We start from the raw sequence: 56699 nt of genomic DNA, 5'->3' as shown, positions 1-56699 counted from the left end.
ATCGAACTCTGATCGACGTACTTGAGCCAATTCTTGTTGCGGCCCACCCAGGCACCGATCCAGCGTCGAGCGATCTGACCGAGGATGAAGGGCACCAGCAGTTGCAGGGTGATCTTGCCAATGGCGTCCAGGGTCGAACCGCCGCTGCCGTGTACGTCCATCAGCAAGGCCACCAGCAGCGGCGTGAGGAAAATGCCGAACAGGCTGGAGGCCGCCGCACTGCAGATCGCCGCAGGAATGTTGCCGCGCGCCAGGGACGTGAAGGCGATGGCCGACTGCACGGTGGCCGGCAGGGCGCATAGGTAAAGCATGCCCAGGTACAGCTCGGTGCCGATCATCGGCGACAGCAGCGGCTTGAGCGCCAGCCCCAGCAACGGGAACAGGATGAAGGTGCAGCTGAACACCAGCAGGTGCAGGCGCCAGTGGCCGGCACCGGCGACGATGGCCTCACGCGACAACTTGGCACCATGCAGGAAGAACAGCAGGGCGATGGCCAGGTTGGTGATCCAGCCGAACGCCACCGCGACCTCGCCCCTGACCGGCAGGAAGGTGGCGGTGAGGACGACGGCGATCAGGGTCAGGGTGAAGTTATCGGGCAGCAGACGGGAGCGGGCCATGGGCAGAATTCCAAGCGGATGAAGGCAAGCAGTTGCCATACATAGGCCTCCACTCTACCCTGAGCGTTGATTGCCGACTAACGCCATAAAGCCAGATCATGTCGCCAAACGGACAAAACACGATTGCCGAGCGCAGCGTTCCCCAGCTGGAGCGCCTGCCGCGGCCCCTCTATGCGCGCAATGAATCGCTGCGTCGTCAGACCGGAACCCCACGCCACAGCCACGCCTGGGTACAGCTGACCTATGCCATCCAGGGTGTACTGCACGTGCGCACGGCCGTCGGCAGCTTCGTGGCGCCCCCGCAACGGGCCATCTGGATTCCCGCAGGGCTGGAACATGAAGTGCTGAGCTCGCCGAACACCGAAATGCGCAGCCTCTATGTGGACGATGGCCATGTCGATCCGCTGCCCGGCAGTTGTCGCGTGCTTGGCGTGGATGCCCTGACCCGCGAGCTGATCCGCAGCTTCTGTGAATTGCCGGTCGAATACGACGAAGCGGGGCCCGACGGTCGCCTTGCCCAGGTGCTGCTCGACCGCCTGCGCATGGCGCCCGAAGTGCACCTGTCATTGCCGCTGCCGAGCGACCCGCGCCTGCGTACCTTGTGCAGCCGCCTGCAGAAAAAACCCGATGACGACCGCGCACTGGCGGCATGGGGCGAAAGCCTGGGGGTCTCGGAAAAGACCCTGAGCCGCCTGTTCCTGCGCGACACCGGGCTGACCTTCCGCGCCTGGCGCCAACGTCTGCGCCTGCTCGGCGCACTGACACCGCTGGAACAGGGCCAGCGCGTCACCGACGTGGCCCTGCTCTGCGGCTACGACTCCACCTCGGCTTTCATCGCCGCATTCCGCCAGCAATTCGGCGCCACGCCGGGGGAGTTCTTTCGACCATGATCGCGCTTTCATGGGCTACAGTGAGTCGATGGATAAACGCAGCAGCATGATTACCAAGGAAGGACAAATCATGAAGATCGAGCATATTCAGCGTCTCACGGACACCTTCGAAGCTCATGCTCAAAGGAGCGATGCCGGAGTCGAGTTCTGGTTGGCGCGCGATCTGCAACAGTTGCTGGGCTATGCAGAGTGGAGAAACTTCTCGACCGTCATATCCAGAGCCAAGGTGGCATGCGAGATTTCCGGCCACACCACCACGGACCATTTTGTTGCTGTCAACAAAATGGTCGACCTCGGATCAGGCAGCCAGCGGCAAGTCGACGATGTCATGCTGACCCGCTACGCCTGTTATCTGATCGCTCAGAATGGCGACTCACGCAAAGCAGAGATTGCCTTTGCGCAAACCTACTTTGCCATGCAGACCCGCAAGGCTGAACTGATCGAGCAGCACCTGCTAGATAGCGAGCGCGTTTCTGCCAGACACAAACTGACCAGCACGGAAAAAGAACTGTCTCAACTGAATCTATGAGCAGACTGGCGGCAATCAGAACTTTGGCATCATTCGCAGCAAGGGTGATCAGGCCTTGTTCAGCAAGTCGACCCAGGCGATGAAAGAGCTGTGGCAGGTACCGGAAAGCCGACCACTGGCGGACTTTGCGCCAACCATCATTCTGAAAGCGAAGGATTTTGCCGCAGAAATCACCATCTTCAATTCCCGGGAAAATCATCTGGACAGCGAGTCGAAGATATCGCACGAGCACATCACGAATAACGAAGCCGTGCGTAATACCTTACTGGAACGGGGTATTCGACCAGAACGGCTGGCGCCAGCTGAAGATGTGAAAAAGATCGAACGACGCCTGAGATCGGAACGGAAGAAAGGGCTGAAGAATCCTGACGCTCTGGATAATTGAAAACGCGCGACTACCGAGGCCGAAACCTCAGCAGTTCTTGCTCACTTGCAACGACGAGTAACCATGCTCGCCCAGCTCGCCACTGAGCACCAGCTGGCCTGCTACGGCCAGTTCGCGGGCGCGCCAGAACAGGAAGTAATCGGTGGCGAAGAAGCCGTCGGTACGCGCCATCACGTCAGCCATGACGCGGGCCAGTGGCTTGGGCTCGGTGCCGGCGTGACGCAGTAGAGCAGCGTCGATGAGCTGATAGTCCTCTGCGGCGAAAACCCCTGTCTGCCAGCGATGGATGTGACCGCCATCGGCCAGCACGGCGCGCCACTGTGCGGCCAGCGCTACACGACGCGCGGGCTCGACCGGGCGAGGTTTGGCCAGGGCGAACAACGCCTGGGGTGCGTGCATGGCCACCGCCTTGCGGCTCTGCACCCAGCTGTTACCGGTGCCGCAGACCACCTCGAGCAACAACACGTCACTGCCCTCCAGCGCATGTGCCACCCGCGCCAGCAGCAATTGCTCGCTGGCACTGTCGCCATGCCAGACGGTGACGGGGCGCGCCTGCCGGGAGAGGCCGGTGATCCACTGCGCATCGGCGGGCAGCCCAGCCGCGAAGTCTGGAACCGGCGTTACGTCCTCGGGCCACACCGCGCGCCAGAACGCCACACGTGCGGTACAGGGCGGCGCGTCGACATCGCCCAGCGGGCCAACCGCCAGGTCGTCACGCATGACCCGCAGCCCATCATCGGCAGCCTGCTGCCCGATCACATGGCTTACGCCTTCTACGGCGTTATCGCCGCATACCAGATGCCACATAGGTGCTCCTTGTTAGGCGAGATCACGGAGTGAGCTGGACATCCAGCGCTGGCTTTTCACCCTGCTGCCAGGTGCCTTTCAGGCTGCCATCGGCCTGGAACTCGAGTTCGAAACGGGCCGGCGGCTCGCTGCTTTCGTGGAGGGTGACGAAATCCTGCTGATGCTCGCCACCGAGATTGATGTACTTGGCGTGCTTATCGTAGAAGTAGCTCGCGGACAGGCTGTGGTCGGCATACAGCTGCTCGATCACCAGGGTGATCGGATAGGGCCCGACGGTACCGCGGTAAACGCCTTGCGCCGTGCTGTTGACCGGCAGCGCACAATCACCGCGTTTTTCCAGCAACAGGCAGCGCCCGTAAGAACTGAGATCGCCGCTCAGGGCTTGGTAATTGAAACTGTTGGAAAACTCGCCGAGATCGTCGAGGGCACGGCTGGCGTGATTGGCGCAGCCCTCGCCAATCAGAGCCAGGCTATCGGTGCTCAGCTGCACACGGTCATAGTCGAGGCTGATGTCGCGGCGCGTATCCAGGCAGTAGGCATACATGTTGCGCTGCCCTTCGAGCCACTCCTCGTCGTCACTCAAGTTATCGGGATCGGCGGGTTTGCTCGGCGGCAGCGCCTTGAGGAAGTCCTCCAGTCGCTTGACCCTCAAGCTCTGCACTTCGCCTTGCAGACGCAACAGCCCCTCGGGGGTCAGCAGTTGCGGCAAACCGATAGGGCGGCCGCTGGCCAGATCGAAGTTGTAGCTGCGCGAACTCTGACTGGTATAGGCGCCCGTGGACTCACCCTCGATGTTCAGGGACAGATAACCCGGCCCCTCACCAAGAACCTGATAATCGAGGCTGTTCACGCCCCACATCTCACCGTCTTTAGGCTGCACGTTCTCGAACGGCGACTTGGCGAAGCGCCCGGGAAGCGCCTGCAACTCAAGGGTATGCAGGAATGTGTTGATACGCCCGATGGCAGGGCTATCGCCAACCAGCAGCGGGAAGCGATAGGTCTCCCAGTCGCTGCGCTTGGCCGTGAGGTCATCGATACGCACATCGGCCAGCGCAGGTGCGGCGATGGCAAGCAGAGGCAGTAGCAGCAAGCGCACGAGAAACGTCCTTATTCATGTCCCGGAAGGCTGGCCAGTATCCGCCTGGGAAACCCCGAATTCCACATGAAGATTCAGAGCAGCTTGCCCGGGTTCATCAAACCGGCAGGATCCATGCTCTGCTTGATGCTGCGCATCAGCTCCAGCTCCAACGGCTGTTTGTAGTGGCGCGCAGCCTCGCGTTTGGCCTGGCCCAGGCCATGCTCGGCACTGATGCTGCCGGCGAAGTCGCAGGTGACCCGGTAGATGACGTGCATGATCGCCTCCGCCTGCGCCTTGAAGGGGACGTCCTCGCTGCTCGGCGGCTTGCTGATGTTGTAGTGCAGGTTGCCGTCACCCACATGACCGTAGGCAACGATACGAACCCCCGCGAACGCCTCCTGCAGTTGGCGGTCGGCGGCTTCGATAAAGGCGGGGATGCTGCTGACCGGCACGCTGATGTCGTGCTTGAGGCTCGGCCCTTCATGGTTCTGCGCTTCCGAGATGCCTTCGCGCATCTTCCACAGCGCCGCGACCTGAGCTTCGCTGCCAGCCACCACGGCGTCCAGCACTTCGCCCCGTTCGAGCGCCTCGCCCAGACCTGTCTCCAGCATCGCGTTGAGCGGCGCTTCGGGCAGCGTGTCGCTGAGCTCGATCAGCACGTACCAGGGATGAACCTCGCCGAACGGGTCGTTGCAGCCAGCCACATGCCGCAGTACGAACTCCACGCTCTGCCGCGACATCAGCTCGAAACCGGTCAGGCGATCGCCGCACAGGGCGCGCATGCGCCCGATCAGATCGACCGCCGCCTGCGGGCTGGGCAGCGCGACCCAGGCGGTGGTACGGCTGCGCACGGCGGGATACAGCTTGAGCACGGCCGCGGTGATGATCCCCAGCGTGCCTTCGGAGCCGATGAACAGGTGCTTGAGGTCGTAGCCGGTGTTGTCCTTGCGCAGGCCGCGCAAGCCATCCCAGATGCGCCCATCGGGCAGCACCACTTCGAGGCCCAGGGTCAGGTCACGCATGTTGCCGTAGCGCAGCACGGCGGTGCCACCGGCGTTGGTGGCCAGATTGCCGCCGATGGTGCAGCTGCCCTCGGCACCCAGCGACAGCGGGAACAACCGCCCGACGTCGGCAGCGGCTTCCTGCAGACGCTGCAGAATCACACCGGCCTCGACGGTGATGGTCTCGTTGGCCGGGTCGACCTGGCGGATCCGCGTCATGCGCGTCAGCGACAGCACCACCTGGCGCCCCGATTCGTCGGGGATCGACCCGCCGCAGAGGCCGGTGTTGCCGCCTTGCGGCACCAGCGCCACGCCGGCCTGGTGGCAGGCGCGAACCACTGCGGCCACCTCCTCCCTGGAGGCCGGGCGCACCACCAGCGCGGCGCGCCCGCGGTAGGCGTTGCGCCAGTCGCTGAGGTAGGCCTGCATGGCGGCCTCGTCTTCGATCAAGCCGGCCGGGCCGACGATCTCGCCCAAGGCGTGCAGCAGTTCGGGTGGCAGGTGGCTCATGGAGTGGCGCTCCGCAGTGAATCGTCAGAATGGCCACCAGAGTCGATGTGCGCGAACTCGGCAGGCCAGCGTGATGGTCGGCTGCACGCAGGCCTTTGAGAATGGCGACAGCGCAGGCAGAAATACATGGCAAGGCTCACTCTTCTGAATATGAAATGTCTGCGGCAAGTTCAACGAGCACGTTGACGCCACTCGGGCAAATCATAAGTCATCGTATAACGAAATTTAAATCGGCAATAATCCGCTCATTTATATAAGGCAAATCGGCAATAATCCGCCGACACAATAACGACCATCAGAAACAGGATATAAGAAAAATAATGAAACATTTAATAAAAACCATATAAATCATAAAGTTATAAAACTGAAACATTATGAATCGGCTTGTCGAAAGATGCTTTGTTGACAGCCAGAACAGTGCGGACAATCATCCTCTTGCCGTCATACGACAACGTACGACACCAACTAATAATAATCATAGGATCCGCTCTCGCCATGAGTCCCCGCAGCTGCACAGACCGGCACTGACGCCGCCTCGCCGTCCCCAATCGCCTTATGACTTACCTGCTGATTAATTATCGGGCGGGTCTGGCTTCCTATTAAGTGCGCGCTGGAAACAAGCCATCGAGTTGTTCAGGCGTGGCGTTATCGGAGAACTTGCAATGAATAAAATTCTGTCCGCGACCTTACTGTCCACAGCGCTGCTGACCACCTCGGCAACCTCCCTGGCCCAGGAGCCGAACTGGCCAACCCGCGCCGTCCAGGTGGTGGTACCCGCCAACGCCGGGGGCGATACCGACTTCAATGCCCGGATGATGGCCAAGTACTTCACGCAGATCACCGGCAAGCCCATGGTCATCACCAACATGGGCGGTGGCGGTGGCACCGTGGCGGCCTCCCACGTGAAGGAGTCGGCAGCCGATGGCCACACGATTCTGTTCACCCACACCGGTCAGTTGATCGTCAACGAAGTCGCTGGCCTCAGCGAGGACAGCTACGACGCCTTCGAGGTCTCGTGCATCGCCGGCGTCGACAAGGCATCGATCTTCGTCGCCTCGAAGCAGTCGGGCATCGACAGCGTGGAAAAGCTCATCGAGCGCGCCAAGGAGAAGCCACGCAGCATCACCTATGGCACCGAGATGGGTAACTTCTCCCACCTGCAGGGCCTGATGTTCGAGAAGCGCACTGGCACCGAGCTGCGCTACATCGACACCGGCACCGTCGCCGAGCGCATCGTCGCGCTGCTGGGGGGGCGCATCGACATGGGCGCCATCAGCTACGGCGCACTGCAGGACTACATTCAGGGCGGCGCCATGAATGCCCTGGCCCAGCCTAACGAAGAGCGCAACCCGCTGGTTGGCGACATCCCGACTTTCCGCGAGAAGGACGTCGACCTGATCGTCGAGAAGCCCTATGTCGTGGCCTTTCCCAAAGGCACCGACGCCGCCATCGTCGCCAAGATGGCCGGCGTGATGAAAGAGATCACCGAGATCCCGAGCTACGGCGAAGAGCTGGCGAAAACCTACAAGCAGCCGGTGACCTACTACGGCACCGATGACGCTATCGCCATGCTCAAGGAGCACCGCGAAGAGTTCATGCAGTTCAAGGATGCGTTACGCCAATCGAAGTGATCCACGCAGCCGGAAGCCCACGCTTCCGGCTTTTTCATTCCCTGATCCATAGGAGTTCGCTGTGGATGCTTACAAGCGAAAAGAGCTGATCACCGGCGGCTTCATGCTGGCCGCCGGCATCGCCTACCTGCTGGCCACCATGGCCCTGCCACGCAAGTCGTTCATCGACGCTGCATTCGTGCCTTACGTGCTGGCGATCTTCATGTGTGTACTGGGCGTGCTGCAACTGGTGTTCAGCGCCCGCAAGACGCCTGCAGGTGAAGCCGCGGCCACCGTCGACGACAAAAAGAATGAGGTCTCCGAATATGGCACGGTGATCAAGACCCTCGCCCTGATCGCCGTCTACATCGCCACTCTGGAGCCCATCGGCTTTCCCATCGTGACCGCGGTTTATCTGTACCTGCAGTTCATCGTCCTGACGCCCCACGGACAGAAGATCGGCCACCTGATGTACGCGGTGATCTCGATCATCTCGGCCATCGTCATCTACCTCATCTTCCGCCAGGGCTTCGATCTGATGCTGCCCGCCGGCATCCTGAACATCTAGGAGGCGAACCATGCTCGACTTGATGCAACACGGTTTCGCCGCAGTCTTCTCGCTGCAGATCTTCATCCTCATCACCATCGGCGTGGTGGTGGGCATCATCTTCGGCGCGGTCCCCGGCCTGTCGGCCACCATGGCCGTGGCGCTGTGCCTGCCGCTGACCTTCACCATGGGCCCGGCCGCGGGCCTTTCGTTGCTGGTGGCGCTCTACGTGGGGGCGATTTCCGGCAGCCTGATCCCCTCGATTCTGCTCAAGATACCCGGCACGCCCTCATCGATCGCCACGGTGTTCGATGGCGGGCCGATGATGGAAAAAGGCGAAGGCTTCAAGGCCCTCGGCATCGGTATCGTGTTCTCGTTCCTGGGCACCTTCTTCGGTATCGGCGCGCTGATGTTCATCGCACCGATCCTGGCCAAGGTGGCGCTGAGTTTCGGGCCCCATGAATACTTCGCCATCGCCATCTTCTCGCTGACCCTGATCGCCACGCTGTCCACCGGCTCGCTGACCAAGGGCGTGTTTTCCGGCGCCCTGGGCTTCGCCTTCTCCACCGTCGGCATTGCCCCGGTGGATGCGATCCGCCGCTTCACCTTCGAGCAGTCCAACCTCAACGGCGGCTTCGCCATGCTGGCGGTGATGATCGGCATGTTCGCCGTGGCCGAGGTGATCCGCCTGGCCGAAACCGGACGGCATGCCGGCAAGACCAAGGTCGCCCCGCTGGACATGTCCAAGGTCAGAGGCTTCGGCTTCTCGCTGAAGGAATTCGTCGGCCAGCTGCGCAACGCCTTCCGCTCGGCGATGATCGGCCTGGGCATCGGCGTGCTGCCGGGCGTCGGCTCGGGCACCTCGAACATCGTCTCCTACATCGTCGCCAAGAAACGCGACAAGGACCCGGACTCCTACGGCAAGGGCAACCCGGGCGGCGTGGTCGCCAGCGAAACCGCCAACAGTGCCGGCATCGGCGGCGCCATGGTGCCGCTGCTCACCCTCGGCATTCCCGGCGACACGGTCACCGCGATGCTGCTCGGCGGCTTCCTGATCCACGGCATCCAGCCCGGCCCGCTGCTGTTCATCACCCAGGGCCCGCTGGTCTACACCATCTTCGCCGCGCTGATTCTGGCCACGGTGATCATGCTGGTGCTGGAGTTCTACGGCCTGCGCATCTTCATCAAGCTGCTGTCGGTGCCCAAGCACATCCTGCTGCCGATCATCCTGGTGCTCTGCGTGGTGGGGGCGTTCGGCCTCAACAGCCGCCTGTTCGACGCCTGGAGCATCCTGCTGTTCGGGGTCATCGGTTACGGCTTCATCAAGGCCGGCATGCCGGCACCGCCGTTCATCATCGGCTTCATCCTCGGGCCGATGGCGGAGACCAACCTGCGCCGTGGCCTGATGTTGTCCGATGGCAACTTCGGGGCCTTCCTGACCAGCCCGATCTCGGCCACCTTCCTGGGCCTGGCCGCGCTGTCCGTACTCTGGCACGCCTACAGCTTGCTGCGCGCCAAGAAGGACAAGAAGCCCGCCGAGGCGTTATCCACAAGCTAGAAATGCTGAGTACCAAAACAAGACAAGCGCCCTGTGGCGCTTGTCTTGTTTCTGCGAGGTGGCGCCTATTCGGGCTTCTTCAACTTCGGATTGGGGAAGAACTGCACGGCCTTGACCTTGGGGTCGGCCGGTTTCTTCGGTGTCAGGGCGCTCACGTTGACGCGGGTCGGCAGCTCCTTGGCCACCGAGTTGCCACGCTCGTCCAGGGTGTCGGCATATCCGCACTGCACGCACTCGCGATGCGGCACGCCATCGACGTTCCACATCTTGATGCTGTCCATTTCGCTGCACGCCGGGCACACGGCACCGGCGATGAAGCGCTTGGGCGTTATCACCGGGTCGTCGCTCATGCCGCCTCCGCACTCAGGCCCAGGTGGCGCAGCAGCGCGTCGATGCTCGGCTCACGACCGCGGAAATCGACGAACAGCACCATCGGCGCCTGGGAACCACCGCGCGCCAGGATCGCCTCGCGGAAGGCACGACCGGTCTGCGGGTTGAGCACGCCCTCCTCTTCGAACTTCGAGAAGGCATCGGCGGACAGCACTTCAGCCCACTTGTAGCTGTAGTAACCGGCGGCATACCCCCCGGCGAAGATGTGCGCGAAGCTGTTGGGGAAACGGTTGTAGGCTGGCGGGCGCATCACCGAAACCTCGTCACGAATGCCTTCGAGCACCTCCAGCACGCTGCGGCCGTCACCATGAATGGCATGCAGCTCGAAGTCGAACAGCGAGAACTCCAGCTGACGCACCATCATCAGGCCGGACTGGAAGTTCTTGGCAGCGAGCATCTTGTCGAGCAGGTCCTGAGGCAGCGGCTCGCCGGTTTCGTAGTGCCCGGAAATCAGCGCCAGGCCCTCGGGCTCCCAGCACCAGTTTTCCATGAACTGGCTGGGCAGCTCGACGGCATCCCAGGCCACGCCGTTGATGCCGGAAACCCCGACATGCTCGACGCGGGTCAGCAGATGATGCAGGCCGTGGCCGAATTCGTGGAACAGGGTGGTGACTTCATCGTGGGTCAGCAGGGCCGGCTTGCCGGTCGACGCAGGCGTGAAGTTGCACACCAGGTTGGCCACCGGGCTGACCAGTTCGCCGCCAGCGCTGCGACGCTTGTCGCGGGCACCGTCCATCCAGGCACCACCGCGCTTGTTGGCACGGGCGTAGAGGTCGAAGAAGAAACGCCCGACGTGCTGGCCGTTTTCGGAAATCTCGAACAGACGGACGTCCGGGTGCCAGGTATCGAAGCCGGACAGCTCCTTGATCTGGATGCCGTAGAGCTTCTCGACGATGGCGAACAGGCCGCCGAGCACCTTGTCGATGGGGAAGTAGGCGCGCAGGATTTCCTGGGAAATGCTGTAGCGCTGCTCACGCAGCTTTTCGCTGTAGTAGCCCACGTCCCAGCTCTGCAGATCGTTGCAGCCATGCTCGGCGGCGTAGGCCTTGAGCTCGGCCAGATCCTGCTCGGCGAACGGCTTGCTGCGCACCGCAAGGTCGCGCAGGAAGCTCAGCACCTGCTCGGTGGATTCGGCCATCTTGCTGGCCAGGCTCAGCTCGGAGTAGTTGGCGAAGCCGAGCAGGCGCGCCAGTTCCTGGCGCAGATCGAGAATCTCGGCCATCACCGGACCGTTGTCGTGCTGCCCGGCGTTCGGGCCCTGATCCGAAGCACGGGTGCAGTAGGCGGCGTACAGTTCTTCGCGCAGGGCGCGGTTGTCGGCGTAGGTCATCACCGCGTAGTAGCTGGGGAACTCCAGGGTGATCAGCCAGCCTTCCAGCCCCTTGGCCTCGGCGGCCTGTTTCATCTGCGCCTTGGCGGAATCGGTGATGCCGGCCAACAGGCTTTCGTCCTCGACCTGCTTGGTCCAGGCCTGGGTGGCGTCCAGCAACTGATTGGAGAAACGGCTGCCCAGCTCGGAGAGCTTCATCTGGATCTCGCCGTATCGCTTCTGCTGCTCGGCTGGCAGATCGATACCGGACAGGCGGAAATCACGCAGGGCGTGCTCGAGAATAGTCTTCTGCGCGACATCGAAACCGGCCGCTTCAGGGCTGGCAGCGAGCGCCTCGTAGGCCTGGAACAGGGCGCGGTTCTGGCCCATTTCCGTCCAGTACTCGGAGAGTTTCGGCAGGCACGCCTCGTAGGCGGCACGCAGCTCGGGGTTGTTGCGCACGGCATTGAGGTGGCTGACCGGGCTCCAGGCGCGGCCCAGCTTCGAACCCTGCTCGTCGAGCGGATCGATCAGCGATTCCCAGCGCGGCGCGTTGCCCTGGCTGGCCAGCAGCTCGGCCACCGCCGTACGGCTTTCGGCGAGAATGGCATCCACCGCCGGCTCTACATGCTCGGGCAGGATGGTCGAATACGGCGGCAGGTCGAAGGATTGCAGCAGGGGATTGTTCGCACTCACGTCGGGTACCTGTGCTGGAAATTGGGAAGACTGATAACTCATATGGCGACCATCTTAATTACAATCAACCCCTGGCGCAGCTTAAGAGGTTCTATCGTGGCGATTCGTACTTACCAATCCATCACCCCGCAGCTTGGCGAGCGCGCGTTCGTCGACGCCTCGGCGGTGGTCATCGGCGATGTGGAAATCGGTGAAGACAGCTCCGTGTGGCCGCTGACCGTGATCCGCGGCGACATGCACCGCATCCGTATCGGCAAACGCACCAGCGTGCAGGACGGCAGCGTGCTGCATATCACCCATGCCGGCCCGTTCAACCCGGACGGCTTCCCGCTGATCATCGGCGACGAAGTGACCATCGGCCACAAGGTGATGCTGCACGGCTGCACCCTGGGCAGCCGCATCCTGGTCGGCATGGGCAGCACGGTGATGGACGGCGCGGTGGTCGAGGACGACGTGATCATCGGCGCCGGTAGCCTGGTGCCGCCGGGCAAGGTGCTGGAAAGCGGTTACCTGTACGTCGGCAGCCCGGCGAAACGGGCGCGGCCACTGACCGACAAGGAGCGCAATTTCTTCAGCTACACCGCCGGCAACTACGTGAAGCTCAAGGACGCGCATCTGGCCGAAGGCTATGCAGACTGAGTCGAGACAGCGCTCCGTCGGATTGACAGGTGCCTGCCGTGCAAGATGCACCACGAAAGAGTAATCTTCATTTGACGTTATTTTTCATTCAAATGAAGGAGGCAGCATGACCATCACCGCAATGCGTCAGGCCAAACGGGGCAAGGGCGAGGCCCAGCCCCTAAGCGCTGCCTTCTGGGCGTTCTGCGCCGGCCGCGAAGCGCTCAGTGAAGCCGAGCGCCTGCAACAGATCCGGGATGGCTTCGCCGCCGAGCTGGTACAGGCCGTCAAGGCCACCTTCGCCTTGCCCGAACGCAGCCTGGAAATCCTCCTCAACGCCTCGATTTCGACCCTCGAACGACGCCGGCGCGAGCACAAGCTGCTCGACCCGGTCGCCTCGGAGCGCCTGGATCGGATCGCCATGGTCTGCCAGTTGGCCGAAGAGGTGTTCGAGAGCCGCCAGGCGGCCGCGGACTGGATGTCGCGTGCCAATCAGTCGCTTGGCGGACAGGCGCCGATCATGCTCTGCGAAACGGAAATCGGCGCCAAGCAGGTTCGCCGTGTGCTCAACGCCCTCGACTGGGGTGGCGCCGCCTGATGCGTGCCTGGCGTGTCGCCAAGGCCAGGCGGGCGACGGACCTTTCCGGGCGCGGCGCGGCCATCGAAGGCGGGCGTTGGAACGAGCAGGATGTCGCCGCGGTGTACATGGGGTTATCCCCTGCCATCTGCTGCCTGGAAACCTTCGTGCATGCGCAGGGGCCACCGGCGATGCCGATGAAGATCACCTGCTTCGAGCTGCCGGACGACCCCGCGCTTTACTGGGAGCCTGCTGTCAGCGAGCTGCCGAAAGGCTGGAACGCCCTGCCGGTCGACCGCCCGAGTATGGGGTTCGGCACGCTCTGGCTGCGCGCGGTCAGCCACCTGGGCCTTATCGTGCCGTCTGCCGTGCTGCCACTGGAACGCAACCTGCTGATCAATCCGCTGCATCCGGCCGCGAGCCAGATCAGCGTCGTCGAGATTTACGATTTCACTTACGACCCACGCATGTTCAAGGCGTGAGTCGCTGAATATCCCAGGAGAGCGCGTGAATATCCGCCCTATTACCAGCGCCGACTTCGATCAGGTCTGGCCCATCATCCGCGACATCACCCAGGCTCAGGAAACCTACGCCTATGACCCGGCCATGGACCGTGAAACGGCCTGGAAGCTCTGGGTCGAACTGCCGCGCGCCACCTTCGTGGCCGAACAGGACGGGCAGATCCTTGGCAGCTACTACATCAAGGCCAACGCCGCCGGCCCCGGTGACCACGTGTGCAACTGCGGCTACATGACCGCTCCCGCCGCCCGCGGCAAGGGTGTGGCCAGTGCGCTCTGCCAGCATTCCTTGCAGATCGGTCGCGAGCTGGGCTTTCAGGCGATGCAGTTCAATTCCGTGGTCGCCACCAATACCGTCGCCGTGGCGCTCTGGCAGAAGCACGGCTTCAATATCGTCGGCACCCTGCCGAAGGCCTATCGTCACCGCAGCCTGGGGCTGGTGGATTGCCATGTGATGTATCGCTGGCTGAACGACGATGCTCTTTAGCCGAAAGATTGCCTGCGATGGCCACAAAGTGGCGATAGCAGCCTTTCGTAGTCGGGGGACAATTGGTGGGCTAAAGCCCACCCTACGGCTAGATGCGCGGCTGTAGGGTGGGCCGGGCGGCGATCCGCTTTAGCCCACCAAACCGAAGGTCCGCTATCGCCTTGAAGCTGCCTTCCGGCGTAGGGTGGACGACGCTTCACCTGCGCGGCCCGATCCGTCCACCGCTTCACGATCGCAATGGTGGACGAAAAGAGCGTTGTCCACCCTACGCAGGGAGCGGCGCTTCTGCCTTGCTGCCGCCTATTCGTCGGTAGCTCCTGAGACCTTACTTGCGGTAACTACCTGAATCGCGCCAGCGTGAAGGGTGACAGGTCGACGGCGCCTGACTCGTTGCAGTGGTGCATGGCCAGCGCTTCACCAATGCCGGCTGAATGTTTGAAACCATGCCCGGAGCAGGCAGACACCAGCGTCACGTTGGCCAGGTGCGGGTGGGCGTCGATGATGAAGTTGAAGTCCGGGGTGAGGGTGTAGGTACAAACCTTGGACTTGAGCACCCGTTTCGACACACCGAGCAGACGGCCAGCCACATGGGCGTCGTACAGGGCATCGATATCGGCCTGGCGGACACTGCGATCCAGCGCATCGGGGTCGCAACCCTCGAGGTATTGCTCGGTGGCGATCTTGATGGCGTTCTCGCCCGGCAGCGGCGGGAAGCCGTAGCAACTGTCGGTGTCCGCCGCGCCATGCAGGAGGATGTACACCGGCGAGCCAGCAGCGAAACGTTCAGGCTCGTCCAGTTCGAACCACACCAGTTGCTGGCGACAGACCTTGAGCAGGCCCTCGACCGGCGCACCGAGCAGGCGGCCGGTCCACATGCCGGCGCAGACGATGGCCTTGTCCGCGGTCAGCGTGCCGCTGCTGGTCTGCACGCGAACACCCTGGTCGACGGATTCGATGGCAGTGACCGGGGTGTTGGTGTGCAAGGTGGCCCCCAGCCGCTCGGCCAGCCTCAGTTGCACGTCGATAGCCAGTTCGGGGCGCACGAAACCGGCTCCCGGCTCGTAATAGCCGCTGGCCTCTTCGCTGAAGCCAGCGAATTGTGGAAAGCGTGCGCGAATCCCCGTGGCATCCAACAGGCTGTGTTCGATGCCGAAACGCTTGGCCAGCGCTGCCGTCTCACCGCCGAAATCGGGCGTGCCGTGCCCCCGCGTCGGCGCCTGGCTGCTGCTGAGCATCAACATGCCGCACGCCTCGAACAGCGACTCGCCGCTCTGCGCTTCCAGCTCGCGCCAGATGCGCTGGGAATTCAACGCCAGCGGTACATAGGCAACGCCCTCGCCCACCGCCTGGCGGGTGATGCGCGTATCGCCATGGCTGGAACCCAGATCGTGGGGCGGTGCGTGGCGATCCACACCAGCCACGCGCACGCCGCGCCTGGCCAGCTGGTAAAGGGTGGCGGCGCCCATGGCGCCCAGTCCGATGACGATGACGTCGTAGTGCATGCTCACTCCTCCATTAAGGTCGAGGACGGTTGGATTTCCTCGCGAAACGCGTCGAGGAAAGCCACCATCCGCGCGTGCCGCTGCTCGGCCAGTCGCGCGCCTGCAGCGGTCTGAAAGCCTGAGGCCAGGCCCAGCAGCTTGGTACGGAAATGGTCGAGGGCGAAGCGCTGGTCATCCAGCGGGCGATGCGCGGCGTCGATATCGTCGGCATCGTACAGGGCGCTGCCCAGCCGTCCGGACACATGGAAACAGCGCGCCACGCCGATCAGGCCGATGGCATCGAGACGGTCGGCATCCTGCAGGATGCGCGCCTCCAGGCTGGTTGGCGTGATCGCCGCGGAGAAACTGTGCGCCTCGATGGCGTGGCAGACCGCCGCGATGCGCTCATCGCGCCACCCCAGCCTGGCAAGCACCTCAGCGGCCCTTGCAGCGGACAGGCGCGATGCGCTGGCGCGCAACGGCGAGTCCTTTTCCACCGCTACACAGTCATGCAGCAACACGGCAGCCAGCAGCAGCTCGAGATCGCCGCCCTCTTCGCGCTGCAACAGACAGGCATTGGCCCAGACCCGCTGCAGGTGTGAAAGGTCATGGGCACCATCGTCGGTCGAAGGCGCGCAGAGCGCCAGTAACCGGGCTGCCTGCTGCGCGAAGGGGGCAAAACGATCCATGGTCATTGGCGGCTGGCTGTGGGCGAAAGCCGCACCTTAGAGCCAGGCGCTACGGCTAGCAAGCCGGGCGGCGCGAACTGGCTTATCGCCATTACTGGACAATGTCATATCGCTTGCGACACCTTTGCGCATCGCTGGCCTGACCGAGCGCTGTGATCGACAGCGCCGCACCAGTCCGCAAAAAATCAGACGGACAGGCCAGCTCGAGCGCGCATTCCCAACGGCGTCTCAGCACGTAACCGCATTCCCGGTTATCTTCGGCACAGGACGGCATCGCAGGGTCACGGAAATGGCAATCACACAACAGTCGCGCATGGCCAAGGTCAGCAGCCCGCTCGGCGCGAATGCGTTGGTCATGGAGCGCCTGAACGGCACCGAATCCCTCGGCCGCCTGTTCCAGTACCAGTTGAGCCTGGCGTCCGAAAACTCATCGCTGAAGCTCAACAACCTGCTCGGCAAGCCCATGGGCATCGCCGTGCAACTGGCCGATGGCAGCGACCGCTACTTCCACGGCATCGTCGCCCGTTGCAGCCAAACCGCCCATCGTGGTCAGTTCGCCAGTTACCAGGTCACGCTCAAGCCCTGGCTATGGCTGCTGTCGCGGACCTCCGACTGCCGGATCTTCCAGAGCAAGACCGTACCCGAGATCATCAAGCAGGTATTCCGAGATCTCGGCTTCTCCGATTTCGAAGACGCCCTCACCCGCTCCTATCGCGAGTGGGACTACTGCGTGCAGTACCGCGAGACCAGCTTCGACTTCGTCAGCCGGCTGATGGAACAGGAAGGCATCTACTACTACTTTCGCCACGAGCAGGAGCGTCACGTGCTGGTGCTCTGCGACGCCTACGGTGCGCACGGCACGGCGCCCGGCTACGCCCGTGTGCCCTTCTACCCGCTCGACGATCAGATGCGCGAGCGCGACCACATTCATGACTGGCACCTGGCGCACGAAGTGCAACCCGGCTCCCTGGCGCTCAACGACTATGACTTCCAGCGCCCCAGCGCGCGCCTGGAAGTTCGCTCCAGCATCGCCCGCGAGCACAGCAACGCCGACTATCCGCTCTACGATTACCCGGGCGAGTACGTGCAGAGCAAGGACGGCGAGCAGTACGCGCGCAATCGCATCGAGGCGATTCAGGCCCAGCACGAGCAGATTCGCCTGAAGGGCAACGCCCGCGGCTTGGGCAGCGGTCATCTGTTCAGCCTCACCGACTACCCGCGCGATGACCAGAACCGCGAATACCTGATCGTCGACAGCGAATACACCATCACCCAGGACCTGTACGAGAGCGGCCGCGGCAGCGAGAGCTTCCAGTTCGACAGCAGCCTCACCTGCATCGACGCCAGCCAGGTGTTCCGCCCGCTGCCGCTGACCGTGCAGCCGATCGTGCAGGGACCGCAGACGGCCATGGTGGTCGGCCCCAAGGGCGAGGAGATCTGGACCGATCAGTTCGGCCGGGTGAAGGTGCATTTCTACTGGGATCGCCACGACCAGTCCAACGAGAACAGTTCCTGCTGGATCCGTGTATCGCAGAACTGGGCCGGCAAGAACTGGGGCTCCATCCAGATTCCGCGCATCGGCCAGGAAGTCATCGTCAGCTTTCTCGAGGGTGATCCCGACCGGCCGATCGTCACCGGTCGCGTCTACAACGCCGAACAGACGGTGCCCTACGAGCTGCCTGCCAACGCCACCCAGAGCGGCACCAAGAGCCGCTCGAGCAAGGGCGGCACGCCGGCCAACTTCAATGAAATCCGCATGGAAGACAAGAAGGGCGAGGAGCAGCTGTTCATCCATGCCGAGAAGAATCAGGACATCGAGGTCGAGAACGACGAGACCCATTGGGTGGGCCACGATCGCAGCAAGACCGTCGACAACGATGAGACGGTGCACGTCAAACACGATCGCACCGAAACGGTGGACAACCACGAGACTATCACCATCGGCGTCGACCGTACCGAAAAGGTCGGCAACAACGAAACCATCACCATCGGCGTGAACCGTAGCGAGCAGGTCGGCAGTAACGAGACCATCGCCATCGGCGCCAACCGTACCGAGAGCGTGGGCAGCAACGAAACCATCAGCATCGGCGCCAACCGCACCGAGAGCGTGGGCAGTAACGAAACCATCAGCATCGGCGCCAACCGTACCGAAAGCGTGGGCAACAGCGAGCGCACCACCATCGGCGCTGACCGTACCGCGCTGATCACCGCCAACGAGTATGTGCTCATCGGCGCCGATCTGGCGACCATGGCAGGCGGCAACGAGTCGCACTACGTGCGCGGCGAGCGCAATAGCCGTGTCCTCAAGGATGACAACCTGCATGTCGGCAAGAACTTCGTGCTCAAGGCCGGCGACTCGATCACCCTGCAGACCGGCGCTGCGAGCATCACCATGAAGAAGGACGGCACCATCGTCATTCGTGGCAAGAACATCAGCATCGACGGCTCCGGGGCGATCAACGTCAAGGCAGCCAAGAACATCGTGATGAAAGGCCAGAAGATCCTGCAGAACTGAGCAGCGATAGCGGCCATGGAGCAATGCGCATGACAGTCCAGTTCCACACCCCAGTCCCTGCCATCACCCGTCTCGACGGCGTGGTCATCGGTGTACTGCTCGATGTGCCGCAGGCGTCCAGCCCGGTCGTGGCATTCCCCGGCTGCCCAGCGGAGACCGGTATCGCCGCGACCACCACCACGACGCTCAGCCGTGAAGACATCGGCGCTCAGGTGGCGCTGATGTTCGTCGCCGGCGACCCATCTCAGCCGCTGGTGATCGGCCGCATCCAGCGCCTGCCGCAGGCACCTGCCAGCGCACCTGCGGCGGTGGCACACCTCGACGGCGAGCGCCTGGAATTCAGCGCCGAGCGCGAGATCGTGCTGCGCTGCGGCAAGGCCAGCATCACCCTGACCCGCGAAGGCAAGGTGCTGATCAAGGGCGCCTACCTGTCCAGCCGCTCCAGCGGCGTGAACCGCATCAAGGGCGGTTCGGTGCAGATCAACTAAGAAGCCGCCCATGGAACTGCTCAATGCCACGCGAATGGTGGCGGCCTACAACCAGGGTCTGGATGCCGATGGCCGCGAGTATCTGGTGGTCATCGTCAAGGGCACCTTCGACCTGCCAGTGGACGGCAGCGTGGCGCGCCTGCTGGAAACCCAGCAGCCGCTGCTGATGAGTGACACCTTCGCTGGCGAGCCCGGCCTGTCGGCCCCGCTGCGCGAGTTCGACTTCGCCCCCTTCAAGCCCTACTGCGACGTGCTGGTAAGTGGCAGCGCCCATGCTCCGGGCGGACGCCCCGTCACCCAGCTCACCGTCGGCATCCGCGTCGGCCGGGTCAGCAAAGCGTTCAGCGTATATGGACCACGGCAGTGGCAGCCCGGCGCTCTCGGCACCACCGCCGGACTGGCGCAGCCGTTCGTGCGCCAGGACATTTCCTACGCCAGCGCCTTCGGCGGCAGCCATCCGGCACCGGGCAACCACGAGCATCTGCTGTGCAACCTGCGCAACCCGGCCGGCCAGGGCTGGTACCCGCGCAGCCTGAGCGGCGGCACCGTGGTCGGCATGCCGATGCCCAATACCGAAAAGCTCGGCCAGCCCGTGGACGCCCCCCATGGCGACTTCGCCCCCATGGCGCTCGGCCCACTGGGCAAGCACTGGCAGGCCCGTGCCGGCTTTGCCGGCACCTACGACCAGGCCTGGCAGGACGAGCAGTTCCCATTCCTGCCCCGGGACTTCGACGAGCGCTATTTCCAGGCGGCCCCAGCCGATCAGCAGACTGACTACCTCAAGGGCGGCGAAGAGGTTTTCCTGCTTGGCTTGCTGCCCACCGAGCGCGCCGGTTTCCGGGTGCCCAGCGTACGCATGCCGGTGACCTATTTCCTCAGCGGCGGCGGCCATGAAACGACGCAGGCGGTAATCGACACCCTGCTGGTCGACACCGACGCCAACCAGGTGGAAATCACCTGGCGCACCCGCCGGCCGCTCAAGCGCAGCCTGTTCGAGATCGCCCAGGTGCTGGTCGGTGAGAAGTCCCGGGCCTGGTGGCGCGCCCGCGAGCTGGGCAAGGACTACTATCCGTCGCTGGCCGCACTGAGCCGCAGCCGCTCGACCGAGGATGACCTGTCATGAGCGCCCTCAGCATCCTCTCCAGCGGCATGGTCAGCGCCGTGGGCCTGAGCGCGCCGGCCAGTTGCGCGGCGATCCGCTGCGCCCTCGACAACTTTCAGGAAACCCGCTTCATCGACGGCGGCGGTGAGTGGCAAGTCGCTGCCAGCGTGCCTCTGGAAGAGCCCTGGCGCGGCCGAATCAAGCTGGTGAAGATGGCAGCCCGCGCCATCGCCGAAAGCCTGGCGGCGGTGCCAGGCCTGGATTGCGCCAATACGCCGCTGCTGCTCGGCGTCGCCGAACTGGATCGCCCGGGCCGCAGCGATGGCCTGGACAGCAGCCTGCTGCGCGACATCGAGCGCGAGCTGGGCGTGCAGTTTCATGGCGCGTCCACGCTGATACCGCGCGGCCGGGTCAGCGCCGGCGTGGCGCTGCTCAATGCGCGCCGGCTGATCCACGAAGGTGGCCATCGGCACGTGCTGATCGCCGGGGTCGACTCGTTCCTCAACGCAGCCACCCTGTCGGCCTTCGAGCAACGCCAGCGACTGCTCACCAGCCGCCATTCCAATGGCTTCATTCCCGGCGAAGGCGCGGCGGCCGTCGTCGTCGGCGCACCGGTGCGCCAGGACACCGAGCAGCTGATCTGCTTCGGGCTGGGCTTTGGCATCGAGAAAGCCACCGTGGAAGCCGACGACATCCCGCTGCGCGCCGACGGCCTGGTGCAGGCCACCCAGGCGGCGCTCAAGGACGGCAACTGCCGTATGGAGCAGATGGACTACCGCCTGACCGACAACTCCGGCGAGCAGTATTACTTCAAGGAAGCGGCCCTGGCGCTGAGCCGCACGCTGCGGGTGGTCAAGGAGGAGTTCGACATCTGGCACCCCGCCGACTGCATCGGCGAGTGTGGCGCGGCCATCGGCCCGGCCATGCTGGCGGTGGCCCTGGCCGCATCTCGCAAGGGCTACGGTCTCGGTTCGAACATCGTCTATCAACTGGGCAACGACGCCGGCGAACGTGTCGTCGCGCTGCTCAGCTATCAACGGGTGGGAGCTGCCTGATGGCCAACGAGGTCTATGCCAACAACCGGGAAATTTCCTGCAAATCGGCCAGCGGCAAGTCCATCGCTGCCTTTCCCGACGTCTGCTTTACGCCACCGCAGACGCCGCCGATGCCCTTGGGCATCCCGATCCCGTACCCCAACACCGGGCTATCCAAGGACACCACCAAGGGCACGCGCACCATCCGCATCACCCGCAAGGAAGTGATGCTCAAGAACAAGAGCTACTACAAGACCAGCTACGGCGACGAACCCGGCCGCGCCCCGAAGAAAGGCATCATCACCAGCAAGATCAAGGGCAAGGTGTACTTCACCTCCTGGTCGATGGACGTCAAGTTCGAAGGCAAGAACGTGGTCCGGCATATGGACCTGACCACCCATAACCATGGGTCGATGCCGGGGAATACGCCCACCTGGCCGTATCTGGATCAGATGGCGGTGAGCAAGGGTGAAGGGCCGTGCAAGGAAGACATCAAGAAAGAGAAGGATGCCTGTAAGGATTTTTCACCCCATAAGCCGGATGGCCCTAGCCCCTGCCCTCCGGATGGAAAACCGGAAACCCAACAGGCGGCAAACGCTTACGCCGACAAGGTTGGTGCAGACAAATGCCTGAGCGCCAGGCGATGTCAGCTCACCCCGTACAAACCCACTGCGGGGCAAGCCGGTTGTTGCCCAGGACAAACAGGCCACCACTTGGTTGAAGCAGGTTCTTTCTTCAACAAGGGGCGTGGCGGTAAGGAATCGAAGGCAATCAAGGGAACGAGCCCCTACAACGGCGACAAGGCTCCCTGCATCTGTGTGGAAGGCTGCAATCAGTACCACGGCACACACGGGTTGATGCATACCTATCAGAGCAACGCAGCACTCAATAGCGGCGCGCAGTCAAAGCGAATCACCTTCGAAGATGACAGCTCGGCTCGCTTGGTCAGCGTTACCTACGGCCAGGCCAAAGGCTTTGGCGTGAAGGCAGTAGGCAAAACATTTCCCGAATCAGGCTGCGACCCGGCGTGCACGGAAGCGCAGTTGGATGCCTATCACAACCAATGTGGCATCGATGATCAAACGGATTGCCGCATGATTGCGACCGGGTACAAAGGTGACGACGCCCAGAAGGCAGCGGATGCGGCAGTCAAAGCTCGATCAAAGAAGTTGCGCGCTACAAGCACTAAATCAAGTCGATAGTAATAGGTGCAGCCGATGTCAGATAGAAAGAGCCGGACAGATACCTTCATTACGGGGGCTGTTCGGTACAACGATCTCGCTTATATCGTTACCCAAGACGACAGCCTCGAGGCACGGATTGAGCACTCTCACTTGTACAGCTGGGATGCAGGACAGTGGGGTTACGACGATATGAAAGACTGGCCCACTGTCAGTGTAACTATTACCCGAGAACATCTAGAACAAGCTCTGTTCATGTCGCCCTATGGTGATATCCGTCTATTCGGTAGCGGCCAGGAGAACGACGAAAAGATTAAAACGCCTGATGGAGATCCCATCGATCGCGGCCATTTGAGACAAGCACGAACGATCGGCCAGAAAACATTTGCTGTTGGAATGGGCCGACAAGTTTATCGACGTGATGACGTTGACCACTGGACCTGCCTCGATCAAACCATCCGCCCCGCAATCGGCGAAACGAAAGGCTTCGAGTCCATCGATGGCTTTGACGAAAGCGATCTATACGCTGTTGGATGGGATGGCGAGATCTGGCACTACAACGGCCAACAATGGAGCCAAAAGGAAAGCCCGACCAACCTCCTGCTGACCCGTGTGCTCTGCGCCGGAGATGGTCAGGTCTATGCCTCGGGCCGGCGCGGACTTCTGATCGTAGGTCGTGGTGACAGCTGGCAGCCAATCGAGCAGGAGGATATCAGCAGCGACATATGGGATCTGGCCTGGTATGACGGCACGCTCTACCTCTCTACACTGCGTGGCTTGTATACGCTTCAGGGTGACAGCCTGGTAGCAGTGGACTTCGGAGAGGACACGCCGGCTACTTACTATCACCTCAGTGTGGCTGACGGTGTACTGTGGTCATTCGGCGCCAAGGACATCATGGCCTTCGACGGCAGTACCTGGACCCGCATCGACTGATGATCGCCACCATCCTCGACCAACACGCTGAAGAAGCCGCCTTCCTCGCCGGACTGCGCAGCTATGCCGTCGGCGCGCCCCATTATGACCTGGGGCATCTCGGCGACCTGGACGAGCGGATCGAGGCGCATCTCGATGGGCTGCAGATCGCTGGTCTCAAGGGACTTCACCTGTTGCTGGAGCAACTCACCCCACACGCTCAGGGCGAAGTATTCGCTACGGCTGCGCTGGCACTGCGGCTGAGCAACGACAGCGCTCTGCAGACGCTGTATCAGCACCTGCACGCCAACCCCGAGGGCGAGCCGTTTCTTGTCGCCGCATTGGGCTGGCTGGAGTGGCCCGAAGTCTGCCCGCTGATCGAGCGCGATCTGCATGCCACTGACGTACAGCGCCGCCGTATCGCTCTGGCGGCCCACGCCCTGCACGGCAAGGACCCAGGCCCGGCGTTGCTCTCGGCCCTCGGCCACGGTGATGCCAGCGTACTGGCCGCCGCAGCTCGGCTGGCTGGTACCCTGCGGCGCCGCGACCTGCTGCAGCCGCTGCGTCAGCACCGCCTGCACGGTGACGATGAGGTGCGTTTCTGGAGCAACTGGGCCAGCGCCCAGATGGGTGACCAGGAAGCGCTCGGCAACCTGCGCCTGTTCGCCGAACAGCCGGGTGAACGGCGCCGGCCCGCGCTCGAGGTGCTGCTCGCCTGGCAACCGCGGGAGGCCAGCGTCGCCTGGTTACGCGGTCTGATGCAGAGCGAGGCGCATCGCCACATGGCGATCCAGGCCATCGGTCTGCTCGGTGATCCGCAGACCGTTCCCTGGCTGATTCGGCAGATGCACGAACTGCCTACAGCCCGTGCGGCAGGTGAAGCGTTCGGCCTGATTACCGGTGCCGACCTCGCGGAACTCGACCTGGAATTGAGCGTCTATCCCGACTACGACGACGGCCCTACCGATGATCCATCCGACGCCAACGTCAGCATGGGCCCGGACATCGACCTGCCCTGGCCCGATCCGCATCAGGTCGAACAATGGTGGCAAGGCCAGCAGCAGCGCTTGCAACCAGGCACCGGGTATTTGCTGGGCCAGCCGTTCAGCGAGCGACAATGCATGGCCGTGCTGCGCAGCGGCACACAGCGGCAGCGACGTGCAGCGGCCAGCTTGCTAGCGCGCTACCAGCCGACCAGCGTGCTGTTTGCAAGCGATGCACCGGCGCGCCGGCAAAAGCGATTGCTGGGCTGCTGAGCCGAAGCGATCAACGACACAAGGAGAGTGCGAACATGCTCAAGAAATCCCGACCGGCTCCGTCGCTATACTCCAGCGCCAGCCATGGGCAGAAATCCCGCTCGAAGAAACCGCCTGCTCACCGGCACGCCTACTCCATCGGTCTGCGCACAGCGCAGCTGACTCCGCCCCGCCGCAGCAATCAACCTGCGGCACGTCCCGAAACGCTCAGCCATTCGGCGAGGGAACGACCTTGAACCGCAAATCACTCTCCTGCTGCGCATTGCTGCTTATCGGACTACTCACACAGGGTTACGCCATGGCTTTTTCCAAGACGCTTTATCTGTTCTCCGAGGTAGAGGGCACCGTGTTGCTCGACGGCAAACCTGTTCAGGGTGTGGAGATAGAACAGGAATATCACTGGCACTGGAAAAACGAGCACCGCACCAACGCCACACAATCCGATGCCCAAGGCCGCTTTAAACTGCCGGCCGTGACTGCGAAATCACTGACGGCAGGCTTCATGCCCCACGAGCCGGTGACCGGCCAGCGCATCACCCTGCGCTATCAGGGCAAGGAACACAAAGGCTGGGTATTCACCAAACACAATTACGACAACCTGGGTGAGGTGCAGGGCCGCCCACTGAAGTTCATCTGTGAGCTCAACAGCGAACCCGTCGCTCACCCGGAAACTGAAACATTCGGCATCTGCGTTCTTCAGTAACGCCCCATCATCAGACCAGAAGGATTCGGCTGTGAACCCCTTGAGCCCCAAACAATCTGCGCAGATCGCAACGCATGTCTACACCGTCAAGGATGCCGTCATGTCATCCAAGGGCGGTGTGGAGGATGAAGCCGCCCGTCTCGGGCTGAGCAACTCATTCGACTTCTCCAATCTGCAAATGGCCAGTGGAACCAGCGGTGCTGTTTTCCGTACACGGACAGGCTTCGCCTATGCCGTACACGGCGTAGGGGGGCGGCAGGGAGAGATGCTGCTGGCATTTCGCGGTACCGACACCTTTGCAGATGCGATGACCGATGCGAATGCCGGCCTGCAACGCGGCCCGAGCACCTGGCCTGTGCACGCGGGCTTCAACGAAACATTCAAGTCGTTACGCAACGATCTCGATTCCTTCATGCGCGGGCGCAACCCCAGCACCGTGCACTGCGTGGGCCACAGCCTGGGCGGTGCACTGGCGACCCTGGCGGCAGATCACCTCAGTGAGCTCGGCGTGGCCGGAATCAAGCTCTACACCTTCGGCTCACCACGCACCGGCGTCGGCGGCTTCGCCCGACACCTGAGCGGCAAGCTGGGCGCCACCAACATCCATCGCGTTTACCACAGCGCCGACCCGGTGAGCATGGTGCCGATCTTCCCGTTCAGCCATGTGCCGGTCAGTGGCAATGTCTGCATGATCCCCTGGAAGGGCGCACAGATCAGCCCCAACGCACACCGTATGACCCAGTACCTGCCCGCTATTGGCGATGCCACCTGGACAGGGCTGTATCGCAACCCTGAGCCGCCACTCGATCGGGAAATCGACATCTGGCTGGAGAGCGCCAGCTACGGCCCCACCATGCATTCCGCAGCGACATTGTGGATGATCTCCAAGGCCATGCAGTACCTGCTCAAGAAGGCGGCCAATATCGTCATCGGCAGCGCGATCACCGTGAGCATGACCGTGCTGGATCAGATTGCCAGTGTCCTGGTGCAGGGCGCACAGCTTTGCAAGGACATCAGCGATTCGATCCGCGCCCTGATCGTGAAAATCTTCAAGTTCCTGGGTCGCGCAGTGCCGGCCACCATCGAAGTGACCACGTTCTTCCTGCGCTGGGTGCTCGATCTGCTGGCCAGGGCGGTCGTCGACATGGCGCGCCAAGCCATGCAGCTCGTGATTCGCTCGTGAATCGCTGAATGACGGTGGCGCCCGAACGGGCGCCACCGTTCATCACAGATCGCTTTCCTCGACCATCCGTGCGCTGCTGGCATCCAGCGCATACGCAGCGTCGGCCAGGTCGTTGCTGACCGGCTCGATCTTCAGCGTACCGTTGACCCAGAGTGGCTCGTAGATATCGTCCAGGGCGATGCCCTTGGGATAGCGCACCAGCACCAGTTGATTGGGCGGCGGTGGTGGAACGTGGATGCAGGCGCCTGGGTAGGGCACCAGGAAGAACAGCGTGCTGCGCCCGGCGTTGTCGGTTTCCAGTGGAACCGGGTAGCCGCCGAGGCGAATCTTCTTGCCGTTCATGGCCGGCACCGTCTTGGCCGAATACATGACTGCGGGCAAGCCCTTTTCCTGTTGCTTGAGGCCACCCTTGCTGTCGAAGCTGCCAGCCGCTTCAGGGCTGTCGTGGGTGATCTCGGGCATCTGCTCCAGCGCTCGCTGATCCTCTTCGGGCATCAGCTCCAGCCAGTCGGTTTCGGGGAGTTCGGCGCGGGCGAAGCCGCTCAACAACAGCAGGACCAACAGCAGGTAACGCATCGACGGGGACTCACGGTGGTAATGGCCAACAGAGAGTAGCCGGGCGTCGACGCGTCAGGCTACCGGTTCAGCGTTTCTTGGTGATCAAGCCGTAGATCACCAGCAGGATGATCGCACCAACCACCGCGCCGATGAAACCGGCGCCTTCACCCGCCTGGTAGATACCCAGTGCCTGACCACCGTAAGTGGCGGCGATGGAGCCACCGATACCCAGCAGGATGGTCATGATCCAACCCATGCTGTCATCGCCTGGCTTGAGGAAACGGGCGATCAACCCGACGATCAGGCCGATTAAAATAGTGCCGATAATACCCATGACGCCCTCCAGAATAGAAAAAGGCGCCGCACGAATGCGGCGCCTTCCATCTGACGAGCGCAGCGCTGGAGAGGTTCAACCTCCCGCGCCAGACGCCTAGCCTGCTGCGATCAGTGCCTGTACGTCGGCGATACGGCTATCGAGGGTCGCCCGATCCGCACAGCGCAATGTGGCATGGCCAACCTTGCGTCCGGCCTTGAAGGCCTTACCGTAGTGATGCAGATGGCAATCATCGATGGCCACCACCTTATCCACAGCCGGTACGCTGCCGATGAAGTTGAGCATGGCGCTCTCGCCGACCTTGGCGGTCGAGCCCAGCGGCAGGCCGGCGACGGCACGCAGGTGGTTCTCGAACTGGCTGCACTCGGCACCTTCGATGGTCCAGTGCCCGGAGTTGTGTACCCGCGGCGCGATCTCGTTGGCCTTGAGACCACCGTCGACCTCGAAGAACTCGAAAGCCATGACGCCGACGTAATCGAGTTGCTCCAGCACACGGCCGACGTAGTCTTCGGCCAGCGTTTGCAGCGGATGCTCGGTGCTGGCCACGGACAGGCTGAGAATGCCGCTGTCGTGGGTGTTGTGCACCAGCGGGTAGAAGCGCGTCTCGCCATCACGGCCGCGCACGGCGACCAGCGACACTTCACCACTGAACGGCACGAAACCTTCGAGGATGCAAGGCACGCTACCCAGTTCGGCGAAGGCGCCGGTGACGTCTTCAGGCTTGCGCAGAACCTTCTGGCCCTTGCCGTCGTAACCCAGGGTACGGGTCTTCATCACCGCCGGCAGGCCAATGCTGGCAGCCGCCGCATCGAGATCGGCTTGGGACTGGATGTCGGCGAATTCCGGCGTGGGAATGCCCAGATCACGGAACATCGATTTCTCGAACCAGCGATCACGAGCGATGCGCAGCGCCTCGGCACCCGGGTAGACCGGCACGAACTGAGACAGGAACGCCACGGTTTCAGCGGGTACGCTTTCGAACTCGAAGGTCACCAGATCGACTTCATCGGCCAGTTGGCGTAAATGATCCTGATCGCCGTAATCGGCACGGATATGTTCGCCCAGCGCCTGTGCGCAGGCATCCGGGGCCGGGTCGAGAAACGCGAAATTCATGCCCAGCGGTGTACCCGCCAGGGCCAGCATGCGGCCGAGCTGGCCGCCCCCGATCACGCCGATCTTCATCACTGCGCCCTCGGGTCCGGGTTGTCCAGCACGGTATTGGTCTGCTCGTCGCGGAACTGCTTGAGCGCCGCGTGGAACTGCGGGTGCTGATGACCGAGGATGCTCGCCGCCAGCAGCGCGGCATTGATGGCACCGGCACGGCCGATAGCCAGGGTGGCGACTGGAATGCCAGCCGGCATCTGCACGATGGACAGCAGCGAGTCGACGCCCGACAGCATCGACGACTGCACCGGCACGCCGAGCACCGGCAGGTGAGTCTTGGCGGCGCACATGCCAGGCAGGTGGGCGGCACCACCGGCACCGGCGATGATCACCTGAATACCACGGTCTTCGGCTTCTTCAGCGTACTGGAACAGCAGATCCGGGGTGCGGTGGGCAGAAACCACCTTCACTTCGTTGGGAATGCCTAATTTATCCAGCATCTCGACGGTATGGCTCAGGGTGCTCCAGTCGGATTTGGAACCCATGATCACGCCAACCAGTGCGCTCATCGTCGTGCCTCTCTCGTCTCGGGCGCTTGGCGCCGCGGCAGAAACAACAAACCACGCGGTAGGCGTGGTTTGCGGAAACCGGCAATTATACTGCAGTCGTGCGCAAATCGATAATCGGCCGCCCGTCGGAAGTCCGGGCGATAACGCCGGCTATTGTCCTGAGGCAATGCCAGGCGTGGCAGACCTTCCATACTGAGGTTCTTCATCAGAGAGGACCGCGCCATGCGACAGACCATGCAAGCAGCCGTCGTTCATGCCTTTGGCGAGCCCTTGCGGCTCGAGGAAGTGAAGGTTCCGCTGCCCGGCCCCGGGCAGATACTGGTGAAGATCGAGGCAGCCGGCGTCTGCCACACCGACCTGCATGCCGCCGACGGCGACTGGCCGGTGAAACCCAGCCTGCCGTTCATCCCCGGGCATGAAGGCGTTGGCCATGTCGCAGCGGTGGGCGCTGGTGTGACCCGCATCCGTGAAGGCGACCGCGTCGGCGTGCCCTGGCTGTATACCGCCTGCGGATGCTGCGAGCACTGCCTCACGGGCTGGGAAACCCTCTGCGCCGATCAGCAGAACACCGGCTATTCGGTGAACGGCAGCTACGCCGAGTACGTGCTGGCCGACCCCAACTATGTGGGTGTTCTGCCGAAGAACGTCGAATTCGCCGAGATCGCGCCGATCCTCTGCGCAGGGGTCACCGTCTACAAGGGCCTGAAAGTCACCGGTGCGCGCCCCGGTCAGTGGGTGGCCATTTCCGGCATCGGCGGCCTGGGCCACGTCGCCGTGCAGTACGCTCGCGCCATGGGCCTGCACGTGGCCGCCATCGATGTCGACGATGCCAAGCTGGAGCTGGCCAGGAAACTCGGTGCCAGCCTGACCATCAATGCCCGCCACGAAAATCCGGTCGACGTCATTCAACGCGATATCGGCGGAGCCCATGGCGTGTTGGTCACGGCAGTGTCGAACAGCGCTTTCGGTCAGGCCATCGGCATGGCGCGCCGCGGCGGCACCGTCGCGCTGGTGGGGCTGCCACCAGGCGATTTTCCCACGCCGATATTCGATGTGGTGCTCAAGGCCATCAGCATCACCGGCTCCATCGTCGGCACCCGCGCGGATCTGCAGGAGGCCCTGGACTTCGCTGGCGAGGGGCTGGTCAAGGCGACCATTCACCGCGATACGCTGGATAACGTCAATGGCATCCTCGAGCAGTTGCGCGCCGGCAAGGTCGAGGGTCGGGTGGTCATGCAATTCTGAGCGCGGGTTCGCCAGAGGGGAACGCAGTCACATCCTTCGCTGTCGGACGCCTCTAGAATTCCCCCAACTCCATGAAAAGGACTACGCCATGACACGGCTGTCGCTGCTTATCGCCGCCACCCTCCTCACCGCCAATGCCAGTGCGCTGGAGCTCGCCAAATATCCCAAGGCCTTCACCACCGGTGACGGAGTCAGCGTCACCGTCGCGCCCAGCAGTGATGAAAAGCAGGCACTGGTGCAGATCAACGGCATCAACCATCCCCTGGATGAAGTGGTACTGCTGACCGACGTGAAAGCGCGCGGCCAACAGGAAAACGACTACACCACCACGCTCGATGGCAGCGCCTATGTTCTCATCGGCCAGCGCCAGTCCTGGGGCGGAGAGTCCTACCAGCTGTACCTGCCCAACGACCGCGAGCCCCGTTATCTGGGCCTCGACGAAAAGGCCAGCAAGGCCGTCAAGACCACCGAACTGCTGGCGCTCTACGAAAAGCAGAAGAAGGATGGCGTGCAGGAAAAACTCACCCGCTTCGACCGTGAGAAACGCCAGCAGTATCACGTCGAGCAATTGAAAGAGATGGACGCACAGGCTTCAGCCAACTGTGGCAGCCCGGTGAAAACCGAAGTCGATCTGAAAAACCTCGATGAGAAGCTGATGAAGGAAGTGAGCATCTCCAGCTATTGCGGCGAGGTGGTCAACCAGATGGGCAACCTGTGCAGCAGTGCTCCAGACTTCAAGAAGCAAGCGGCCAAATTCGACACCGTGCAGTGCAGCTTCGGCGCCGACATGAAGATTCGTGAACAAGACGACCGCATCCTTTTCACCACCGAACGTGAGGCGGCCAACCAGGGCGACTTCATCAAGGCATTCCTGCGCAACCTGTAAATCTGATGCAAGGGCGACCCCGGTCGCCCCACCCCTCCACGTTCGGATTCCCGAACGAAAAGCTTTCGGAAAACCGAACATCCGAATTACCTGCCCTGCCAGAAAAACCCTTATAGAACTAAATTTCTATATTTTTCAATGAGTTGAAATCACAGTAAGCGGCAATGCACGCCTGGCACACATCCTGCTCTCTATCCCGTCAGGAATGCGATAGCTCTTCCACACGGAAGCACGTACCACGCTGTACGGCTTCGATAACAACAACACCGAGGAAATCGACCCATGCGTATTGTCCCCCGCGTACTGGCTGTAGCCGTTGCCGCCGCCCTGATGTCCAGCCCGGTTTTCGCGGCTGAACTGACCGGCACCCTGAAGAAGATCAAGGACTCGGGCACCATCACCCTGGGTCACCGTGACTCGTCCATCCCCTTCTCGTACTTCGGCGACACCTCCAAGCAGCCGGTTGGCTACTCCCATGACCTGCAGCTCAAGGTCGTCGAAGAGCTGAAAAAGGAACTGGAGCTGCCTGACCTGAAGGTGCGCTACAACCTGGTGACCTCCCAGACCCGTATCCCGCTGGTACAGAACGGCACCGTGGATCTGGAGTGCGGCTCCACCACCAACAACGTCGAGCGTCAGCGTCAGGTCGATTTCTCCGTCGGCATCTTCGAGGTCGGCACCCGCCTGCTGACCAAGAAAAGCAGCGGCGTCAACGATTTCGATGACCTCAAGGGCAAGAACGTGGTGACCACCGCCGGCACCACCTCCGAGCGCCTGCTCAAGTCCATGAACGCCGAGAAGAAGATGGGCATGAACGTGATTTCCGCCAAGGATCACGGCGAGTCCTTCCTGATGCTCGAATCCAACCGCGCCGTGGCCTTCATGATGGATGACGCCCTGCTCGCCGGCGAAATGGCCAAGGCCAAGAAGCCGGATGACTGGCATGTGGTCGGCACCCCGCAGTCCTTCGAGATCTACGGCTGCATGGTTCGCAAAGGCGACGAAGGCTTCAAGAAGGTGGTCGACAAGGCCATCAGCGCGACCTTCGCATCGGGCGAAATCAACGACATCTACAACAAGTGGTTCCAGCAGCCGGTACCACCGAAAGGTCTGAACCTCAATTTCCCCATGAGCGACGAGCTGAAGAAGCTGATCGCCGAACCAACCGACAAGTCTGTAGAGCAGATCTGACGGTGTGATGCCACGCCCCCTTCACGAGAGGGGGCGTAGCGGGGACTCGGAGAGGCCGCTGGCCTCTCCTCCAATTTCCTGACCAAGCCGACGCTCATCCGCCAACGCGGATGCGGGCGACTGTTGCCTGGCGACGGCTTCGTCGCATTACTCCACCTGAGGGGAAACCCGCATGAACTACAACTGGGACTGGGGCATATTCTTCAAGTCCACCGGCATTGGCAGCGAGATCTACCTGGACTGGTTCATCACCGGCCTGGGCTGGACCATCGCCATCGCGCTGGTCGGCTGGCTGATCGCCCTGTCACTCGGCTCCCTGCTCGGCGTGATGCGCACGGTGCCGAATCGCCTGATTTCCGGGATCGCCACGGCGTACGTGGAAGTGTTCCGCAACGTGCCGCTGCTGGTGCAGCTGTTCCTCTGGTACTTCCTGGTACCCGACCTGCTGCCGGAACCCCTGGAGCTGTGGTTCAAGCAGGATCTCAACCCTGCCACTTCGGCCTACCTCAGCGTGGTCGTATGCCTGGGTCTGTTCACCGCCGCCCGCGTCTGCGAGCAGGTTCGTACCGGCATTCAAGCGTTGCCGGCCGGCCAGACCGCCGCCGCCTACGCCATGGGTTTCCGTCTGCCGCAGATCTACAGCAACGTGCTACTGCCCCAGGCCTATCGGATCATCATTCCGCCGTTAACCAGCGAATTCCTGAACATCTTCAAGAACTCTTCGGTGGCCTCGCTGATCGGCCTCATGGAACTGCTCGCGCAGACCAAACAGACCGCCGAGTTCAGCGCCAACCTGTTTGAGGCCTTCACCCTGGCGACGCTGATCTACTTCACCCTGAACATGAGCCTGATGATGATCATGCGTGTGGTCGAGCGTAAGGTCGCCGTGCCTGGCCTGATTTCCGTGGGAGGCAAATGATGGACTTCAGTCAGATCATCCCCGCCCTGCCAGGCCTCTGGGAAGGCATGGCCATGACCCTGCAGCTCATGGTCATGGGCGTCATCGGCGGCGTGGTACTGGGCACCCTGCTGGCCCTGATGCGCCTGTCGAGCAACGTGTTTCTATCGAAGCTGGCGGCTACCTACGTCAACTACTTCCGCTCGATCCCCCTGCTGCTGGTGATCACCTGGTTCTACTTCGCGGTGCCGTTCATCCTGCGCTGGATCACCGGCGAAGACACACCGGTAGGTGCCTTCGCCTCCTGCCTGGTGGCCTTCATCATGTTCGAGGCGGCGTATTTCTGCGAAATCGTCCGCGCCGGCATCCAGGCCATCCCCAAGGGCCAGATGGGCGCAGCCCAGGCGCTGGGCATGAGCTACGGTCAGACCATGCGCCTGATCATCCTGCCCCAGGCGTTCCGCAAGATGACTCCACTGCTGCTGCAGCAGAGCATCATCCTGTTCCAGGACACCTCGCTGGTTTACACCGTCGGCCTGATGGACTTCCTCAACGCTGCCCGTTCGCGCGGTGACATCCTCGGTCAGCCCCACGAATTCCTGATCTTCGCCGGCCTGGTCTACTTCACCATCAGCTTCGCTGCCTCGCAGCTGGTCAAGCTCCTGCAAAAAAGGTTAGCCGTATGATTTCCATCAAGAACGTCAACAAGTGGTATGGGGACTTCCAGGTGCTGACCGACTGCACCACGGACGTCAAGAAAGGCGAAGTGGTGGTGGTCTGCGGGCCGTCCGGCTCGGGCAAGTCCACCCTGATCAAGTGCGTCAACGCGCTGGAACCGTTCCAGAAGGGCGACATCGTGGTCGATGGCACTTCCATCGCCGACAAGAAAACCAACCTGCCCAAGCTGCGTTCGCGGGTCGGCATGGTGTTCCAGCACTTCGAGCTGTTCCCCCATCTGACCATCACCGAAAACCTGACCATCGCGCAGATCAAGGTGCTGGGCCGCAGCAAGGAAGAAGCCACCAAGAAGGGCCTGCAGTTGCTCGAGCGCGTAGGCCTCTCGGAACATGCCCACAAGCATCCCGGCCAGCTTTCCGGCGGCCAGCAGCAACGTGTGGCGATTGCCCGCGCCCTGGCCATGGATCCGATCGTCATGCTGTTCGACGAACCGACTTCGGCCCTCGACCCGGAAATGGTCAACGAAGTGCTCGACGTGATGGTGCAACTGGCTCACGAAGGCATGACCATGATGTGCGTGACCCACGAGATGGGCTTCGCCCGCAAGGTCGCCGACCGGGTGATCTTCATGGACGCCGGACAGATCGTCGAAGACTGCCCCAAGGAAGAGTTCTTCGGCGACGTGAGCGCCCGCTCCGAGCGCGCCCAGCAATTCCTCGCGAAGATCCTGCAGCACTGACACACCCTGTGGAAGCGGCGAGGCAACTCGCCGCTTCCACAGACTGCAACCCGCCCCACAACTGGCCAGCCCAGGAGGACTGTGATGCAATGCGCTTCCGCCAGTCTTCGTGTGGTGCCGCCCGCCTTGTCCGCCAAACCACGCTACGTCCGCCACCTGCTGCTGACCCTGTTGATGCTGATTCTGGTCGCCATATGCGGCTACGCCGGCTATTACCTCAGCGAAAAGGCCGGCATCCGCGACCTGATCGAAAGCGGCGAGCGCCAGCTCGAGCTCAATGCCCGAGCGGTGGAAAGCGAGATCAACAAATACACCTACCTGCCCAGCCTGCTGGAGCTGGAGTCCAACGTCAGCCGCCTGCTGCTGACCCCGGACGCCTACCGACGCCAACGCGTCAACGACTACCTCGAAGGCCTCAACCGGCGCAGCGGCAGCATGGCCATCTACGTGATGGACACCGACGGCCGCGTGCTGGCCACCAGCAACTGGCGCCAGCACGACAGCTACCTGGGTGAAGACCTGTCCTTCCGGGCCTATTTCCAGGATGCCCTGCAAGGCGAACAGGGGCGTTTCTACGGTATCGGCAGCACCACCGGCGAACCCGGCTACTACCTGTCCCATGGTCTCAAGGCCAACGGCCGGATCATCGGCGTGGCGGTGGTCAAGGTACGTCTCGACCCGCTGGAGCAGCGCTGGCAGCGAGCACGCCTGGAAGCCTACGTCAGCGACGAAAACGGCATCATCATCCTCTCCAGCGACCCCGCCCGCCGTCTCAAGGCGGTGCGGCCGCTGAACGCCGACATCAAGGAGCGCCTGGCGCGCAGCCTGCAGTATCACTGGTCTTCACTCGACGAACTGATCCCGCTGGCCCGCACGCCGGTGGACACCGATGTCGAGCAGGTCAGCTTCGCCGCCACCGGCGAGCAGGAGGGCAGCGAGGTGATCAACTACCTGTCGCAAAGCCGTCCGCTGGAAGACACCCCCTGGCACCTCACCCTGCTCAGCCCGCTTCAGGACCTGCGCCGCGAGGCGGTCAGCCACGGCATGCTGGCCGCCGCCGCCTTCGCCTTGCTGGCCTTTCTGCTGATCGCCTGGAACGAACGTCGCAAAGTGATCGCCACCCGCCTCGCGGCCCGTGAAGCCTTGCAGCAGGCCAACAGCGAGCTGGAACGCAAGATCACCGAGCGCACCGCCGATCTGCGCGCCAGCAACGACCGCCTCAAGGCGCAGATACGCGAACGGCGGCAGGCCGAGAACACCCTGCGCCTGGCCCAGGACGAACTGGTGCAGGCCGGCAAGCTGGCGGTGATCGGGCAGATGTCGACCAGCATCGCCCATGAGCTCAACCAGCCACTGGCCGCGCTGCGCACCTTGTCCGGCAACACCGTGCGCTTTCTCTCCCGTGGCTCGTACGACGTGGCCACCACCAACCTGCAGACGATCAACGAACTGGTCGACCGCATGGGCAAGATCACCGGCAGCCTGCGGGCCTTCGCGCGACGCTCCAACGACGGCGGCGAAGCCAGCCTGAGCAAGGCGGTGGAAGCTGCCCTGCAAGTGGTCCAGCCGCGTCTGGAACGCACCCCGCTGAACATTCACCACCAGTTCGACGAAGCGCGTCTGGCCATCAACCAGACGCGCCTTGAACAGATCCTCGTCAACCTGATCGCCAACGCCGCCGATGCCATGAGCACCCAAACGGATCGCCAGCTATGGCTGCAGGGCAGTGCCGAGGGCGACCGCTATCGCCTGCGCGTGCTCGACAACGGTCCCGGCATCGCCCCCGCCGACCGCACGCACCTGTTCGAACCCTTCTTCACCACCAAGCCCGGCGAGCAGGGCCTGGGCCTTGGCCTGACGCTATCGGCCAGCCTCGCGGCTGCCGCAGGCGGTAGCCTCAGCGCCGATCATCCGCCCCAGGGCGGTACCGCCTTCGAACTCAACCTGCCTCAGGTTGCCGCTGTCATGGAGACACCCGATGAATGACGACCTCACCGTGCTGATCGTCGAAGACGATCCCCACGTGCTGCTCGGCTGCCAGCAGGCCCTGGCCCTGGAAGATATCGCCAGCGAAGGCGTCGGCAGCGCCGAACAGGCCCTGCAGCGCATCGACGCGGATTTCGCCGGCATCGTCATCAGCGACATCCGCCTGCCGGGCATGGATGGTCTGAAGCTGCTCGACGAACTCAAGCGCCGCGACCCGGCACTGCCGGTGGTGCTGATCACTGGCCACGGCGATATCGGCATGGCCGTGGGCGCGATGCGCGACGGGGCCTACGACTTCATGGAGAAACCCTTCTCACCCGAGCGTCTGGTCGATGTCACCCGCCGTGCGCTGGAACAACGCAGCCTGGCCCGCGAGGTGTCGTCGCTGCGTCGCCAGTTGGCCGGCAAACAGGCCCTGGAACACCGCCTGATCGGTCGCTCGTCGGCCATGCAGCAATTGCGCGAGCTGATCGCCAACGTCGCCGACACCTCGGCCAACGTGCTGATCGAAGGCGAAACCGGCACCGGCAAGGAACTGGTCGCCCGCTGCCTGCACGACTTCAGCCGGCGACAGAGCAAGGCCTTCGTCGCCCTCAACTGCGGCGGCCTGCCGGAGAACCTGTTCGAGAGCGAAATCTTCGGCCACGAGGCCCACGCCTTCACCGGCGCGGGCAAACGGCGCATCGGCAAGATCGAACACGCCAACGGCGGCAGCCTGTTTCTCGACGAGATCGAAAGCATGCCGCTCAATCTGCAGATCAAGCTGCTGCGCGTGCTTCAGGAGCACAGCCTGGAGCGCCTGGGCTCCAACCAGCCGGTCGCGGTCGACTGCCGGGTGATCGCAGCGACCAAGGCCGATCTCGACGAAGCCGGCAAGGCTGGGCACTTCCGCAGCGACCTCTACTACCGCCTCAACGTGGTTACCCTGGAACTGCCACCGCTGCGCGAACGCCGTGAAGACATCGCCCTGCTGTTCGAACACTTCCTGCAGCTCTCGGCGCTGCGCTTCGATCGCGCCGCACCCGAACTGGATCGCCACACCCTGGCGGCGCTGATGGCCCATGACTGGCCCGGTAACGTACGGGAACTGCGCAATGTCGCCGAACGCTTCGCCCTCGGCCTGCCGGCCTTCAAGAAAAGCGGCAATCACGATGGCATCGCCCCGACCTTCGCCGAAGCGGTGGAAGCCTTCGAGCGCAACCTGCTGGTCGATGCCCTCGAGCACCACGCCGGCAACCTCAGCCAGGCCGCCCAGGCCCTGGGCATGGCCAAAACCACGCTGTTCGACAAGGTGAAGAAATACGGGTTGGGGTGAGTCTTGATGCGGCCGCAGTGAGCACCAATGCGCGCGACTCTTCCAACGACTGTGGGAGCGGGCCATGCCCGCGAAATATCTTGGGCAATACCCAATCTCACATTGGATCACCAATATTGATGCTTATATTTGCCCTCTAGGGCTCAAGGGCCTCGGATACCTTTTTCGCGGGCATGGCCCGCTCCCACAATAGATCGTTGACCCCACCGCTTTAGCTTTCATCGCGTCCCACGCCACCTTCGAGCTTGCGCCACAAAAGCCGCACGGCCGCCTTGCGCGACATGCTCCAGCGGTACAGGCGAATTTCCAGCGGGATGTGCCAGTGCTCCTTGCCGCAGACCACCAGCTCGCCACGGGCCAGCTCGGCGTTCATCGACAGCCGCGGCACCCAGGCCACGCCCAGGCCTTGCAGCGCCATGGCCTTGAGGCTGTCGGCCATGGCCGTTTCATGCACGGTGGTGGAACGCAACGCGCGTTGGCGCAGCAGCAGATTCACCGAGCGCCCCAGATAAGTGCCGGCGCTGTAGGCCAGCAGGGGCACACTCTGCCCGGCGTCCAGATCGAAAAGCGGCGCGCCCTGCTCATCGACGGCGCAGACCGGCAGCATCTCGCTATTACCCAGATGCAGCGACGGAAACAGGTCGGGGGCCAGTTGCACCGCGGCGTCCTGGTCGTGATAGGCGAGGATCAGGTCGCAGGTGCCTTCGCGCAGCGAGTGCACGGCCTCCCCCACATTGGTCGCCACCAGGCGCGTGGTCAGCGGCAGGCCATCGCGGCGCAGGCGGGCGATCCACTCAGGGAAGAAACCAAACACCAGGGAGTGTGCGGCGGCAATCTGCAACGCCTCGCCCTGCTGCCCCTCGAGGTGATGCAGGTGGCGCACCACCTCCCCCAGTTGCTCGACCATGCTACGCGCGGTGAGCAGAAACAGCTGGCCGGACTCGGTCAGCTCAACCGGCGTACGCGAGCGATTCACCAGGGTCAGGCCCAGGGCTGCCTCAAGGCTTTGGATACGCCTGCTGAAAGCCGGCTGGGTAACGAAACGCTTCTGCGCCGCCTGAGAAAAGCTGCGCGTAGCGGCCAGCGTCACGAAGTCTTCCAGCCATTTGGTTTCCAGGTTCACGCGCATCCTCCCCTAGCAGGTCACATCTACATTATGCCGATTATGCATACCCCAGCAAGTAACAGCATTGGCCATCGAAGGGTCAAAATCCTTACTCTAAGGGCCATCGCGGTATCTTCCGCGCCTTTATGAGAATCGAGACATCATGTCCGCTGCTGCATTGTTCCGCGTCGAAAAAGACCTGCTCGGTACCCTCGAAGTCCCCTCCGAGGCCTACTACGGTATCCAGACCCTGCGTGCGCTGAACAACTTCCGCCTGTCCGGCGTGCCGTTGGCGCATTACCCGAAACTGGTCGTGGCCCTGGCCATGGTCAAACAGGCAGCAGCTGACGCCAACCGCGAACTGGGCTACCTGCCTGCCAACAAGCACGCCGCGATCAGCGAAGCCTGTGCACGCATCATCCGCGGCGATTTCCACGACCAGTTCGTGGTCGACATGATTCAGGGCGGCGCCGGCACCTCGACCAACATGAATGCCAACGAGGTGATCGCCAACATCGCCCTGGAGGCCATGGGTCATGCCAAAGGTGAATACAAGCACCTGCACCCCAACAACGACGTGAACATGGCGCAGTCGACCAACGACGCCTACCCCACCGCCATCCGCCTGGGTCTGCTGCTGGGCCATGACACCCTGCTGGCCAGCCTGGACAGCCTGATCCAGTCGTTCGCAGCCAAGGGCGAAGAATTCAGCCACGTCCTGAAGATGGGCCGTACCCAGCTGCAGGACGCCGTACCGATGACCCTCGGCCAGGAATTCCGCGCGTTCGCCACCACCCTGGGTGAAGACTTGGCGCGCCTGCGCAGCCTGGCGCCGGAGCTGCTCACCGAAGTGAACCTGGGCGGCACCGCCATCGGTACTGGCATCAACGCCGACCCCGGCTACCAGCACCTGGCCGTGCAGCGCCTGGCGCTGATCAGCGGCCAGCCACTGGTGCCGGCCGCCGACCTGATCGAAGCCACCTCCGACATGGGCGCCTTCGTGCTGTTCTCCGGCATGCTCAAGCGCACCGCGGTCAAACTCTCGAAGATCTGCAACGACCTGCGCCTGCTCTCCAGCGGCCCGCGCACCGGCATCAACGAGATCAACCTGCCGGCGCGTCAGCCAGGCAGCTCGATCATGCCTGGCAAGGTCAACCCGGTGATCCCGGAAGCGGTCAATCAGGTGGCCTTCGAAATCATCGGCAACGACCTGGCCCTGACCATGGCAGCCGAAGGCGGCCAGCTGCAACTGAACGTGATGGAGCCGCTGATCGCCTACAAGATCTTCGACTCGATACGCCTGCTGCAACGCGCCATGGACATGCTGCGCGAGCATTGCATCAACGGCATCACCGCCAACGAAGCCCACTGCCGCGCATTGATGGAGAACTCCATCGGCCTGATCACCGCGCTCAACCCCTACATCGGTTACGAGAACTCCACCCGTATCGCCAAGGAAGCGCTGGTCAGCGGCCGCGGCGTACTGGAACTGGTGCGCGAGGAGCAGCTGCTGGACGACACCACACTGGCCGAGATTCTGCGCCCGGAAAACATGATCGCCCCGCATCAGCTCAAGCCCCTGACGCCACCGATCAAAGAGGCGGTCGACCCGCAACGCTAAGCGCCAGTTGCAGCCCGAAGCCCCGTATCTGTTCACAGTACGGGGCTTCGCTCTTTCAGGAGCGATTGCCGTTTGCGCGCCAGCACGATACAACGGCAGCAGCCCAACAAAGAGAAGCTCCCTCATGACCGTCAAAGCCGCGTGGTTCGCCTGTTTGCTGTCCGTTTCCAGCGTCTTCGCCCTGCCCGCGCAGGCCGAACTGCCGCCTGGCTACAAGGTCGTGTTACAAACGGAAAACTTTCCGCCATTCAACATGGCCGACAACGAAAAGAATTTCGCCCGTGACACCAATATTCAGGGGGTCAGCACCACCATCGTGCGCGAGATGTTCAAGCGTGCCGGCATCGACTACACCCTGACCCTGCGTTTCCCCTGGAGCCGGGTCTACGACTCCACCCTCGCCAACGCCAACCACGGCCTGTTCTCGACCTCGATGAACGAGGCGCGTCGCCCGCTGTTCAAGTGGGTCGGCCCGATCGCCAAGGTCGAGCGCGTGCTGCTCGCCGCGCCGGGCTCGAACATTCCCAACCTGAAGGACCTCGAGCAGGCCCGCCAGTACCGCATCGGCAGTTACAAGGACAGTGCCGCCAGCCAGACGCTGGAAAAGGCCGGGCTGCAGCCGATCAACACCCTGCGCGACCCGGAGAACATCGCCAAACTGACCCAGGGCCGCATCGACCTGTGGGGCACCACCGACCCGGTATGGCGCCACCAGGCCCGCCAGGCGGACGTCACCGGCCTGCGCAACGTGCTGACCTTCGACCGCTCCGACCTTTACCTGGCCCTCAACCTCGACACCCCGGACGAAGTGGTAGCACGGCTGCAAAAGGCGCTGGATGAGATGAAGAGCGAGGGTTACGGCACCTGCAACAAACACCCGGAACTGTGCTGATAGCGAAAGCTGTTCGCATTGGTGGGCTGAAGCCCACCCTACGGCACTGATCGCGGGCGCAGTTCGAAGTTGGTGGGCTGAAGCCCACCCTACGGCACACCAGCACGTGCGGACCTGGCGTAGGGTGGGCTTCAGCCCACCACTCGCCCATACAGCGGGTGGTCAGCTGACCCCCCCCCCTCACTCCACCTCGAACAACCCATCACGAACCGGCGCGTGAGCCAGGCGCTCGCGGATGTCTTCGTCGATGCGTGGGTCATCCGGCTGATAGAGCATCACCTGGCGATAGGTGCTGATGCGGTTGATCTCGGTGCCCAGGAACTCCCACACCACGCGGGTGCACGCCGGGGTGCGGCGGTCACCGCTGGAGACCCCGGTCTTCAGGCCGTTGAGGCGTGTGATGCGGCTCTTGAAGCTGGGGATCAGGATGGTCTGGCTCATCTCGTTGACCGTCAGCGACTCGTAATCGATGAGAAACAGACGATCCTGCAGCTGGAACGCCGCGCCCAGGTAACGACAGCGTGCCGAGTCTTCGGCGAGCCCGCCAGCAGAGGTCACCTGGCGTTCCTGACGCTCGAACAGAAAGGTCCCGCTTTCCTCGCGCATGTGGATCAGTGACAGCAGGATGGTGCCGGGCACCGACATGCAGTTGGCGTATTCGAAGTAATAGCCGCAATAACGCGAAAGATCACCGGATTGTTCACGTAACGGCTGTAACAATGCGTGTAACGGATCCTGCTCCGCAGGTGCGCCGATCTGCGTACCGCGTGCGCCGATCAGGCGCGCGAATTGATCGCCCGGCAAGCCCAGCTCATAGCCCTCGACACCGAAGAAATCCCCAATCCTCTTAAGGTTATAGGCCGTCGGCTGGCTCTCTCCAGACAGGTACTTGTTGAACTGTGCGCGGTTGATACCGAGCTTTCGGCACACCTCCGCAATGGAGCGGTAGTGGCTGCATAGCAACCGGAGATTCTCACCGAGGTGACTGGACATGGGCGGCTCAGATGATGCGAGTGACGTGATTATAGCATCAAGTCGCATCACCTAGGATCGACCCGCGAAATTGTTCCGCTGGCTGCCTTGCTCAAAAATCATCCACCGCAAACCGCGTCGCACTTTTCGCGAACGCTCACAATAAGAACCGAGGATTCATCATGCTCGAAGTACTGAACGACTTCCTGTCCGGGAAAGTGTTGATCGTGCTCATCGTCGGCCTGGGTAGCTACTTCACCCTGCGCTCGCGCTTCGTCCAGTTCCGTCACTTCATACACATGTTCAGTGTGTTCAAGGAATCGCTGCGCAGCAGCGGCGGCCAACTCAGCTCGTTCCAGGCGCTGATGCTCAGCCTCGCCGGTCGTGTGGGTGCCGGTAACATCGCTGGTGTCGGTATCGCCGTGACCCTCGGCGGCCCAGGCGCGGTGTTCTGGATGTGGGTGACCGCACTGGTCGGCATGTCCAGCAGCTTCTTCGAATGTACCCTCGCCCAGGTCTACAAACGCAGCGACGGTGACGGCCTGTACCGCGGCGGCCCGGCCTACTACATCCAGCACGGCCTGAAGCTGCGCTGGATGGCGATGACTTTCGCCGTCCTGCTGCTGGTCACCTACGGCTTCGCCTTCAACGGCCTGCAGTCGTACACCGTGACTCACTCGCTGCAGAACGCCTTCGACATTCCGGTGCAATACAGCGGTATCGCCCTGGCCGTATTGCTGGGCCTGGTGTTCATCGGCGGCATCAAGCGCATCGCGTCGGTCTCGGACCTGCTGGTTCCGGTCAAGACCCTGATCTACATCGCAGTGACCATCTACGTCATCGCCATCCAGATCGAACACGTGCCGGCCATGCTGGCGACCATCGTCAAGAGCGCCTTCGGCCTCGAGCCTGCCTTCGCTGGCCTGCTGGGCAGCGCCATCGTGATGGGTGTCAAACGCGGCGTGTTCGCCAACGAAGCCGGCCTGGGCAGCGCGCCTAACGTCGCGGCTGTCGCCTCGGTCAAGCACCCGGCAGCACAAGGCGTGGTTCAAGCGTTCAGCGTGTTCCTCGACACGTTCGTGATCTGCACCTGTACCGCCCTGCTGATCCTGCTGTCCGGCTTCTACACCCCGGGCTTCGAAGGCGACGGTATCGTGCTCACCCAGAACTCCCTGGCGGCGGTCGTCGGTGACTGGGGCCGTACCTTCATCAGCGTGGCACTGAGCCTGTTCGTGTTCACCTGCATCCTCTACAACTACTACCTCGGCGAGAACGCCCTGCAGTTCCTGGTCGGTCGTAGCAAGGTCGCTCTGCTCGGCTACCGCGGCCTGGTACTGGCACTGATCTGCTGGGGCTCGATGCAGAACCTGGGCACCGTGTTCGCCTTCGCCGACATCACCATGACCTGCCTGGCGTTCGTCAACCTGACCGCTCTGGCGATGCTGATCAAGGTCGGCCTGCGCGTCATGAAGGACTACGACGAGCAGCGCAAGGCAGGCATCGCTCAGCCGGTATTCGACGGCTCCAAGTTCGCCGACCTGGACCTCGACCGCGCCTCCTGGCCGGCCGCCAAGCCAACCGCTGACGCTCAGCCACAGAGCGCACCGGAACTGCTGCCGACTCAACGCTGAGTCGTCCAGCCTGATCGGGCGACACACATCGTGTCGCTCGATCCGCCGCCAGATCGCGGCCTCCCCTTTCCTGCCGTACATCCCTGGCGCGCCACCTGGCGAGCCAGGCACGGCTTCGTCTCGAGATCCCCACCCCAGGTCTTTCATGAGTGGCAATCAGATGTATCCTGCCCCTTTCCATACCCATTCTTTCAATAAGGAAAAAGGCATGCCTGCAGCGCAAAAACTCCTCGTGCTCTATACCGGCGGCACCATCGGCATGCAGATGAGCGCTGCCGGCCTGGCCCCTGCCTCCGGCTTCGAGGCGCGCCTGCGCGCACAGCAGACGCAACAGAGCGAGCAGGTGCCGACGTGGATGTTTCGCGAGCTGCTGCCGCCGATAGACAGCGCCAACATGAGCCAGAACAACTGGCTGGCGATGGTCGCGGCGATCCGCCTGGGCATCGAGCAGGATGGCTGCGACAGCGTGCTGGTACTGCACGGCACCGATACCCTGGCCTACAGCGCCGCAGCGCTGAGCTTCCTGCTGCTGGGCCTGCCGGTGCCGGTGGTGCTGACCGGCTCCATGCAGCCGGCAGGCGCCGAGAACAGCGACGCCTGGCGCAATCTGTTCGGCGCCATGCAGGCATTGCACGACGGCGTGCAGGCTGGCGTGCACCTGTATTTCGACGGCGCACTGATGCACGGCGCTCGCGTCAGCAAACTGCGCAGCGATGCCTTCGACGCGTTCCAGGTCATGCCGCGCCTGCGGCACGGCGAGCGTCTGGCAGAGCTCCCGGAGCACATCGACTTCCGCCAGAAGCGTCAGCCGGTCAACCTGCTCAGCCTGCCGCTGATTCCCGGCCTGCGTGCCAGCCACCTGCGCGCCCTGCTGAACAGCGGCGTGCAGGGCCTGCTGCTGGAGTGCTATGGCAGCGGTACCGGCCCGTCCGACAATGCCGAACTGCTCGACGTCTTGCGCGAGGCCCATGAACGCGGCGTGGTGCTGGCGGCCATCAGCCAGTGCCCCCAGGGGCATGTGGAGTTCGGTGTCTATGCGGCCGGCAGCCAGCTGGCTTCGGTTGGCCTGATCTCGGCTGGCGGCATGACCCGCGAAGCGGCCCTGGGCAAACTCTTCGCGCTGCTGGGCGCAGGGCTGGATCAGGGCGAGACGGAACGCCTGTTCGCACTCGATCTGTGTGGCGAACGTGCGGAGTGAGTCATGGATCAGGGCGCGCCTAGCCGGTATAGTCGCGCCCGGCTGACGGTAGTCAGCCATTCTTCGGTTTCATCTCCTCACAAGGACGTCGTATGCCTTTGCTTCGCTCAAGCATTTTCCTGCTGCTCATTCTGGCCATCACCGGCTGCTCGACCAAGGCCTTCTTCAAGCTGCCCGAGCACGCCACCATCAGCGTCAACGAGCGTGCCCAGCAACATCCCCAAGGCCTGGTGAAAACCCGTCCGTTCTTCTGGAGCCGTGCCGGTGGCGTACCGTACAAACTGACCAGCGCGACTGGCGAAACCCTCGCCGAAGGCAAGCTGCGCACGCGCTTTCGCGTGGCGTCGATCTTCTGGCCACCGTTCAGCATCATTTACTGGCCAATGGGCTTCGGCCAGCGTTGCTATGACATGACCGGCGCCAAGCCAGGCTCCTGCACCTATCAGGACCTGTGGATGCTGCGCCAGGAATACCGCGACAACAACTGATGCCGAGGCTGCCGCTCTGGAGGCCCCGGGCATGACGCAGAGCGTCATGGGAACCCTCAGGCCTGCAGCCTAAAAAACCGACCAGCCAATCCGCTCGCTGAGCACTTCCAGCGCCGCCATGCCGGCCAGCGAATTGCCGGCGGCGTTGAGCTCGGGCGACCACACGCAGATGGTGTATTGCCCCGGTACCACCGCGACGATGCCACCCCCCACGCCGCTCTTGCCCGGCAGGCCAACGCGGTAGGCGAAGTTGCCGGCCTCGTCGTACAGCCCGCTGGTGGCCATGATCGAGTTCACCTGCTGGGTCTGCCGCACGCTGAGAACCTGCTCGCCGCTGTGTTTGCAGAAACCGTCGTTGGCCAGGAAGCAGAAGGCCTTGGCCAGGTCGACGCAGTTCATGCTCAGGGCGCAGTGGCTGAAATAGCCACGCAGCACCATCTCCACATCGTTGTGGAAATTGCCGAAGGATTGCATCAGATAGGCCATCGCCGCATTGCGCGCGCGGTGCTGATATTCCGATTCGGCGATATGCATATCCACCGATACATGGGCGTTGCCCGACAGCCGGCGAACGAAATCACGCATCGACAGCACAGGGGCAGCGAAGCGCGACTGGTTGATATCGCTGATCACCAATGCCCCGGCATTGATGAACGGGTTGCGCGGCCGGCCGTTTTCCAGCTCCAGCTGCAACAACGAGTTGAAGGGCTGCCCGGAAGGCTCGTGACCGAGGCGCTCCCAGATGGCCTCGCCACTGTGCTGAATCGCCTGTACCAGGCTGAACACCTTGGAAATACTCTGGATCGAGAACGGCACCTGCGCGTCGCCGGCACAGAACAACTCGCCGTCGTTTCCATATACCGCGATGCCCAAACGATCGGCAGGCACATCGGCCAACGCGGGGATGTAATCGGCAACCTTGCCGTTGCCAATCAGCGGCCGGACCTGATCGAGGACTTCATTCAGCAACGCTTGCATGCTCGGACTCGCAGTGATGCTCGGCAAGCTGCCTGAGCGACCCTAGGAAGACGCCAGGATCGCGATTCAGAGCACATGGCGCGCCAAGCCGATTGATCAGTTCAGACGCTGCGCCAGCACCGCGATATGCTCCGGACCGATACCGCAGCAGCCGCCCAGATGGCTGGCTCCACGGGCGCGCCAGTCGGCGACCCAGCGCAGGTAGCCGGGCGGGTCGAGATCCTCGCGCAGCGGGTCCAGGCCGTCGTTGGCGGTGGCCTCCTCGGGCTGCGGCGGGAAGGCATTGGCATAGGCGCCAATGGCGATCTCTGCACCGAGGCTGGCGAAGGTTTCGCGCGCCACGTCGATGGCCGTGCCGATCACTTCCGGCTGGCTGCAATTGAACAGCAGCACCTCGACACCCAGCTCGGCGGCTGCACGGGCCGCATCGGCCACCGGCTCGCCGGAGCGCAGGCGCGGTACCTCGTCGGTGTCTTCATCACGCAGGGTGAAGGACAACCAGAACGGCTTGCCGTCATCGGGCAGATGGGCACGAATGGCCCGTGCTTCGGCGATAGCGCTCTGGGTCTCGGCCAGCCACAGGTCGACATGGGGCGCCAAGCCCTGTATCAGCGGCGTCAGCACCTCGGTCACCCGTTCGGGCTGGAACAGATCAGGCCGATAGGAGCCGAACAGCGGCGGCAGCGAGCCGGCAACCCGCACTGCGCTGGCAGCCCGATCGGCCGCGTTGCGCGCCAGCTGACCGGCACGTTCGGCAAGGGCGCGGCCCTCCTCGGCGAAGCGCTGCTCGCCGATATGGAAGGGCACCACCGCGTAACTGTTGCTGGTGATCACCTGGCTGCCGCTGGCGATATAGGCGGCGTGCACCGCCTCCACCTGCTCGGGCGCCTCGCTCAGCGCCAGCGCCGACCACTCCGGCTGACGAAACGGCGCACCACGGCGCTGCAACTCACGGCCCATGCCGCCATCCAGCAAAATCAGAGGTCGCCCGCTCATATAAGCTCCAGTCATATCGATATGCATTCAATTCATTTGGACGCATTCATTTATAACTATTTAATACACACAATTCGCCTGTCACAACCCCTTTCGTGCTTAAGGAATTCTGTGAAAACCACGCTATTCGCGGCCCTCGGCCTGACCCTCGCTTCCTTCTGCAACCTGGCTCTGGCAGGCCCCACGCTCGACCGCATCGAGAAGAACGGTGAGCTGGTCAACGTGCTGATGGAAAACTATCCGCCGTTCTCCTTTCTCAACGATCAGAACCAGCTCGACGGCTTCGACGTCGATGTGGCCAAGGCCGTGGCTGACAAGCTCGGCGTCAAGCTGCGCCTGGAAACCCCATCCTGGGATGTGATCGCCGCGGGTCGCTGGAACGGCCGCTACGACATCTGCATCTGCTCGATGACGCCTAGCCAGGCACGCGCCCAGGTCTTCGATTTCCCGGTCACCTATTACGCCTCCCCGGCGGTGATCGTGGTCAACGCCGCCGACGAGCGCATTCAGTCGGCCAAGGATCTTTCCGGCCTGAAGGTCGGCGTCACCAGTGCATCATCGTACGAGGGCTATCTGAACAAGGATCTGGTCATCGAAGGCGCAGAAGACAAGCCGCTGGAGTACCCGTTCGACGCGGTACAGGTCGCGCCGTACGACAACGATACCGTGGCCTTCCACGACCTCGCCCTGGGTGCCGGTGTGCGCCTCGATGCCATTCTCACCAACCTGGTCACCGCGCAACCACGCATCGACCAGGACAAGCGCTTCAAGCTGGCCGGCACCGCGCTGTACGCCGAGCCGAATGCCGTGGCCATCGAGAAGGATGACGCCGAGTGGCGCGCCAAGGTCGAGAGCGTCTTCGCAGAGCTGCGCAAGGACGGTACCCTGGCGGCCATCTCCAAGAAGTGGATCGGTTCCGATATCAGCCAATGACACCCCCTCCTGAATCCCCTCGCCCGCCACCCATGGCGGGCGAGTCGTTGCTGCAGCGTCTGTTCGGCTTTCGCACCCGCCTGTATGTCACCTGGGCGATCATGTTCGCCCTGTGCGTGGCCTTCTTCCTGAGCTTCGACCTGAAGTTCTCGATCATCCTCGACAAGCTCCCCAACCTGCTCGGCGCCAACCTGGCACCCAACGGTTTTCTGCAGGGCGCGGCGCTGACCCTGTTCCTGTGCTTCTGCTCGATCTGGGCATCCTTGGCGCTGGGCTTCGTCACCGCCCTGGCGCGCCTGTCGAAGAGCGCCGTGGCGTTCGGGATCGCCAGCTTCTACGCCTCGTTCTTCCGTGGCACGCCGTTGTTGATCCAGATTCTGCTGATCTATCTGGGCCTGCCTCAACTGGGCCTGGTACCGGGCGCGATCACCGCCGGGATCATCGCCCTGTCGCTGAACTACGGCGCCTACCTGAGCGAAATCTTCCGCGCCGGGCTGATCGGCGTCGCTCCCGGCCAGCGCGAAGCCTCCCTGGCACTGGGCCTCAAACCGGTGGTGATCTTCTGGCGGGTAACGCTGCCCCAGGCGATGCGCACCATCATTCCACCGACCACCAGCCAGTTCATTTCGATGCTCAAGGACTCGTCGCTGATCTCGGTGATGGGCGTCTGGGAAGTGATGTTCCTGGCCCAGTCCTATGGCCGCTCGTCCTACCGCTACATCGAAATGCTCACCACCGCGGCAATCATCTACTGGCTGCTGTCGATCGGCCTGGAGCTGATCCAGGCACGTCTCGAGCGTCATTACGGCAAGGCTTATCTGAACGGGCGCTAAGCCGCCTCCACCGCACGGATGCTTGCGATGCCGGCCCCGGCATCGCAGGATGGCGGTCGACCGACTTTCAGGAGAGCTGCCCATGACCGTCCGCATCCCCGTGGAAATCCGTGCCGTCACCGCTGACGACCACGCTGCCTGGCTGCCGTTGTGGCAGGGCTACCAGCGCTTCTACATGACCGAGATCGACGCGGACGTCAGCGCCACCACCTGGCAGCGCTTTCTCGATCCCGCCGAACCGATGTTCGCTGCACTCGCCTGGCACGACGGCGAGGCGATTGGCCTGGTGCACTGGATCTACCACCGCTCCTGCTGGACGACCGGCGACTATTGCTACCTGCAGGATCTGTTCATCGGCAAGGACGTACGGGGCAATGGCGTCGGCCGCCAGTTGATCGAACACGTCTATGCCGTCGCCCAGGCCGCCGGATGCTCACGTGTGCACTGGCTGACCCACGAAACCAATGCCAAGGCCAAGCTGCTCTACGAGCGCATCGGCGAACGCTCGGGCTTCGAGCAGTACCGCAAACTGTTCTAGGGCCGACTGCATGCTGCCCGGCGTGCCGCCACCCTGTAAGCCCGCTTGCGGGCGATGCGATGGCGGCCATTCAGCGAAATCGCGGCACGGCTGCCAATCGCCGGCAAGGGCTAGGCGCCCCCCTGCTCCTACACGACTGCGTGGCATTCAGAGCCCTGTAGGAGCCCGCTTGCGGGCGAAGCGATAGCGGCCATCCAACGTAATTGCGGCACGGCTGCCATTCGCCGGCAAGGGCTAGGCGCCCCCGACTCCTACACGACTGCGTGGAATTCAGAGCCCTGTAGGAGCCCGCTTGCGGGCGAAGCGATAGCGGCCATTCAGCGAAATCGCGGCACGGCTGCCAATCGCCGGCAAGGGCTAGGCGCCCCTGCTCCTACGCGATCGCGTGGATACCAGAGCCCTGTAGGAGCCCGCTTGCGGGCGAAGCGATAGCGGCCATCCAACGTAATGGCGGCACGGCTGCCATTCGCCGGCAAGGGCTAGGCGCCCCCCGGCTCCACTGGCATTCACCTCACGCCAGAAATTGGCATGCAAAGCGCATCCCTGTTGCCACACTCGCTTCGATAAGCCCTGCCCATGAACAAACTGGACAACGCGCTGCTGAATATCCTGATCAAGGATTCACGCACTTCCTTCGCCGATATCGCCCGCCAACTGAACATCTCCCGCGCCCACGCCCGCACCCGGGTACAGGCGCTGGTCGAGAGCGGCGTGATCGAGAAATTCACCGCCGTGGTCAACCCGGAAAAACTCGGCAAGGGCATCTCCACCTTCGTCGATCTGACCGTCGCGCCGCACGCCATAGAGGCAGTCGCTCAGCGCCTTTCAGCGACCATGGAGGTGGTCAGCCTGTACATCATGAGCGACCTGAAAAGCCTGCATATCCACACCCTGACCGACAGCTACGAAACCTTCGATGCCTTCGTACGCCAGCACATTTTCAATCACCCGGAAATCCTCACGGTCGATTGCAAGGCGCTGATGACCCGGGTCAAGCATCGGCGTGGCGGCGCACGTCTTTAACCTCGACTCAGGGTCCGCTGCGCACTGCGTCAAAAGCGTGCCGCCGATGCGTTTTGGTGCACAAATGACATTCGCACGCTCACCACGGCCCTGCTTGACGGAACGGACCCGGACAACCGGCGTGACCTGACAAATGTTCAGTACCCCCTGCTGCGGTTACCGTTTCGTCACCTTGCGAACCTCCGCCACGCTTGTTTTGTGTGCGCCAGGGATTTCGAAGGCAAACCGTAAAAATCATATAATCCTTTAAAATCATATAGTTAAAATAATTTTCTCCTGGCATGGCTGTTGCTGAAGGCTTTCGGTAACGACTTTACATCCGGCAGGCAAACGCCCGTCGCAATGGCCACAGTGAAAGGAGAATCCCATGAGCCTCAATCGACGTAACTTCATCGGCGCCGGCGCCCTCGCCGCAGGTGCTGGCCTGGCGATGGGTGCCAGCGGTGTGGCCAGTGCGGCAGTCAGCGGCAAGACCTTCAACTGGAAGATGACCAACGCCTATGCGCCGGGCTCGCCCTTCTACGTACAGGGCCCGGGCAGCCCCACCGACTTCTGCAAGCGCGTCGAGGAAATGTCCGGTGGCCGCCTGAAGATCCAGCACTTCGCCGCCGGCGAGCTGATTCCTGCGCTGGAGGGCTTCGACGCCGTTTCCAGCGGCATGGTAGAGATGAACGCGGCGAACGCCTTCTTCTGGGCGGGCAAGATCCCCGCGGCGCAGTTCTTCACCGCCGTGCCGTTCGGCATGAACACTCAGGGCATGAACGCCTGGCTGTACAACGGCGGCGGCCTCAAGCTCTGGGAGGAGCTCTACGAACCCCACGGCCTGGTGCCCATGCCCATGGGCAACACCGGTACGCAGATGACCGGCTGGTTCCGCCAGCCCCTGGAAAACGTCGACAGCCTCAAGGGCCTGAAGATGCGCATCGCCGGCCTGGCTGGCAAGGTCTACAGCGAGCTGGGCGTGGCGGTGCGCCTGTTGCCCGGCGGCGAGATATTCCCAGCCCTGGAACGTGGCGTGATCGACGCCGCCGAGTTCGTCGGCCCCTATCAGGATCGCCGCATGGGCCTGCACAAGGCGGCGAAGAACTACTACACCACCGGCTGGCACGAGCCGACCAACGTCACCGAGCTGATCATCAACAAGCAGGCCTGGGACAGCCTGCCCGCCGACCTGCAGGCGATCGTGCGTTCCTGCGCCCAGGCCTGCAACAACGACAGCTGGTCATGGTGCGACGCGGTCAACGCCGAAGCCATGCAGGATCTGGTCGGCAACCAGGGCGTGATCGCCCGACCGCTGCCGGACGACGTCATCAAGCGCCTGCGTGAAGTCACCCACGACACCCTGTCGGGCATGGCGGCGAGCGACCCGGCGACCAAGAAGGTCTACGAGCACTTCTTCGCCTTTCGCAAGCAGTACATCTCCTGGGCCTCGGTGGGCGAGAAAGCCTTCATGGAAATCGGGATGGGCGAGTCATGATGTCCATCGTCAGCCGTATCGAAGGGCTGGTCGAGGCCCTGGGCTTTATAGCCCGGGCCTGCGTACTGCTCCTGGTCCTGCTGGTGTCGTTCGATGTGCTGATGCGCTACCTGTTCGACTTCAGCCCGGTCGCCCTGCAGGAACTGGAGTGGTACCTGATCTCGCCCATCGCCCTGCTCGGTATCTCCTACACCCTCAAGCACCGCCAGGACGTGCGCGTGGACTTTCTCTACGAAAAATTCAGCGTGAAAACCAAGGCTGCCGTCGACCTGTTCAGCGGCATCGCCACCGCGGCAATCGGCTTCTACATCGCCCGCCTGGCGTTCAACTACACGATGCAGTCCTACAACATGGGCGAAGGCTCACCCGATCCGGGTGGCCTGCCCTATCGCTTCCTGGTCAAGGCCTTCCTGCCGCTGGGCTTCGGCCTGTTCGGCCTGCAGGGCGTGGCCGATAGCCTGCGGGCACTGTGCACCCTGCTGCAGCCCGCCTCGCCTGGGGAGGTACGCGCATGAGCCCCAATGAATGGTTGGCCATCGCCATGGTCTTCGGCTTCTTTGCCATGATGATGGCGGGTGTGCCGGTGGCCATTTCCCTGGCCGTATCCGGGTTCGTCGCCGGCATGATCGGCTTCGGCCCGATGCTTTTCGCACTGCTGCCGGCACGCATGTTCGGGGTGGTCAGCAACTACACGCTGCTGGCGATACCCTTGTTCACGTTCATGGGGGTGATGCTGGAGAAATCCAGGGTCGCGGAAGACATGCTCGATACGATTGGCCGCGCCATGGGCGGCCTGAACGGCGGCATGGGCTTGGCGATCATCCTGGTCGGCGTGCTGCTTGGCGCCTCCACCGGCATCGTCGGCGCCACGGTGGTGACCATCGGCCTGCTGACGCTACCCACGCTGCTGCGCCGCGGCTACAACAAGACCGTGGCCTGCGGCACCATCTGCGCATCCGGCACCCTCGGGCAGATCATCCCGCCCAGCCTGGTGCTGATCCTGCTGGCCGATATCCTCGGCCAGTCGGTGGGTTCGATCTTCGCCGCGGCCTTCATCCCCAGCCTGGTGCTGGCGCTGATCTACGTAGCCTACATGCTGCTGCTCGGCTGGCTGCGCCCGGACTGGGTGCCGGCGATTCCTGCCGAGGAACGCGCCCTGACCAGCCGCACGCAATTGCTCAAGGACATGGCACGCAGCGTACTGCCACCCCTGCTGCTGGTAATGGCGGTCCTGGGATCGATCATCGGTGGTGTCGCGGCGCCCACCGAAGCGGCCTCCATGGGCGCACTCGGCGCGTTGCTCATCGCTGCGCTTTTAGGTCGCCTGAGCTGGCCGACGCTGAAGGCCACCCTGCACGGCACCCTGACCATCAGCGCGATGATCTTCCTGATCCTGCTCTGCTCGCAGCCCTTCTCCCTGGCCTTCCGCGGACTCGGCGGCGAGGCCCTGGTGCATGACCTGTTCACCATGCTGCCAGGCGGCGAACTCGGGGCGATCCTGTTCCTCATGGCGGTGCTGTTCGTGCTCGGCTTCTTTCTCGAGTGGATCGAGATTTCCTACATCGCCCTGCCGATGTTCCTGCCAGTGTTCATCGCTTACGACACCGACCTGGTGTGGCTGGGGATCCTGGTGGCGCTGAACCTGCAGATGTCCTTCCTGACACCGCCTTTCGGTTGGGCGCTGTTCTTCCTCAAGGGCGTCGCGCCACCGGGGATCAGCACGAAGGACATCTACCTCGGCGCCCTGCCGTACGTATTCCTGCAGATGCTCGCCGTGGCCGTGGTGTTCTGCTTCCCATCCCTGGCCACCTGGCTGCCTGCCGCTATCGGTTGGTGATGCCATGACGGGCACCTCTGGAAACTGCCAGTGCGGTCATCTACCCGCGCGAACGTTTTTTGAGGCGCCCCATCGGGCCGTGCCGTTATGATCGGTGCGGCCCGAAAACAACAAGGAACCTGATCCCATGCTCAAGAGCACCCACGCCACCGGCGGCCTGTTCGTCGCTCCCCACCATCTTGCCGCCCAGGCCGGGCGCGACGTGCTCAAGGCCGGCGGCACCGCCGTGGAGGCGATGGTTGCGGCAGCGGCGACCATCGCGGTGGTCTATCCACACATGAACGCCATTGGCGGTGATGGTTTCTGGCTGATTCACGAGCCAGGCAAGCAGCCGCTGGCCATCGACGCCTGCGGCAGCAGCGCTGCCCTCGCCGACCGCGATTTCTACGCCGGTCACGCGCAGATCCCCAGCCGCGGCCCACTGGCTGCGCTGACCGTGGCGGGCACCGTCGGCGGCTGGGCCGAAGCACTGGCACAGACCGCTCACTGGGGGCCGGGCATGCCTCTGTCAGACCTGCTGAGCGACGCCATCGGCCATGCCCGTCGCGGCATCGTGGTCAGCCGCAGCCAGGCGCAACTGACCCAAGGCAAACTGGCCGAACTGAAGGACGTGCCTGGTTTCGCCGACGTCTACCTGAACCATGGCCAGGCGCCCAAGGAGGGCGACTTGCTGCGCCAGCCAGCCCTGGCAGAGACCCTGCAGCGCCTGGCCGATGTCGGCCTGGACGACTTCTACCGCGGTGAACTGGCCACACGCATGTCCGCCGATCTCGAGCGCCTGGGCAGCCCGCTGCGTCTCGCCGACCTGCAGGGCTACCGGGCCCGCGCCGTCGAACCGCTGAGCGTGCGCCTGAACGACGCCACCCTGTACAACATGCCGCCGCCGACCCAGGGCCTGGCATCACTGCTGATCCTCGGCATCTTCGAAAAGCTCGCGGTCGAACAGGCCGAAGGCTTCGAGCATGTGCACGGGCTGGTGGAAGCGACCAAGCAGGCGTTCCTGATCCGCGACCGCGTGGTGACCGATCCAGGTCGCGTACCCCAAGAGCCACAGGGCCTGCTGGACGACGCAAACCTGCAACGCCTGGCCGCCGCCATCGACCCGCAGCAGGCGCTGCCGTGGCCACAACCGGCAGCGCCGGGGGATACCATCTGGATGGGTTGCATCGACGAGCAGGGCCGCGCCGTCAGCTTCATCCAGAGCGTGTACTGGGAGTTCGGCTCCGGTGTGGTGCTGCCGTCTACCGGCGTCGCCTGGCAGAACCGCGGTATCAGTTTCTCCCTCGACCCTACCGCGCTGCAGACCCTGGAACCGGGCCGCAAGCCCTTCCACACCCTCAACCCGGCCCTCGCCCTGTTCGACGATGGCCGCACCCTGAGCTACGGCACCATGGGCGGCGAAGGTCAGCCACAGACTCAGGCCGCGATCCTCAGCCGCTACCGCCTGGGCAGTGACCTGCAGGCCGCCGTCAGCGCACCACGCTGGCTGCTCGGCCGCACCTGGGGCGACGTCAGCACCACCCTCAAGCTGGAAAGCCGTTTCCCGAGCGAACTGGTCGAGCGGCTGCGCCAGGCCGGGCACGTCATCGATGTGCTGGACGACGCCTTCAGCGACACCATGGGCCACGCCGGCGCCCTGCTGCGCCATCCCAACGGCATCCTCGAAGGCGCCGCCGACCCGCGCAGCGACGGTAGCGTCTGCGGGCTGTGAGCCAAGCCCGTGGTTGATGGGCTGGAGCGGATCGCCGCCCGGCCCGGCATGGCGTGCACTCGCCCGCTGGCAGCAGGAGAAACGACCTGAAGCCTCGTAGGGTGCACGACGCTTCACCCGTCCACCGCTCTACCATCGCGATGGTGGACAAAAAGAGCGTTGTCCACCCTACATCCGGCTTACCGTCCCACCGCCTACACCGGCGTGAATTTCGCCACCGCGATCGCCAGCAAGCTGGCTCCTACGGCCTGCAGACCTCGCCGGCTACCAAAGCCCTGTAGGAGCTGGC

56 protein-coding genes (1 of these 56 running past the window's edge) are annotated in these 56699 nt (G+C 63.1%); 40 read left to right on the top strand and 16 right to left on the bottom strand.

Annotated features, from left to right (window positions below; genetic code table 11):
* A protein-coding gene (locus QRN22_RS05540; RefSeq protein ID WP_042553355.1) for a bile acid:sodium symporter family protein crosses the window boundary here: on the bottom strand, positions 1–617 show its 5' portion. Its footprint begins 385 nt before the window's first position; 617 of the gene's 1002 nt are visible here — the first part of the coding sequence; its start codon is at positions 615–617; the stop codon falls past the left edge of the window.
* Positions 618–715: 98 nt separating this feature from the next.
* Between QRN22_RS05540 and QRN22_RS05535 the strand changes: the two genes are divergently transcribed.
* Genes QRN22_RS05535 through QRN22_RS05525 form a run of 3 tightly spaced genes read left to right on the top strand, consistent with a single transcriptional unit; the run spans position 716 to position 2421 of the window.
* Positions 716–1507 (top strand): AraC family transcriptional regulator, encoded by a 792-nt coding sequence (locus QRN22_RS05535; RefSeq protein WP_042553356.1) that lies wholly within the window; start codon positions 716–718, stop codon positions 1505–1507.
* 10 nt (positions 1508–1517) lie between these two features.
* Positions 1518–2036, top strand: a complete 519-nt coding sequence (locus QRN22_RS05530; protein ID WP_285401677.1) for a BRO family protein — start codon at positions 1518–1520, stop codon at positions 2034–2036.
* Positions 2037–2091: 55 nt separating this feature from the next.
* The gene (locus QRN22_RS05525) at positions 2092–2421 is read left to right on the top strand and encodes a hypothetical protein (RefSeq protein ID WP_197077004.1); all 330 of its coding nucleotides are present in this window, start codon (positions 2092–2094) and stop codon (positions 2419–2421) included.
* Between the two features lie 27 nt (positions 2422–2448).
* Here QRN22_RS05525 and QRN22_RS05520 read toward each other — a convergent pair whose 3' ends face one another.
* The 3 genes from QRN22_RS05520 to QRN22_RS05510 form a co-directional block, all read right to left on the bottom strand.
* Complete coding sequence (locus QRN22_RS05520; protein WP_042553357.1) at positions 2449–3228, bottom strand: DUF1835 domain-containing protein; 780 nt, start codon at positions 3226–3228, stop codon at positions 2449–2451.
* Positions 3229–3250: 22 nt separating this feature from the next.
* Positions 3251–4324 carry a hypothetical protein gene (locus QRN22_RS05515; RefSeq protein WP_042553358.1) on the bottom strand — a complete coding sequence of 358 codons (1074 nt, stop codon included), beginning with the start codon at positions 4322–4324 and terminating at the stop codon, positions 3251–3253.
* 74 nt (positions 4325–4398) lie between these two features.
* Complete coding sequence (locus QRN22_RS05510) at positions 4399–5817, bottom strand: FAD-binding oxidoreductase (RefSeq protein WP_042553359.1); 1419 nt, start codon at positions 5815–5817, stop codon at positions 4399–4401.
* A gap of 662 nt (positions 5818–6479) precedes the next feature.
* On the opposite strand from QRN22_RS05510, the gene QRN22_RS05505 reads away from it, so the two are divergent.
* The 3 genes from QRN22_RS05505 (at position 6480) to QRN22_RS05495 (ending at position 9532) form a co-directional block, all read left to right on the top strand.
* Positions 6480–7448 carry a tripartite tricarboxylate transporter substrate binding protein gene (locus tag QRN22_RS05505; protein WP_042553360.1) on the top strand — a complete coding sequence of 323 codons (969 nt, stop codon included), beginning with the start codon at positions 6480–6482 and terminating at the stop codon, positions 7446–7448.
* 61 nt (positions 7449–7509) lie between these two features.
* Complete coding sequence (locus tag QRN22_RS05500) at positions 7510–7995, top strand: tripartite tricarboxylate transporter TctB family protein (RefSeq protein ID WP_042553361.1); 486 nt, start codon at positions 7510–7512, stop codon at positions 7993–7995.
* Between the two features lie 10 nt (positions 7996–8005).
* Positions 8006–9532 (top strand): tripartite tricarboxylate transporter permease, encoded by a 1527-nt coding sequence (locus QRN22_RS05495; protein ID WP_042553362.1) that lies wholly within the window; start codon positions 8006–8008, stop codon positions 9530–9532.
* 65 nt (positions 9533–9597) lie between these two features.
* Here QRN22_RS05495 and QRN22_RS05490 read toward each other — a convergent pair whose 3' ends face one another.
* Together QRN22_RS05490 and prlC are read right to left on the bottom strand one after the other, a co-directional pair.
* Positions 9598–9882: a YheV family putative zinc ribbon protein gene (locus tag QRN22_RS05490; protein WP_042553363.1), complete on the bottom strand. Its 285-nt coding sequence runs from the start codon at positions 9880–9882 to the stop codon at positions 9598–9600.
* On the bottom strand, positions 9879–11969 hold the full coding sequence (gene prlC / locus QRN22_RS05485) for an oligopeptidase A (RefSeq protein ID WP_179539540.1): 2091 nt from the start codon (positions 11967–11969) through the stop codon (positions 9879–9881). The genes QRN22_RS05490 and prlC overlap by 4 nt, the downstream gene beginning before the upstream one ends.
* Positions 11970–12023: 54 nt before the next feature.
* On the opposite strand from prlC, the gene QRN22_RS05480 reads away from it, so the two are divergent.
* From QRN22_RS05480 to QRN22_RS05465, 4 genes are all read left to right on the top strand, one after another.
* Complete coding sequence (locus QRN22_RS05480) at positions 12024–12566, top strand: gamma carbonic anhydrase family protein (RefSeq protein ID WP_042553364.1); 543 nt, start codon at positions 12024–12026, stop codon at positions 12564–12566.
* A 106-nt stretch (positions 12567–12672) separates the two neighbouring features.
* On the top strand, positions 12673–13143 hold the full coding sequence (locus tag QRN22_RS05475; RefSeq protein ID WP_042553365.1) for an Xre family toxin-antitoxin system antitoxin: 471 nt from the start codon (positions 12673–12675) through the stop codon (positions 13141–13143).
* Complete coding sequence (locus QRN22_RS05470; protein WP_042553366.1) at positions 13143–13604, top strand: RES family NAD+ phosphorylase; 462 nt, start codon at positions 13143–13145, stop codon at positions 13602–13604. The genes QRN22_RS05475 and QRN22_RS05470 overlap by 1 nt, the downstream gene beginning before the upstream one ends.
* Positions 13605–13629: 25 nt before the next feature.
* Positions 13630–14127 (top strand): GNAT family N-acetyltransferase, encoded by a 498-nt coding sequence (locus QRN22_RS05465; protein ID WP_042553367.1) that lies wholly within the window; start codon positions 13630–13632, stop codon positions 14125–14127.
* Between the two features lie 338 nt (positions 14128–14465).
* Here the strand turns inward: QRN22_RS05465 and solA are convergent, their stop codons facing one another.
* Together solA and QRN22_RS05455 are read right to left on the bottom strand one after the other, a co-directional pair.
* Positions 14466–15635, bottom strand: coding sequence for an N-methyl-L-tryptophan oxidase (gene solA / locus QRN22_RS05460; protein ID WP_419761280.1), 1170 nt, complete (start codon positions 15633–15635; stop codon positions 14466–14468).
* Positions 15632–16303, bottom strand: a complete 672-nt coding sequence (locus QRN22_RS05455; RefSeq protein ID WP_042553369.1) for an HD domain-containing protein — start codon at positions 16301–16303, stop codon at positions 15632–15634. Before QRN22_RS05455 ends, solA begins: the two co-directional genes overlap by 4 nt.
* 283 nt (positions 16304–16586) lie before the next feature.
* Between QRN22_RS05455 and QRN22_RS05450 the strand changes: the two genes are divergently transcribed.
* From QRN22_RS05450 to QRN22_RS05410, 9 genes are all read left to right on the top strand, one after another.
* Positions 16587–18812: a type VI secretion system Vgr family protein gene (locus QRN22_RS05450; protein WP_042553370.1), complete on the top strand. Its 2226-nt coding sequence runs from the start codon at positions 16587–16589 to the stop codon at positions 18810–18812.
* A 29-nt stretch (positions 18813–18841) separates the two neighbouring features.
* Positions 18842–19300, top strand: coding sequence for a DUF6484 domain-containing protein (locus tag QRN22_RS05445; protein WP_042553371.1), 459 nt, complete (start codon positions 18842–18844; stop codon positions 19298–19300).
* Between the two features lie 10 nt (positions 19301–19310).
* Positions 19311–20423, top strand: a complete 1113-nt coding sequence (locus QRN22_RS05440) for a DUF2169 family type VI secretion system accessory protein (RefSeq protein ID WP_042553372.1) — start codon at positions 19311–19313, stop codon at positions 20421–20423.
* Complete coding sequence (locus tag QRN22_RS05435) at positions 20420–21457, top strand: 3-oxoacyl-ACP synthase (protein ID WP_042553373.1); 1038 nt, start codon at positions 20420–20422, stop codon at positions 21455–21457. Before QRN22_RS05440 ends, QRN22_RS05435 begins: the two co-directional genes overlap by 4 nt.
* A complete protein-coding gene (locus QRN22_RS05430; protein WP_042553374.1) occupies positions 21457–22638 on the top strand; it encodes a PAAR-like domain-containing protein in 1182 nt (393 codons plus the stop codon). The genes QRN22_RS05435 and QRN22_RS05430 overlap by 1 nt, the downstream gene beginning before the upstream one ends.
* Before the next feature lie 15 nt (positions 22639–22653).
* Positions 22654–23553: a beta propeller repeat protein gene (locus QRN22_RS05425; protein ID WP_042553375.1), complete on the top strand. Its 900-nt coding sequence runs from the start codon at positions 22654–22656 to the stop codon at positions 23551–23553.
* Positions 23553–24788 (top strand): TIGR02270 family protein, encoded by a 1236-nt coding sequence (locus QRN22_RS05420; RefSeq protein WP_042553376.1) that lies wholly within the window; start codon positions 23553–23555, stop codon positions 24786–24788. The genes QRN22_RS05425 and QRN22_RS05420 overlap by 1 nt, the downstream gene beginning before the upstream one ends.
* Positions 24789–25020: 232 nt before the next feature.
* Positions 25021–25491: a DUF6795 domain-containing protein gene (locus QRN22_RS05415; protein WP_042553377.1), complete on the top strand. Its 471-nt coding sequence runs from the start codon at positions 25021–25023 to the stop codon at positions 25489–25491.
* A 100-nt stretch (positions 25492–25591) separates the two neighbouring features.
* Entirely contained in the window at positions 25592–26674 is a 1083-nt protein-coding gene (locus tag QRN22_RS05410; RefSeq protein WP_052493776.1) for a lipase family protein, read from the top strand.
* A gap of 42 nt (positions 26675–26716) precedes the next feature.
* On the opposite strand, the gene QRN22_RS05405 is transcribed toward QRN22_RS05410, so the two are convergent.
* The 4 genes from QRN22_RS05405 to purE form a co-directional block, all read right to left on the bottom strand.
* Positions 26717–27250: a DUF3299 domain-containing protein gene (locus QRN22_RS05405; RefSeq protein ID WP_042553379.1), complete on the bottom strand. Its 534-nt coding sequence runs from the start codon at positions 27248–27250 to the stop codon at positions 26717–26719.
* A gap of 67 nt (positions 27251–27317) precedes the next feature.
* Complete coding sequence (locus tag QRN22_RS05400) at positions 27318–27566, bottom strand: GlsB/YeaQ/YmgE family stress response membrane protein (protein WP_042553380.1); 249 nt, start codon at positions 27564–27566, stop codon at positions 27318–27320.
* A 96-nt stretch (positions 27567–27662) separates the two neighbouring features.
* Positions 27663–28748 carry a 5-(carboxyamino)imidazole ribonucleotide synthase gene (locus QRN22_RS05395; RefSeq protein WP_042553381.1) on the bottom strand — a complete coding sequence of 362 codons (1086 nt, stop codon included), beginning with the start codon at positions 28746–28748 and terminating at the stop codon, positions 27663–27665.
* A complete protein-coding gene (gene purE, locus QRN22_RS05390; protein WP_042553382.1) occupies positions 28748–29239 on the bottom strand; it encodes a 5-(carboxyamino)imidazole ribonucleotide mutase in 492 nt (163 codons plus the stop codon). Before purE ends, QRN22_RS05395 begins: the two co-directional genes overlap by 1 nt.
* Positions 29240–29461: 222 nt before the next feature.
* Here purE and adhP point away from each other — a divergent pair, with 222 nt between their 5' ends.
* The 8 genes from adhP to aauR all read left to right on the top strand — a co-directional run bounded on the left by adhP (position 29462) and on the right by aauR (position 38177).
* Positions 29462–30484 carry an alcohol dehydrogenase AdhP gene (adhP, locus tag QRN22_RS05385; RefSeq protein WP_042553383.1) on the top strand — a complete coding sequence of 341 codons (1023 nt, stop codon included), beginning with the start codon at positions 29462–29464 and terminating at the stop codon, positions 30482–30484.
* Between the two features lie 88 nt (positions 30485–30572).
* Positions 30573–31370, top strand: coding sequence for a hypothetical protein (locus tag QRN22_RS05380; protein WP_042553384.1), 798 nt, complete (start codon positions 30573–30575; stop codon positions 31368–31370).
* 282 nt (positions 31371–31652) lie between these two features.
* Positions 31653–32561, top strand: a complete 909-nt coding sequence (locus QRN22_RS05375; protein ID WP_042553385.1) for a glutamate/aspartate ABC transporter substrate-binding protein — start codon at positions 31653–31655, stop codon at positions 32559–32561.
* Positions 32562–32733: 172 nt separating this feature from the next.
* On the top strand, positions 32734–33480 hold the full coding sequence (locus QRN22_RS05370; RefSeq protein ID WP_042553386.1) for an amino acid ABC transporter permease: 747 nt from the start codon (positions 32734–32736) through the stop codon (positions 33478–33480).
* A complete protein-coding gene (locus tag QRN22_RS05365; protein WP_179539526.1) occupies positions 33477–34145 on the top strand; it encodes an amino acid ABC transporter permease in 669 nt (222 codons plus the stop codon). Before QRN22_RS05370 ends, QRN22_RS05365 begins: the two co-directional genes overlap by 4 nt.
* Positions 34142–34876 (top strand): amino acid ABC transporter ATP-binding protein, encoded by a 735-nt coding sequence (locus tag QRN22_RS05360; protein ID WP_042553388.1) that lies wholly within the window; start codon positions 34142–34144, stop codon positions 34874–34876. Before QRN22_RS05365 ends, QRN22_RS05360 begins: the two co-directional genes overlap by 4 nt.
* An 84-nt stretch (positions 34877–34960) precedes the next feature.
* Complete coding sequence (locus QRN22_RS05355; RefSeq protein WP_042553389.1) at positions 34961–36862, top strand: sensor histidine kinase; 1902 nt, start codon at positions 34961–34963, stop codon at positions 36860–36862.
* Positions 36855–38177, top strand: a complete 1323-nt coding sequence (gene aauR, locus QRN22_RS05350; RefSeq protein ID WP_042553390.1) for a two-component response regulator AauR — start codon at positions 36855–36857, stop codon at positions 38175–38177. Before QRN22_RS05355 ends, aauR begins: the two co-directional genes overlap by 8 nt.
* A gap of 211 nt (positions 38178–38388) precedes the next feature.
* Here aauR and QRN22_RS05345 read toward each other — a convergent pair whose 3' ends face one another.
* Positions 38389–39300, bottom strand: a complete 912-nt coding sequence (locus QRN22_RS05345; protein WP_042553496.1) for a LysR substrate-binding domain-containing protein — start codon at positions 39298–39300, stop codon at positions 38389–38391.
* 145 nt (positions 39301–39445) lie between these two features.
* Here QRN22_RS05345 and aspA point away from each other — a divergent pair, with 145 nt between their 5' ends.
* Both aspA and QRN22_RS05335 read left to right on the top strand, forming a co-directional pair.
* Positions 39446–40903 (top strand): aspartate ammonia-lyase, encoded by a 1458-nt coding sequence (gene aspA / locus QRN22_RS05340; protein WP_042553391.1) that lies wholly within the window; start codon positions 39446–39448, stop codon positions 40901–40903.
* A 124-nt stretch (positions 40904–41027) separates the two neighbouring features.
* The gene (locus QRN22_RS05335; protein ID WP_082045761.1) at positions 41028–41795 is read left to right on the top strand and encodes a substrate-binding periplasmic protein; all 768 of its coding nucleotides are present in this window, start codon (positions 41028–41030) and stop codon (positions 41793–41795) included.
* A 180-nt stretch (positions 41796–41975) separates the two neighbouring features.
* Here the strand turns inward: QRN22_RS05335 and QRN22_RS05330 are convergent, their stop codons facing one another.
* Positions 41976–42788 (bottom strand): helix-turn-helix domain-containing protein, encoded by an 813-nt coding sequence (locus QRN22_RS05330; RefSeq protein ID WP_042553392.1) that lies wholly within the window; start codon positions 42786–42788, stop codon positions 41976–41978.
* A 161-nt stretch (positions 42789–42949) separates the two neighbouring features.
* Between QRN22_RS05330 and QRN22_RS05325 the strand changes: the two genes are divergently transcribed.
* The 3 genes from QRN22_RS05325 to QRN22_RS05315 all read left to right on the top strand — a co-directional run bounded on the left by QRN22_RS05325 (position 42950) and on the right by QRN22_RS05315 (position 46084).
* Positions 42950–44398 (top strand): alanine/glycine:cation symporter family protein, encoded by a 1449-nt coding sequence (locus QRN22_RS05325; protein WP_042553393.1) that lies wholly within the window; start codon positions 42950–42952, stop codon positions 44396–44398.
* A 208-nt stretch (positions 44399–44606) separates the two neighbouring features.
* Positions 44607–45596 carry an asparaginase gene (locus QRN22_RS05320; RefSeq protein ID WP_042553394.1) on the top strand — a complete coding sequence of 330 codons (990 nt, stop codon included), beginning with the start codon at positions 44607–44609 and terminating at the stop codon, positions 45594–45596.
* A gap of 92 nt (positions 45597–45688) precedes the next feature.
* Entirely contained in the window at positions 45689–46084 is a 396-nt protein-coding gene (locus tag QRN22_RS05315; protein ID WP_042553395.1) for a hypothetical protein, read from the top strand.
* A gap of 69 nt (positions 46085–46153) precedes the next feature.
* Here QRN22_RS05315 and glsB read toward each other — a convergent pair whose 3' ends face one another.
* Positions 46154–47062, bottom strand: a complete 909-nt coding sequence (gene glsB, locus QRN22_RS05310) for a glutaminase B (protein WP_042553396.1) — start codon at positions 47060–47062, stop codon at positions 46154–46156.
* A 96-nt stretch (positions 47063–47158) separates the two neighbouring features.
* Entirely contained in the window at positions 47159–48058 is a 900-nt protein-coding gene (locus tag QRN22_RS05305; protein ID WP_042553397.1) for a homocysteine S-methyltransferase family protein, read from the bottom strand.
* Between the two features lie 111 nt (positions 48059–48169).
* On the opposite strand from QRN22_RS05305, the gene QRN22_RS05300 reads away from it, so the two are divergent.
* From QRN22_RS05300 to QRN22_RS05265, 8 genes are all read left to right on the top strand, one after another.
* Positions 48170–48991: an ABC transporter substrate-binding protein gene (locus tag QRN22_RS05300; protein WP_042553398.1), complete on the top strand. Its 822-nt coding sequence runs from the start codon at positions 48170–48172 to the stop codon at positions 48989–48991.
* Positions 48988–49824: an amino acid ABC transporter permease gene (locus tag QRN22_RS05295; protein ID WP_042553399.1), complete on the top strand. Its 837-nt coding sequence runs from the start codon at positions 48988–48990 to the stop codon at positions 49822–49824. The genes QRN22_RS05300 and QRN22_RS05295 overlap by 4 nt, the downstream gene beginning before the upstream one ends.
* Before the next feature lie 82 nt (positions 49825–49906).
* Positions 49907–50362: a GNAT family N-acetyltransferase gene (locus tag QRN22_RS05290; RefSeq protein WP_179539516.1), complete on the top strand. Its 456-nt coding sequence runs from the start codon at positions 49907–49909 to the stop codon at positions 50360–50362.
* A gap of 576 nt (positions 50363–50938) precedes the next feature.
* Complete coding sequence (locus tag QRN22_RS05285; RefSeq protein WP_042553400.1) at positions 50939–51385, top strand: Lrp/AsnC family transcriptional regulator; 447 nt, start codon at positions 50939–50941, stop codon at positions 51383–51385.
* Between the two features lie 367 nt (positions 51386–51752).
* Positions 51753–52862, top strand: coding sequence for a TRAP transporter substrate-binding protein (locus tag QRN22_RS05280; protein ID WP_042553401.1), 1110 nt, complete (start codon positions 51753–51755; stop codon positions 52860–52862).
* Positions 52859–53377 carry a TRAP transporter small permease subunit gene (locus tag QRN22_RS05275; protein WP_042553402.1) on the top strand — a complete coding sequence of 173 codons (519 nt, stop codon included), beginning with the start codon at positions 52859–52861 and terminating at the stop codon, positions 53375–53377. The genes QRN22_RS05280 and QRN22_RS05275 overlap by 4 nt, the downstream gene beginning before the upstream one ends.
* On the top strand, positions 53374–54699 hold the full coding sequence (locus tag QRN22_RS05270; RefSeq protein ID WP_042553403.1) for a TRAP transporter large permease: 1326 nt from the start codon (positions 53374–53376) through the stop codon (positions 54697–54699). The genes QRN22_RS05275 and QRN22_RS05270 overlap by 4 nt, the downstream gene beginning before the upstream one ends.
* A 127-nt stretch (positions 54700–54826) precedes the next feature.
* Complete coding sequence (locus QRN22_RS05265) at positions 54827–56410, top strand: gamma-glutamyltransferase family protein (protein WP_042553404.1); 1584 nt, start codon at positions 54827–54829, stop codon at positions 56408–56410.
* Positions 56411–56699: the final 289 nt, after the last annotated feature.

The sequence above is a fragment of the Pseudomonas sp. MEJ086 genome, from assembly GCF_030209025.1.
Taxonomy (GTDB): Bacteria; Pseudomonadota; Gammaproteobacteria; order Pseudomonadales; family Pseudomonadaceae; genus Aquipseudomonas; species Aquipseudomonas fulva_A.
The sequence above is the reverse complement of the archived record's forward strand: the minus strand, read 5'-3'. Positions and strand labels throughout refer to the sequence as shown.

Bases quoted from the DNA above. Each gene is read 5' to 3' on its own strand.
- QRN22_RS05535 (WP_042553356.1), top strand. From the start codon at position 716: ATGTCGCCAAACGGACAAAACACGATTGCCGAGCGCAGCGTTCCCCAG.
- QRN22_RS05530 (WP_285401677.1), top strand. From the start codon at position 1,518: ATGGGCTACAGTGAGTCGATGGATAAACGCAGCAGCATGATTACCAAG.
- QRN22_RS05520 (WP_042553357.1), bottom strand. From the start codon at position 3,228: ATGTGGCATCTGGTATGCGGCGATAACGCCGTAGAAGGCGTAAGCCAT.
- QRN22_RS05510 (WP_042553359.1), bottom strand. From the start codon at position 5,817: ATGAGCCACCTGCCACCCGAACTGCTGCACGCCTTGGGCGAGATCGTC.
- QRN22_RS05505 (WP_042553360.1), top strand. From the start codon at position 6,480: ATGAATAAAATTCTGTCCGCGACCTTACTGTCCACAGCGCTGCTGACC.
- QRN22_RS05495 (WP_042553362.1), top strand. From the start codon at position 8,006: ATGCTCGACTTGATGCAACACGGTTTCGCCGCAGTCTTCTCGCTGCAG.
- QRN22_RS05490 (WP_042553363.1), bottom strand. From the start codon at position 9,882: ATGAGCGACGACCCGGTGATAACGCCCAAGCGCTTCATCGCCGGTGCC.
- prlC (WP_179539540.1), bottom strand. From the start codon at position 11,969: ATGAGTTATCAGTCTTCCCAATTTCCAGCACAGGTACCCGACGTGAGT.
- QRN22_RS05475 (WP_042553365.1), top strand. From the start codon at position 12,673: ATGACCATCACCGCAATGCGTCAGGCCAAACGGGGCAAGGGCGAGGCC.
- QRN22_RS05470 (WP_042553366.1), top strand. From the start codon at position 13,143: ATGCGTGCCTGGCGTGTCGCCAAGGCCAGGCGGGCGACGGACCTTTCC.
- QRN22_RS05455 (WP_042553369.1), bottom strand. From the start codon at position 16,303: ATGACCATGGATCGTTTTGCCCCCTTCGCGCAGCAGGCAGCCCGGTTA.
- QRN22_RS05450 (WP_042553370.1), top strand. From the start codon at position 16,587: ATGGCAATCACACAACAGTCGCGCATGGCCAAGGTCAGCAGCCCGCTC.
- QRN22_RS05445 (WP_042553371.1), top strand. From the start codon at position 18,842: ATGACAGTCCAGTTCCACACCCCAGTCCCTGCCATCACCCGTCTCGAC.
- QRN22_RS05440 (WP_042553372.1), top strand. From the start codon at position 19,311: ATGGAACTGCTCAATGCCACGCGAATGGTGGCGGCCTACAACCAGGGT.
- QRN22_RS05435 (WP_042553373.1), top strand. From the start codon at position 20,420: ATGAGCGCCCTCAGCATCCTCTCCAGCGGCATGGTCAGCGCCGTGGGC.
- QRN22_RS05430 (WP_042553374.1), top strand. From the start codon at position 21,457: ATGGCCAACGAGGTCTATGCCAACAACCGGGAAATTTCCTGCAAATCG.
- QRN22_RS05425 (WP_042553375.1), top strand. From the start codon at position 22,654: ATGTCAGATAGAAAGAGCCGGACAGATACCTTCATTACGGGGGCTGTT.
- QRN22_RS05420 (WP_042553376.1), top strand. From the start codon at position 23,553: ATGATCGCCACCATCCTCGACCAACACGCTGAAGAAGCCGCCTTCCTC.
- QRN22_RS05410 (WP_052493776.1), top strand. From the start codon at position 25,592: ATGTCATCCAAGGGCGGTGTGGAGGATGAAGCCGCCCGTCTCGGGCTG.
- QRN22_RS05405 (WP_042553379.1), bottom strand. From the start codon at position 27,250: ATGCGTTACCTGCTGTTGGTCCTGCTGTTGTTGAGCGGCTTCGCCCGC.
- QRN22_RS05400 (WP_042553380.1), bottom strand. From the start codon at position 27,566: ATGGGTATTATCGGCACTATTTTAATCGGCCTGATCGTCGGGTTGATC.
- QRN22_RS05395 (WP_042553381.1), bottom strand. From the start codon at position 28,748: ATGAAGATCGGCGTGATCGGGGGCGGCCAGCTCGGCCGCATGCTGGCC.
- purE (WP_042553382.1), bottom strand. From the start codon at position 29,239: ATGAGCGCACTGGTTGGCGTGATCATGGGTTCCAAATCCGACTGGAGC.
- adhP (WP_042553383.1), top strand. From the start codon at position 29,462: ATGCGACAGACCATGCAAGCAGCCGTCGTTCATGCCTTTGGCGAGCCC.
- QRN22_RS05380 (WP_042553384.1), top strand. From the start codon at position 30,573: ATGACACGGCTGTCGCTGCTTATCGCCGCCACCCTCCTCACCGCCAAT.
- QRN22_RS05375 (WP_042553385.1), top strand. From the start codon at position 31,653: ATGCGTATTGTCCCCCGCGTACTGGCTGTAGCCGTTGCCGCCGCCCTG.
- QRN22_RS05370 (WP_042553386.1), top strand. From the start codon at position 32,734: ATGAACTACAACTGGGACTGGGGCATATTCTTCAAGTCCACCGGCATT.
- QRN22_RS05365 (WP_179539526.1), top strand. From the start codon at position 33,477: ATGATGGACTTCAGTCAGATCATCCCCGCCCTGCCAGGCCTCTGGGAA.
- QRN22_RS05360 (WP_042553388.1), top strand. From the start codon at position 34,142: ATGATTTCCATCAAGAACGTCAACAAGTGGTATGGGGACTTCCAGGTG.
- QRN22_RS05355 (WP_042553389.1), top strand. From the start codon at position 34,961: ATGCAATGCGCTTCCGCCAGTCTTCGTGTGGTGCCGCCCGCCTTGTCC.
- aauR (WP_042553390.1), top strand. From the start codon at position 36,855: ATGAATGACGACCTCACCGTGCTGATCGTCGAAGACGATCCCCACGTG.
- aspA (WP_042553391.1), top strand. From the start codon at position 39,446: ATGTCCGCTGCTGCATTGTTCCGCGTCGAAAAAGACCTGCTCGGTACC.
- QRN22_RS05335 (WP_082045761.1), top strand. From the start codon at position 41,028: ATGACCGTCAAAGCCGCGTGGTTCGCCTGTTTGCTGTCCGTTTCCAGC.
- QRN22_RS05330 (WP_042553392.1), bottom strand. From the start codon at position 42,788: ATGTCCAGTCACCTCGGTGAGAATCTCCGGTTGCTATGCAGCCACTAC.
- QRN22_RS05325 (WP_042553393.1), top strand. From the start codon at position 42,950: ATGCTCGAAGTACTGAACGACTTCCTGTCCGGGAAAGTGTTGATCGTG.
- QRN22_RS05320 (WP_042553394.1), top strand. From the start codon at position 44,607: ATGCCTGCAGCGCAAAAACTCCTCGTGCTCTATACCGGCGGCACCATC.
- QRN22_RS05315 (WP_042553395.1), top strand. From the start codon at position 45,689: ATGCCTTTGCTTCGCTCAAGCATTTTCCTGCTGCTCATTCTGGCCATC.
- glsB (WP_042553396.1), bottom strand. From the start codon at position 47,062: ATGCAAGCGTTGCTGAATGAAGTCCTCGATCAGGTCCGGCCGCTGATT.
- QRN22_RS05305 (WP_042553397.1), bottom strand. From the start codon at position 48,058: ATGAGCGGGCGACCTCTGATTTTGCTGGATGGCGGCATGGGCCGTGAG.
- QRN22_RS05295 (WP_042553399.1), top strand. From the start codon at position 48,988: ATGACACCCCCTCCTGAATCCCCTCGCCCGCCACCCATGGCGGGCGAG.
- QRN22_RS05290 (WP_179539516.1), top strand. From the start codon at position 49,907: ATGACCGTCCGCATCCCCGTGGAAATCCGTGCCGTCACCGCTGACGAC.
- QRN22_RS05285 (WP_042553400.1), top strand. From the start codon at position 50,939: ATGAACAAACTGGACAACGCGCTGCTGAATATCCTGATCAAGGATTCA.
- QRN22_RS05280 (WP_042553401.1), top strand. From the start codon at position 51,753: ATGAGCCTCAATCGACGTAACTTCATCGGCGCCGGCGCCCTCGCCGCA.
- QRN22_RS05275 (WP_042553402.1), top strand. From the start codon at position 52,859: ATGATGTCCATCGTCAGCCGTATCGAAGGGCTGGTCGAGGCCCTGGGC.
- QRN22_RS05270 (WP_042553403.1), top strand. From the start codon at position 53,374: ATGAGCCCCAATGAATGGTTGGCCATCGCCATGGTCTTCGGCTTCTTT.
- QRN22_RS05265 (WP_042553404.1), top strand. From the start codon at position 54,827: ATGCTCAAGAGCACCCACGCCACCGGCGGCCTGTTCGTCGCTCCCCAC.